A 56,746-nucleotide genomic window follows, 5' to 3' on the forward strand; every position below is an offset into this window, starting at 1 on the left:
CCATTGCACGGGGTTCGGCGCTACATCGAGCAGCAAGACAGGCCGGCGTAAGGGCGCGCAGTTCGCACGCCTCGCTACCCCTCCCCGCACTAAAGTACGGGGTATCTCGCGGAGAAAACCGATGAACGACAGACAACCGCGCCAGGCCATTGCCTTGAGCTACGACGGCCAACAGGCACCGACCCTCAGCGCCAAAGGCGACGATGCCCTGGCCGAAGCTATCCTCGCCCTGGCCCGCGAGCACGAGGTACCCATTTACGAGAACGCCGAGCTGGTGCGCCTGCTGGCGCGCCTGGAGCTGGGCGAGCAGATTCCCCAGGCGCTGTACCTGACCATCGCCGAAATCATCGCTTTCGCCTGGCAGTTGCGCGGCAAGGTGCCACCTGGCTTCGACGATAGCCCGACGTCCCCACGCGACGTGTCCCCCGTCACCCAGGCGTTGCCCCCGAGCGATAGCACTATCTAACGCGCCCGAGGGCCACCGACACGGCACGCTGGACGCTTTCAACCCGAAGGCCAGCATATGCACACCATCCCCCCTGCCAACCGCGGCCTGGTCCGCCAGGCACTGCTCGATATCCCCCGGCCGGACCTGATCGCCAAAGAGAAGCTGCAGACTTGGCTAGCCGCGCAAGGCATCACCGACAGCCCGCTCGATATCGACGTCATCACCTTCCATTATCAGACCGAACCCTTGGGCGAGGGTCGGGCGTACACCCAGGACAATGCCGTCATCACTCAGAAGATGAACCTGGTCGAAGCCCTCCTGGCCAACTGGCAGGGCGAAAGCGCTGCCGGGTACGGCGGCTTTCACTACGGCAACTGGGCTGGCATCGCACCGACCGGACCAGTGAAGCTGGTCGAGCGCCTGGAGCCGCTGGGCCTGTTCTCCAACGCGTCCCCCTACCTGATCTTCAACGGGCTCTATCGACGTACTCAAGCTGCCCGCTACGCCCCCGACACACGCCTGCCCGTACGCGCCGAGGACTTCCAGTCCTATCTCTGGAACCTGCATTTCCACACCGATTTCAAGTCCCGGCTGGATACCTACTGGCAACGCCGCCAGGTGCACTACCAACGGGCCCTGAAGATCGCCTTCATCGCTGCCTGCAACCGGCAGGTCCAGGCTGGGAGCCTCTCGGCCGACAGCCAGTTGGCGATCTGGCGGGCTGCAGGCCTGACGCCGCGCCAGGATGTCCGGACCACGATGCTCAACATCTACGGGTATGTCTCATCGAGCATCGTGCAGATCAGCCAGGCATCGCGGCCGCAGGTGATACTGTACATTCCGGGCAACCTGTCGCCCTTCCATGAGTTCGCCAGCGCTACGGCCATGCAGCAGTGGCTGGCGGCGCAGTGCCGCGAGAGCGACAAACGGGCAGCCCTGCTCGGCCACTTCGCTCGTGCCGATTGGCCGGACGGCCTGGAATTCAGCGGCCTGCGCACCGCGCTCGACGGGCTGGGCTTGTATCCACGCCCGCATCGCCTGTCTGCCGAGCATCCGGGCTTCGCCACCAGTGGTTTCTGGAAACCGGAAAACGTCATCAACTTCAGGCCCGAGAAGTACAGTCCGCCCATCGAGGGAGACCTGTTCCAAGCCCTGACCCAGCTGCAGAAACAACGCGCCTACGCCGACGCCGACAGCCAGATCACCAGCAACCACGAAATCGACAAAGCGCGCTGGGGGTCCTATCTGAACCTGATGACGACCCTCCTCGCTCCTCTGGTCATCGTGCTACCCGAACTGTCGCCGCTGTTATTGGCTGGCGGCGTCGGACAATTCGGCCTGGGCCTGGACGCGGCGATCAACGGCAAGGACCTGCAACAGCGCGAGCAGGGGCTGAGCGAACAAGTATTCGGTCTGTTCAATGCCCTGCCTGGGCTGGGCAATATCGTCGCGCGGCCCGCGAGCGTATTTGCCTACGCCCGTCGCGGGTTCTTCTCCAGCAAACGTCTTGCAGAGCTGCTGGAAGTGCCGGTCGGTGCTGCGCCGCAGGTCGAAGAGTTGGAGCTCGAGCCCGCCGAACTGGCGTTCCGTGAACCTGTGATCGTCTCGGCGCAAGCCACCTCGACCCTGGTGGCGCGCATCGACGAGCGTTTATACGCTCGCTTCGCTGCCTGGCTGCGAACCGATCGCGGCATCATCAACGACTGGGTGCAGTACGAAGTGTCCAGTGACAGCTTCATCCGCATTCAGGACGCCCGGTTGCCCGAGCCTACGCGCTGGATCATCCAGGGCGACGGTGAGTTTGCCCTGGTTGCCACCACCTCCGGGCCGCGCATCTCCAACAATGCGCAACGCATGGCCACCTTGCGCGGGCTGGGGATCGATCTGCAGCTGCCGCTGGACTTGCAGAGCTTTACCGATCTGCAGCGCACCGCCATTCCCCAGGTGGTGAGCAGCGTCTGGCTGGGCGATCAGCCGCTGCAGGGAGAGTTTCTCGAAGCGCTGACCCACAATGCACAAGCCTTGCAGGGCACCGCGTATCGCTACCAGGTCTTTCTGTCGCGGGAGAACCACGCGGTCTATCAAGGCAACTTGCGGCTATTGCGCCGACAGGCGCCGAACGCGTTACTGATGCCTCTGGAAGACCAAGGCTTCTTCCACGACTTCGCTCGATCGCCTTACTACCGCCAGTACCGGGACGCCATCGAGGGCAATGGCGGGTTAGCGAGAAATTTCAGCTCGGCCTGCGACGTCCTGCGTTATCGCCTGCTCAAGCATTATGGCGGGCTCTACCTGGATGCCGATGACCGCCTGCTACTGGCCTCCGACGCACAAGCAGAGTTGCCCTTGCAGCGAATCGAGCTCAAGACCACCCAGGATGGCCTGGTGCTTTCGCCGCCGGTGTCCAATGACCTGCTGGGCATGCACATCAAGTTCAACAGCAGCATGATCGGCAGCCACCCAGGCAACCCGACGCTCGATGCGATTTCCGAGCGCATCCTCCAGCGCTACGCCCAGACCCCTGCCTTCTACCGCACGCGTCCCGATCCTGCAACCCCTGCCCTTCCGCGACTACGCGCGCAAGCTCAGCCTGATCAGTGGACCTGGAGTGCTCAACGATGTGATCGACGAACGCCTACCCTGGCTCAGGCAGTTGCGTGAGGTGTGCAACCTGATGGCGTCGCCGATTCATGACATCGCGGCCACCGTGGACTTCAGCGAGTTGACCCGCGCACTGCGCGAACACGTACCCCTGGACAGGGTCGCGAAGATGGGACAGGCACACAGCTGGGCGGCCTGAGCGCGCAGCCGCGCGCTTCGGGACGCCCATTTGGGTCATTCGCTTCGGTGCAACTTCCTCATCAACTCTGCCTCGGCCTGGGTCAGGCCGCAGGTTTCGGTGAGTTCGGAGACACTGGCGCCCATGCCGACCAGCTTGGCCGCCTGGGTGAAGGTCACGCTGTTGGGATCACGCTGCTCGAGTTGCTGGACTTTCTCGGGCAGCGGCGCCAACACCGCGCGCAGCTCGTGAATGGCCTCGCCCATGCGCACGGTACCGTTCTGGTAGTCGTCCAGGCGTTTGGCCAAGTCCTTGATGCGCTGATCACGCAGCGCATCGCCCGCCGCCTGTTCGGCGGCCATTTCTCGCTGGCGCTTGCTGTAGTTGAGGAACAACCACAGGCTCACTGCCCAGAGCAGCGCCAGGAAGATGACAGCAGCCTCGAAAATCAACTCAGATGTTCTCCAGCTCGGACCACTCTTCCTCGGTCATCATCTTGTCCAGCTCGACCAGGATCAACAGCTCACCGTTCTTGTTGCAAACGCCCTGGATGAACTTGGCTGACTCTTCGTTGCCCACGTTCGGCGCGGTCTCGATCTCGGACTGGCGCAGGTAGACCACTTCGGCAACGCTGTCGACCAGAATGCCCACCACCTGCTTGTCCGCCTCGATGATGACGATGCGGGTGTTGTCGGTCACCTCGGTCGGCATCAGGCCGAAACGCTGGCGGGTGTCGATCACCGTCACCACGTTGCCGCGCAGGTTGATGATGCCCAGCACATAACTTGGCGCACCCGGCACGGGAGCGATTTCGGTATAGCGCAGCACTTCCTGCACCTGCATCACGTTGATGCCGTAGGACTCGTTGTCCAGACGGAAGGTTACCCACTGCAGGATCGGATCTTCGGAACCTTGTGCGGACGACTTTTTCATTCCCCTACCCCTTGAAATCCGCCGTTGGCGGTGTGTTAGGTGTCATTGCTGTTGGCTGTGCATCTGCTTGACGGCGCCGCTGGCGATCAACTCGGCCAGCTCGGCGACATCCAGCAGCGCACACATGTGTTCGATGACCGTACCGGCCAACCACGGGCGCTGGCCGCGCTGGCTGCGCCATTTGATCTCGTTCGGGTCCAAGCGCAGCGAGCGGCTGACCTGATGCACCGCCAGTCCCCATTCATAGCCCTGCACCGAAATCACATAGTGCAAGCCCTGGCGGAAATCATCGCGATAGCGGTCGGGCATGACCCAACGCGCGGTGTCCAATACCTTCAAGTTGCCGGCCTGGCAGGTGAGGATGCCGAGGAACCAGTCCGGCTGGCCGAACAGCGGTGTCAGCTCCTGGCCTTCGAGGCTGTAGATCGAACCCAGGCACACCAGCGGCACCGCCAGGGTCAGCCCGGCGACGTCGAACAACAGGCACTCGAACGGCTCAGCGGCCCAGGCCGGGCGACCATCGACCGTGGTCGGCGGCGTCGGCACGCCGGCTATCGGCAGGTGCAGGTCGACCAGGGGCGCTACCGGCTCGGCGGCCTGGACTTCGGTCAAGACCGGAATACTCGCCTCGGCTACCACGTCGGCGGCAACCACCGCGACCACCGGTTCTTCGACTGGCATCACGGCCGGCAGGATCGCTGCCTGCGGCTCGGCGAAGGGCCGCCTGGTGGGTGGCGCCACGGACGCTTGCTGGCGGGCATCGAAAGCCTGCTCTTCGCGCACGGCGGCGGCGAATTCATCGCCTGGCTCGGCGGTAAGGACCTGGGCGACCTCGCTCGACTCGTCGGGCTCGGTGGCTTCCTGCAACAATCCATCGAGGTACGACTGCAAGGCCAGTTGCGGACGGGTACCGACAGGACGGTTCATGAGGCCACCCGCAGCGCAGTTTTATAGGTGAGCAAGTGCTTGAGCAAGGCCCGATAGGCGATCACCCCGCGGCTCTTGCCATCGAACTGCGACGGCGTGACGCCGTTGCGGCTGGCGTCGCGCAGGCGCGTATCGACTGGGATATAACCCTGCCAGACTTGCTGGTCGTACGTGTCGCGCAGCACCTTGAGCGTGCCCAGCGAAGCCTGGGTGCGGCGATCGAAGAGAGTCGGGACGATCTGGTAAGGCAGGGCCTGCTTGCGCGAACGGTTGATCATGGCCAGGGTGCCGATCATGCGCTCCAGGCCCTTGACCGCGAGAAACTCGGTCTGCACCGGAATCACCAACTGCTGGCTGGCAGCCAGGGCATTGACCATGAGCACCCCGAGCAAGGGAGGGCTGTCGATCAGGGCGAAGTCGAAATCCTGCCACAGTTGCGCCAGACTCTTGGCGACCACCAGGCCCAGGCCGTTCTGTCCCGGTGACTGGCGCTCGAGCACCGCCAGCGCGGTGCTCGAGGGCAGCAGGGAAATGCGCTCGTCGCTGGTCGGCAGCAGCAATTGGCCGGGCAGGCCCTCGGGCACCGCGCCTTTGTGCAGGAACAGGTCGTAGCAGCTGTGCTCCAGCGCATCGGGGTTGTGGCCGAAATAGCTGGTCATCGAGCCATGGGGGTCGAGGTCGACGACGACCACGCGCTTACCCGCCTCGGCCAACAGGCCGGCCAGGGCGATCGTGGTGGTGGTCTTGCCGACGCCACCTTTTTGATTGGCTACTGCCCAGACTCTCATAGGACAACTCTGACTCATGAATTTAGCGCCCATCCTTGCGGGATCGCACCCTCAAGCTGACGCCGTGACGGAGAATTGACGAGTCAACGACTCCCGACTGCTGGTGCACTTTGTGTGCCAGCACGGCGCAAGGCCGCATCCGGCGTGGCGTTGGCACTCCCTGAACCGGTCAGGCTGCGGCGCACTTCGAGGTTACGGGAAATCACCAACACCACCCGACGGTTGCGTGCCCGGCCTTCGGCGGTATCGTTGCCGGCTACCGGCTGGTACTCGCCATAGCCCACCGCTGCCATGCGCGCCGGGTTGACCCCCTCCATCGCCAGCAGGCGCACGATGCTCGCCGCCCGTGCCGAGGACAGCTCCCAGTTGGTCGGGAACTGCGCGGTGCGGATCGGCAGGTTGTCGGTGAAGCCTTCCACATGGACCGGGTTGGCGAACGGCTTGAGGATGTTCGCCACCTTTTCGATGATGTCGAACGCCTTGTCGCTGGGCATGGCATCACCGCTGCCGAACAGCAGCGAAGAGTTCAGTTCGATCTCGACCCACAGTTCGTTGCCGCGCACGGTCATCTGGTCGGATTTGATCAGGTCGCCGAAGGCATCGCGCACGTCGTCGCTGATGGCCTTGAGCGGATCGACGCTGGTTTGCGCAAGGCCCGCATCGGTCTGCTCGCTGTCCTTGATCAACGGCTCGGCCGGGCGCACGCTCAGCGGCCGCTCCTCGCCGATTGGGATGGGTTTCATCGCCCGCTCGGGGTCGTTGAACACCCCCAGCAGGGCCTGGGAGATGACCTTGTACTTGCCTTCGTTGATCGAAGAAATCGAGTACATGACCACGAAGAACGCGAACAGCAAGGTGATGAAGTCGGCGTACGACACCAGCCAACGTTCGTGATTCTCGTGTTCTTCGGTATGACGGCGGCGACGCATGGGTTACTCCATGAAGCCTTGCAGCTTCAGCTCGATCGAGCGTGGATTTTCCCCTTCGGCAATCGACAGCAGCCCCTCGAGCAGCATCTCGCGGTAGCGCGACTGGCGCAGGACGATGGCCTTCAGCTTGTTGGCGACCGGCAGCAGTATCAGGTTGGCACTGGCCACACCATAGATGGTGGCGACGAAGGCCACGGCGATGCCGTTGCCCAACTGCGACGGGTCGGCGAGGTTGCCCATGACGTGGATCAGCCCCATCACCGCACCGATGATGCCGATGGTCGGCGCGTAGCCCCCCATGCTTTCGAACACCTTGGCGGCCTGGATATCACGAGCCTCCTGGGTCAGGAAATCGACCTCGAGAATGCTGCGGATCGACTCAGGCTCGGCGCCATCGACCAGCAGTTGCAGGCCCTTGCGCGCGTACGGGTCGGGCTCGCCATCGGCGACGCCTTCAAGACCCAGCAGGCCTTCCTTGCGCGCTGTCAGGCTCCAGTTGACCACCCGGTCGATACCCCCGGCCAGGTCGACCCGTGGCGGGAAGATGATCCAGCGCAGGATCTGCAGCGCCCGCTTGAACGCCGGCAACGGCGATTGCAACAGTGCCGCCGCCAGGGTACCGCCTAGCACGATCAGGCCGGCGGGGCCGTTGATCAGGGCACCGACATGGCCACCTTCGAGGAAATTGCCGCCGACGATGGCGACGAAGGCCAGGCTCAGGCCGATCAGGCTCAACACATCCATCAGACGCAGGCCTCAACCAGGTGCTTGCCGATCTCGTCCAGGCTGTACACCGCATCGGCCAGGTTGGCTTTGACGATGGCCATGGGCATGCCGTAGATCACGCAACTGGCTTCATCCTGGGCCCACACCGTGCTGCCGCCCTGCTTGAGCAACCGCGCGCCCTCGCGCCCGTCCGCGCCCATGCCGGTGAGCACCACCGAGAGGACCTTGTCGCCATAGGACTTAGCCGCCGAGCCGAAGGTGATGTCCACGCACGGCTTGTAGTTCAGGCGCTCATCGCCCGGCAGGATCTTCACCGCACCCCGGCCATCGACCATCATCTGCTTGCCACCTGGGGCCAGCAGGGCCAGGCCTGGGCGCAGCACGTCGCCGTCCTCGGCTTCCTTGACGCTGATCTTGCACAGCTTGTCGAGGCGTTCGGCAAAGGCCTTGGTGAATGCCGCCGGCATGTGCTGGATCAACACGATGGGAGCCGGGAAGCTGGCTGGCAACTGGGTCAGCACTCGCTGCAAGGCCACCGGGCCGCCGGTGGAGGTACCGATGGCCACCAATTTGTAGGGTTTGCGCTTGGGCGCAGGCGACGCCGCTGCAGGCGCGACACGAGCAGGCGCAGCACTGCGCACCGGTGCCGGGGTGGCCGACGCCAGGCTGCTGGCAGGCGCCTGCGCGGTACTGGCCGGGGCGGCTGCGGTGGCCGCTGCAGGGCCGGCGTAGCTGCCGAAGCGGCGATTGCTGCGGGAAATGGTGTGGACCTTCTCGCACAGCAGTTGCTTGACCTTTTCCGGGTTGCGCGAGATGTCCTCGAAGTTCTTCGGCAGGTAGTCGACCGCACCGGCGTCCAGGGCGTCGAGGGTGACGCGGGCGCCTTCGTGGGTCAGCGAGGAGAACATCAACACCGGCGTCGGGCACCGCTGCATGATGTGCCGTACCGCGGTAATGCCATCCATCATGGGCATTTCATAGTCCATGGTGATGACATCGGGCTTGAGCGACAGCGCCTGGTCGATCGCCTCCCTGCCATTGGTCGCGGTGCCCACGACCTGGATGGTCGGGTCGGCCGAGAGGATTTCCGAGACACGGCGGCGGAAGAAACCGGAATCATCCACCACCAGGACCTTGACTGCCATAAACACTCCATTAGCCGGCGCGCCCCTCGCGGGGAGCGCCAGCAGAATCAAATACGCCGCGCCGCGTAACGCTTGAGCATGCTCGGAACGTCGAGAATCAGCGCGATGCGGCCGTCACCGGTGATGGTGGCGCCAGACATGCCGGGGGTTCCCTGGAGCATCTTGCCCAGCGGCTTGATCACCACCTCTTCCTGGCCGACCAATTGGTCGACCACGAAACCGATGCGCTGGGTCCCGACCGACAGGATCACCACATGGCCCTCGCGCTGCTCCTCGTGCACCTGGTCCTGGACCAGCCAGCGCTTGAGATAGAACAGCGGCAGCGCCTTGTCGCGCACGATCACCACTTCCTGGCCGTCGACCACGTTGGTGCGCGACAGGTCCAGGTGGAAGATCTCGTTGACGTTGACCAGCGGGAAGGCGAATGCCTGATTGCCCAGCATGACCATCAGGGTCGGCATGATCGCCAGGGTCAGCGGCACCTTGATGACGATCTTCGAACCCTGGCCCTTGGCCGAGTAGATGTTGATCGAGCCGTTGAGCTGGGAGATCTTGGTCTTCACCACGTCCATGCCGACACCACGGCCGGACACGTCGGAAATCTCGGTCTTGGTCGAGAACCCCGGGGCGAAGATCAGGTTGTAGCAATCCGATTCGCTCAGGCGGTCGGCAGCGTCCTTGTCCATCAGGCCCTTTTCCACGGCCTTGGCGCGCAGCACGTTCGGGTCCATGCCCTTGCCGTCGTCGGAGATCGACAAGAGGATATGGTCGCCTTCCTGCTCCGCCGAGAGCACCACGTGACCGGTCCGGGGTTTACCCGAGGCCTCGCGCTCTTCGGGCATCTCGACACCGTGGTCGACGGCGTTGCGCACCAAGTGCACCAACGGGTCGGCCAGGGCCTCGACGAGGTTCTTGTCGAGGTCGGTTTCTTCGCCGACCAGTTCCAGGTTGATCTCTTTCTTGAGCTGGCGGGCCAGGTCGCGAACCAGGCGCGGGAAGCGCCCGAAGACCTTCTTGATCGGCTGCATGCGGGTCTTCATGACCGCGGTCTGCAGGTCGGCGGTGACCACGTCGAGGTTCGACACGGCCTTGGACATGGCCTCGTCGCCACTGTTCAGGCCCAGGCGCACCAGGCGGTTACGCACCAGCACCAGTTCGCCGACCATGTTCATGATCTCGTCCAGGCGCGCAGTATCGACCCGTACGGTGGTTTCCGCTTCGCTGGCCACCGGCTTTTCCGCCACCGGCGCAGCGGTACGGGCCGGCGCAGCAGGCTTGGCGACCGCTGCCGGAGCAGTAGCAGCCGGCTTGGGTTCAGGCTTGGGCTCGGCCTTGGCTTCAGGCTTGGCCTGGGGCTTGCTGGCCACGGCGGCAGGCGCCGGCGCTGCGACCGCCTCACCGGAGAACTTGCCTTTGCCGTGCAATTGATCGAGCAGCGCTTCGAATTCATGGTCGCTGATTTCGTCACCGCCAGCAGCGGGCTCTGCCGTTGCGGCGCTGGCCGTCGTCAGGGCATCGGCTTGGAAGGTGCCCTTGCCATGCAACTGGTCGAGCAACGACTCGAACTCTTCGTCGGTGATCTCGTCACTGGCCGGCTCTTTGGCGACCGCGGGCGACTCGCTGGCGACCGCTTCGGCACTGAACTGACCCTTGCCGTGCAACTGGTCGAGCAGCGACTCGAACTCGGCGTCGGTGATTTCGTCACCTTCGCCACCGGCAGCCTCGCCCTGCGTGAGCTCAGCAGCAGCCGCTTCGGCCTTGACCGCATCGAGCGAGTCGAGCAGTTGCTCGAACTCGGTGTCGGTGATGTCCTCTTGCGCTGCGGGGGCCTCGAGTACAGCCTCGGGCTCGGCGACCGCGGGGGCCTCGTCGGCCGAAGCTGGCTCTGCCAAGCGCGACAGCGCCGCCAGCAGCTCCGGGGTGGCCGGGGTCACTTCGCTGCGCTCGCGCACCTGGCCGAACATGCTGTTGACCGTATCGAGCGCGGCAAGCACCACGTCCATCAGTTCTGCGTCGACCCGGCGCTCACCTTTGCGCAGGATGTCGAACACGTTCTCGGCGATATGGCAGCACTCCACCAGCTCGTTGAGCTGAAGGAAGCCGGCGCCCCCTTTTACAGTGTGGAAACCGCGAAAGATCGCATTGAGCAGGTCGGCATCGTCGGGCCGGCTTTCCAGCTCGACCAGTTGCTCGGACAGTTGCTCAAGAATTTCGCCGGCTTCTACCAGGAAATCCTGAAGGATTTCTTCATCGGCGCCGAAGCTCATTAAACGTGCTCCTTAAAAACCCAGGCTGGACAGCAGATCGTCGACGTCATCCTGACCGGATACGACGTCTTCACGCTTATCGGCATGAATCTGCGGACCTTCACCCCGAGTCGGATGTTTTTCTTGATCTTTTTCAGCGCGCAGCTGTTGATGGTCATGTTCGATACCGGCAAAGCGGTCGACCTGACTGGCCATCAGCACGAGCTTGAGCAGATTGCTTTCGACTTCGGTCACCAATGCGGTGACCCGTTTGATCACCTGGCCAGTGAGGTCTTGGTAGTCCTGGGCCAGGAGAATGTCGTTGAGGTAGCCGGCGACCTGGCGGTTGCCCTCGGCGCTATGCGTCAGGAAACTGTCGACGCGCTTGACCAGGTCACGGAACTCCGGCGCAGCGACTTCGCGGCGCATGAAACGCTGCCAATCGACACTCAGGTTCTGCGCCTCGGCCGCCAGCTCGTTGAGCACCGGAGTGCCCTGCTCCACCAGATCCATGGTGCGGTTGGCGGCGCCCTCGGTGAGCTTCACCACGTAGGACAGGCGCTCGGTGGCGTCGGTGATCTGCGAAACTTCCTCGGCCTGCGGCATGCGCGGGTCGATCTGGAAGCTGACGATCGCACTGTGCAGCTCGCGGGTGAGCTTGCCGACTTCCTGGTACAGGCCGCGGTCGCGGGTCTGGTTCAGCTGGTGAATCAGCTGCACCGCATCGCCGAAACGACCCTTTTCCAGGCTCTCGACCAATTCCTCGGCATGTTTCTTCAGGGTCGACTCGAACTCCCCCAAAGACGAATGTGATGGTTCCATGGCGCCCCCTGACGTGACTCAGCCGTTGACGCGTTCGAAGATCTTCTCGATCTTTTCTTTGAGCACCTGGGCGGTGAACGGCTTGACCACATAACCATTGACGCCGGCCTGGGCCGCTTCGATGATCTGGTCGCGCTTGGCCTCGGCAGTCACCATCAGCACCGGCATGCCCTTGAGGCGCTCGTGAGCGCGCACCTTGCGCAGCAGGTCGATACCGGACATACCCGGCATGTTCCAGTCGGTCACCAGGAAGTCGTAGTGGCCGCTTTCGAGCATCGGCAGCGCCGTGGTGCCGTCATCGGCTTCATCGGTATTGGTGAAGCCCAGATCACGCAACAGGTTCTTGATGATCCGCCGCATCGTCGAGAAGTCGTCAACGATGAGGATTTTCATGTCTTTGTTCAATTAGACCTCCAAGCAGTCTCAAACGCGCTCGCCTGCGAGCACGCACTCAATCAATTCGGTACAACGGCAAACGACTGCAACGACCCCGGGCTCAACGTGCCCGCCATTCTCCAAGGCGGCTGCGCAGACGCGCGGCGCACTGGCTATGCAACTGGCTGACACGCGATTCGCTGACCCCCAGCACCTCACCGATTTCCTTGAGGTTCAGCTCCTCGTCGTAGTACAGCGCCAGCACCAGGCGCTCGCGCTCCGGCAGGTTGGCGATGGCATCGGCCAGGGCAGCCTGGAAGCGCTCTTCTTCCAAATCCCGCGAAGGCTCGACCTGGCCACTGGCGCCGTCCTCATGCAACCCTTCGTGCTCGCCGTCCTGCAACAGGTCGTCGAAGCTGAACAGGCGACTACCCAAGGTATCGTTCAAAATCCCGTAGTAATCATCGAGACTCAATTGGAGTTCGGCAGCAACCTCGTGATCTTTAGCGTCACGTCCCGTTCTTGCTTCGACGGCGCGCATCGCGTCGCTGACCATGCGAGTGTTGCGGTGCACCGAGCGGGGTGCCCAGTCACCCTTGCGGACCTCGTCGAGCATGGCCCCACGGATGCGGATGCCAGCGTAGGTTTCGAAGCTCGCACCCTTGCTGGCATCGTATTTGTTGGCCACTTCCAGCAGGCCGATCATGCCGGCCTGAATCAGGTCTTCGACCTGGACGTTGGCCGGCAGGCGTGCCAGCAGGTGATAAGCGATACGCTTGACCAGCGGCGCATAGCGCTCGATCAGCTCGTACTGGGCATCCTTGGACGCCTTGCTGTACATCTTGAAGCCGCTGGCGTTCATAACACCGGCCCCGCGCTGCTGGGTTGCACCAGGCGCTCGACGAAGAATTCCAGATGGCCACGCGGGTTGGCCGGCAGCGGCCAGCTGTCGACCTTCTGCGCGATCGCCTTGAACGCCAAGGCGCATTTCGAGCGCGGGAAGGCCTCGTAGACCGCGCGCTGCTTCTGCACCGCCTTGCGCACGCATTCGTCGTAGGGCACGGCGCCGACGTACTGCAGGGCCACGTCGAGGAAGCGATCGGTCACCTTGGTCAGCTTGGCGAACAGGTTGCGCCCCTCTTGGGGACTCTGCGCCATGTTGGCCAGGACGCGGAAACGGCTCATCCCATAGTCACGGTTGAGCAGCTTGATCAGTGCGTAGGCATCGGTGATGGAGGTGGGTTCGTCGCACACCACCAGCAGCACTTCCTGGGCGGCCCGCACGAAGCTGACCACCGAGTCACCGATACCGGCAGCGGTGTCGATGACCAGTACGTCGAGGTTGTCGCCGATCTCGCTGAAGGCCTGAATCAGGCCAGCGTGCTGGGCCGGCGCGAGGTGCACCATGCTTTGCGTGCCCGAGGCCGCCGGTACGATGCGCACACCGTTGGGACCTTGCAGCAGGACATCGCGCAGTTCGCAACGGCCTTCGATGACATCGGCGATGGTGCGCTTGGGGGTCAGCCCCAGCAGCACGTCGACGTTGGCCAGGCCAAGGTCGGCGTCCAGCAGCATGACGCGGCGGCCGAGCTCGGCCAATGCCAGTGACAGATTCACTGAAACATTGGTCTTGCCGACGCCACCTTTGCCGCCAGTCACGGCGATCACCTGTACGGGGTGCATGCTACCCATATCTGTTATTTACCTTGTCTCGCTTGGACCTGGGCCACACGAGGGGCAAGCGTGCAGGCCCCTGGGTGTAGGTACTTTGGTATAGCTGTCTTGCACATGTCTTGCCTTCAACCCGCACGGCGCGGGTTGTGATAGAGATCAGCGAACATGTCGGCCATGGCCTCCTCGCTGGGCTCGTCCTGCATCTGCACGCTGACGGCGCGACTCACCAGTTGGTGCTTGCGCGGCAAGTGCAGGTCGTCAGGAATGCGCGGGCCATCGGTCAGATAGGCCACGGGCAGTTCATGACTGATGGCCAGGCTCAGCACTTCGCCGAGGCTCGCCGTCTCATCGAGTTTGGTCAGGATACATCCAGCCAGGCCGCAGCGCTTGTAGCTGTGGTAGGCGGCCGTCAGCACCTGCTTCTGGCTGGTGGTGGCCAGTACCAGGTAATTCTTCGCAGCGATGCCACGCCCGGCCAGGGTTTCCAGTTGCATACGCAGAGCCGGATCGCTGGCTTGCAGGCCAGCGGTGTCGATCAGCACCACACGCTTGCGCAGCAGCGGCTCCAGGGCCTGGGCCAAGGACTCGCCCGGATCGACATAGGTGACCGGCACGTTGAGGATACGGCCCAAAGTCTTGAGCTGCTCCTGGGCGCCGATGCGAAAACTGTCCATGCTCACCAGCGCGACATTGGCCGGGCCGTACTTGAGCACATAGCGCGCCGCCAGCTTGGCCAGCGTGGTGGTCTTGCCCATGCCGGCCGGGCCGACCATGGCGATCACCCCGCCCTCTTCGATCGGCTCGACCTCAGGCACTTCGATCATCCGCGCCAGGTGTGCCAGCAGCATGCGCCAGGCCTGGCGCGGCTCTTCGATGCCCTGGGTGAGATCGAGCAGTTGTCGGGCGATCGGCCCGGACAGGCCGATGCGCAACAGGCGCCGCCAGAGGTTGGCCTGCTGCGGCTGATTGCCTTGCAACTGCCCCCAGGCGAGCGAGCCGAGCTGCACTTCGAGCAGTTCACGCAGGCCCGAGAGCTCCGAGCGCATGGCATCGAACAGACGCGGGTCGACCGCCGCAGCCGGTGCCGGCGCTGGTGCCACCGGCTCATCGACATGGGGCTCGATCAACGGCTCGGCGGCGGTCAGCGACTGGCCGGCGAACAATTGGCGGTTCCCCAAGGCCTCGCCTTCGCGGCTGGCCAACTCGGCCTGGGCCGAGGCGATACGCGACTGCGTCTTGCGCAGCTCTTCCTCGAGCTCGGCATTGGGTACCCGCGGCGCCAGGGCCGACAGCTTGTAGTCCAGCGCGGCAGTGAGTTCGACGCCACCGGCGATGCGACGGTTGCCGATGATGGCGGCATCGGAGCCGAGCTCATCACGAACCAGCTTCATGGCCTGGCGCATATCGGCGGCGAAAAAACGCTTAACTTGCATAACCCACTACCTCAGCCATTTGGGCCCACGGTGGCAACGATGGTGACTTGCTTGTTGTCCGGTATTTCCTGATACGCCAGAACATGCAAATTCGGTACGGCCAGGCGACCGAAGCGCGACAGCATGGCGCGGATCGGGCCTGCCACCAGAAGGATGGCCGCCTGGCCTTGCATCTCCTGACGCTGGGCCGCTTCGATCAACGAACGCTGCAGCTTTTCGGCCATGCTCGGTTCCAGAAGAACACCTTCTTCCTGACCTTGTCCGGCCCTTTGCAGACTATTGAGCAAAATCTGTTCCAACCTTGGCTCCAAGGTGATCACAGGCAGCTCGGACTCAGTGCCGACAATGCTTTGCACGATGGCGCGACACAATCCGACGCGCACTGCGGCGACCAGCGCGGCGGTATCTTGACTCTTGCCAGCGTTATTGGCGATGGCTTCGGCAATGCTGCGGATATCTCGCACCGGCACCTGCTCGGCGAGCAGCGCTTGCAGTACCTTGAGCAGCCCCGACAACGAAATGACACCCGGCACCAGCTCTTCGGCCAGTTTCGGCGAAGCTTTGCCCAATACCGCCAGCAATTGCTGAACCTCTTCGTGGCCGATCAGTTCGTGGCAGTGCTTCTGCAGGATCTGATTGAGGTGGGTGGCGACCACGGTACTGGCGTCGACCACGGTATAGCCCAGCGATTGCGCCTGGGCGCGCTGACCGACATCGATCCACACCGCCTCCAGGCCGAACGCCGGATCACGCGCGGCAATGCCGTTCAGCGTGCCGAACACCTGACCTGGGTTGATCGCCAGCTCACGGTCCGGGTAGATCTCGGCTTCGGAGAGGATCACGCCCATCAGCGTCAGGCGATAGGCACTGGGTTGCAGGTCGAGGTTGTCGCGAATGTGCACGGTCGGCATGAGGAAGCCCAGGTCCTGGGACAGCTTCTTGCGCACCCCCTTGATCCGCGCCAGCAGTTGACCTCCCTGATTGCGGTCGACCAACGGGATCAGCCGGTAACCGACTTCCAGGCCGATCATGTCGATCGGGGTGACATCGTCCCAGCCCAGTTCCTTGGTTTCCATCGCCCGCTGCGGCGAAGGCAGCAGATCCTGCTGGCGCTTGGCTTCGGCTTGCGCCGCCGCCTTGGTCGCCTGTTGCTTCTTCCACACCAGGTAGGCACCGCCGCCCGCCAGCAAGCCCAGACTGAGGAAGGCGATGTGCGGCATGCCTGGCACCAAGCCCATGACCACCATCAGCGCGCCGGACACGGCCAGGGCTTTGGGCGAATCGAACATCTGCCGATTGATCAGCTTGCCCATATCCTCGGAACCCGAGGCACGGGTAACCATGATCGCAGCGGCGGTGGACAGCAGCAGTGATGGCAATTGCGCCACCAAACCGTCACCGATGGTCAGCAATGCGTAGACCTTGCCAGCCTCGCTGAACGACATGTTGTGCTGCAGCATACCGATCAGAATGCCGCCGATGAGGTTGATGAAGAGGATCAACAGACCGGCGATGGCATCGCCGCGGACGAATTTGCTGGCACCGTCCATCGAGCCGTAGAACTCGGCTTCCTGGGCCACTTCGGCACGCCGTGCCTTGGCCCCCGCCTGGTCGATCAGACCGGCGTTGAGGTCGGCGTCGATGGCCATCTGCTTGCCCGGCATGGCGTCCAGGGTGAAGCGCGCGCTGACCTCGGAAATACGTCCGGCACCTTTGGTCACGACCACGAAGTTGATGATCATGAGGATGGCGAACACCACGGCACCGACGACGTAGTTGCCGCCGATGACCACTTCACCAAAGGCCTGAATCACCTTACCGGCAGCGCCATGCCCCTCCTGGCCGTGGAGCATGACCACCCGGGTGGACGCCACGTTCAACGCCAGGCGCAGCAGCGTGGCCACCAGCAGAATGGTCGGGAAGGCGGCGAAATCCAGCGGGCGCAGGGCATACACGCAGACCAGCAGGACCACGATCGACAAAGCGATGTTGAAGGTGAAGAACACGTCGAGCAGGAACGGCGGCATCGGCAACATCATCATTGCCAACATCACCAGCAACAGCAGCGGCACGCCCAGGCTGCCCCGGCCGAGACCGGCCAGGTTGTTGCGAGCGTTGCTGATTAACTGAGTGCGATCCACCGCGAGTCCTCTTGCTGCAAAACTTTGACGCCCACAGGGCGTTTCGGCGTGGCTGTGCAAGAAGCCTTCCAACTTTGACGCCCACGGGGCCTTTCGGCGTGTCTGTCCTGTCCTCTTCGCGGGCAAGCCCGCTCCCACAGGCACCCCACAAGTTTCAACGTCTGTGGGGGGCTCCGTGGGCGGGCTTGCCCGCGAAGAGGCCGGCACAGACAGCCGAAATCATTCGTCGCGCCGCAGATCCGGCGGTATCGGCAGATCTTCCTTGAGCGGATCCGGCCGCTTGCCCTTGCCCGCCCGGTACTGGCGGATCTGGAAGACATAGGCCAGCACCTGCGCGACCGCCAGGTACAGCCCTGCCGGGATCTCGCGCTCAAGTTCGGTGGAGTAGTAGATCGCCCGCGCCAAAGCTGGCGACTCGAGGATCTGGATCTTGTGCTCGACGCCGATCTCGCGGATCTTCAGCGCCAGGAAGTCGGTCCCCTTGGCCAGCAGCAACGGCGCCGCACCGCCCTTCTCCGGGTCGTACTGCAAAGCCACGGCGTAGTGCGTGGGGTTGGTGATGATCACATCGGCCTGGGGCACCGCGGCCATCATGCGTCGCTGCGACACCTCGCGCTGCAACTGGCGGATGCGCTGCTTGACCTCGGGTTTGCCTTCCTGCTCCTTGTATTCGTCGCGCACTTCCTGCTTGGTCATCTTCAGTTTCTTGGCCGTCTGCCAGAGCTGGAACGGTACATCCACCGCCGCGATCAGCAGCAACCCTGCCGCCATCCACAGCGCACTCCAGCCTACGACCTGCAAACTGTGGATGATCGCCTGTTCGGTTGGCTCGTTGGCGATCGACAGCAGCGCCTGGCGGTCGCCGGCCAAGACCACCAGCGCCACCAGGAGGATCACGAAGAACTTGGCGATGGCCTTCAACAACTCGGTCAGCGAATTGACCGAGAACATGCGCTTGATCCCGGACAGCGGATTCAGCCGGCTGAACTTGGGTTGCAACAGACTGCCGGAGAACAGGAACCCACCCAGGGCAATGGGCGCCACGAACGAGATCACGAACAGCAGGATCAACACCGGCTGCACTGCCCATACCGCCATCTTGCCCGAAGCCAACAGAAACGCGCCCATGGCCCGCTCATCGACGATCACTTCGCGGGGCAGGGACAGATTCAGGCGCATCATCTCCAACAGTGTCTCGGCCAGATGGCCACCGAACGCCAGCAATCCGCCGGCTCCGGCCAGGGTCACCGCGACCGTGTTCAGCTCCTTGGAACGGGCGATCTCACCTTTCTCGCGCGCGTCGCGCTTGCGCTTGTCGGTGGGGTCTTCCGTCTTGTCCTGGCCGCTCTCGCTTTCCGCCATGCTCAGCCCGCCCTCGCCAGCTCACGTAGCCACTGCAGCGCTTCGCTGGCCAATGCCTGGTAATGCGACAGCACATCGGCCAGGCCGATCCAGAAGATCCCCATACCCAACACCAGGGTCAGGGGGAAGCCGATGGAAAAGATGTTCAACTGCGGCGCGGCACGGGTCATCACGCCGAAGGCGATGTTCACCACCAACAACGCGGTGATCGCTGGCAGAATCAATAACAGCCCGGCACCGAACACCCAGCCCATGCGCCCGGCCATCTCCCAGAAATGGCTGACCACCAGCGCATTGCCGACCGGCAGTGTGGTGAAGCTCTCGGTCAATATCTCGAACATCACCAGGTGGCCATTCATCAGCAGGAACAGGATGCTGATCAGCATGGTCATGAACTGACTGACCACGGCCACGTTGACACCGTTGGCCGGGTCGACCATCGAGGCGAAGCCCATGCCCATCTGCGTGGAGACGATCTGACCGGCAATGACGAAGGTCTGGAACAACAGCTGCAGAGCCAGGCCGAACAAAGTCCCGACGATGATCTGCTCGGCGCACAGCAGCAGGCCGCGCAGGCTGAGCGGATCGAACTCGGGCAGCGCTGGCAGGGCCGGAACGATCACTACGGTGATGGCTACCGCCACATAGAGACGGATGCGCGCGGGCAGCATCTTGGTGCCGAAGATGGGCATGGTCATCAGCATCGCCGTGACCCGGAACAGCGGCAGCAGGAACGTGGCGACCCAGGTGCCGATTTGCGCGTCGGTCAGCTCCAGCATCGCCCGGTCAACCGATCAACTGCGGAATGCTGGTGTACAGACCGGTGATGTACTCCATGAACTTCTGCACCAGCCAGGGACCGGCGACGATCAGCGTCACCAGCATCACCAGCAGGCGCGGCAGAAAGCTCAGAGTCTGTTCGTTGATCTGCGTGGCAGCCTGGAACATCGCCACCAGCAGGCCCACCAGCAGGCTCGGCACCACCAGGATGGCGACCATCAGGGTGGTCAGCCAGAGCGCGTCTCGGAACAGGTCGACAGCTACTTCAGGTGTCATGCGTGGCTCTCCTTGGCGGCGTCAGACGCCGCCGAAACTGCCGGCCAGGGTACCCATGATCAACGCCCAGCCATCGACCAGGACGAACAGCATGATCTTGAACGGCAGCGAGATGATCAACGGCGACAGCATCATCATACCCATGGCCATCAAGACACTGGCCACCACCAGGTCGATGATCAGGAATGGAATGAAGATCATGAAACCGATCTGGAATGCGGTCTTCAGTTCGGAGGTGACGAACGACGGCACCAGGATGGTCAACGGCACCTGGTCGGGGCCGGCGATGTCGGTGCGCTTGGACAAGCGCATGAACAGGTCAAGGTCGCTCTGCCGAGTCTGCGCCAGCATGAAGTCCTTGAGCGGCCCCTGGGCGGTCTCGATCGCCTGCTGGGCGGTCATCTGCTCGTTCAGGTATGGCTGCAGGGCGCTCTGGTTCACCTTGTCGAACACCGGCGCCATGATGAACAGCGTGAGGAACAGCGCCATGCCGGTCAGCACCTGGTTCGACGGCGTCTGCTGCAGACCCAGGGCCTGACGCAGGATCGAGAACACGATGATGATGCGGGTGAAGCTGGTCATCAGGATGACGAACGCTGGAATGAAGCTCAGCGCCGTCATGATCAGCAGGATCTGCAGGCTGACCGAGTATTCCTGCTGGCCGTCCGGGCCATTGGACAGGGTGATCGCCGGGATCGACAACGGATCGGCGGCCAACGCCAACGGCGCGGCCAACAGCAGCGCGAGTGGCAGCAAGGTGCTCAACAACATGCGCAAGGCGCGGCTCATCACTTCTTGTCCTTCTGGTCCTTGCCCATCAGTTCCAGCAAGCGCTGGGCGAACTCCGGCGCCGCCTGACGGGCGCTGGCAGGCACCTCGACCGGCTCGGCCATGACATGCAGGGCTTCGATGCTACCTGGGCTGTGGCCGATGAGGATCTGCTCCTTGCCGACCTGCACCAGCAGCAAGCGGTCACGCGGGCCGATGGCGCGGCTGCCGACGATCTCGATCACCTGGCCACCCTTGGGCGCCGCGCCTTGCATACGGCGCAGCAACCAGGCAAGGAAGAAGATCAGCCCCACCACCAGCAGCAGGCCGAAGACCATCTGCGCCAACTGGCCGCCCAGGCTGCCAGGTGCCGCCGGCACGGCAGGGGTCGGGGTGGCGGCGGCGATGGCGATCTCGCTGGCCAGCAGCGCGCCCAGGGCCGTCACGGCCCGCATCGAGCCCTTCACTCAGCGCAGCTTCTTGATGCGTTCGCTTGGGCTGATCACGTCAGTCAGGCGGATGCCGAACTTCTCGTTGACCACCACCACTTCGCCATGGGCGATCAGTGTGCCGTTGACCAGCACGTCGAGCGGCTCGCCCGCCAGGCGGTCGAGCTCGATCACCGAGCCTTGGTTGAGCTGCAACAGGTTGCGGATGTTGATCTCGGTGCTGCCTACCTCCATGGAAATGCTCACCGGAATGTCCAGGATCACGTCCAGGTTGGGGCCTTCGAGGCTCACGTTGTCGCTTGGCTTGGGCGAGCTGGCGAACTCTTCCATCGGCAGACGCCCAGGGCCGGCATCACCGGCGAGCAATGCATCGATGTCGGCCTGGCCAGCATCACCGGTTTCTTCCAGGGCCGCAGCCCATTCATCGGCCAGGGCCTGCTCCTCGGGGGAGTTGATCTCGTTTTCGTTAGCCATGATTTCCTCGACAGGCATTCAATTCTTGGGGAGCGGCCGGTACGCCGTCAGCGGCGCTCGATCGGGTCGATGATCTGCAGCGCCAGGTTGCCCTTGTGCGAGCCCAGGCGCGCCTTGAACGACGGCACGCCGTTGGCGCGCAACACCAGGTGTTCAGGCAGCTCGACCGGGATGACGTCACCGGGCTGCATGTGCAGGATGTCGCGCAGCTTGAGCTGGCGTCGGGCGACCGTGGCGGTCAGCGGCACAGCCACGTCCAGCACGTCCTCGCGCAGGGCCTTGACCCAACGCTCGTCCTGATCGTCCAGGTCGGACTGGAAACCGGCATCGAGCATCTCGCGCACCGGCTCGATCATCGAATACGGCATGGTCACGTGCAGATCGCCGCCACCGCCATCCAGTTCGATGTGGAAGGTCGATACCACCACCGCCTCGCTCGGGCCGACGATGTTGGCCATGGCCGGGTTGACCTCGGAGTTCATGTACTCGAAGTTGACCGGCATGATCGCCTGCCAGGCTTCCTTGAGGTCGACGAAGCACTGGTCCAGGACCATGCGCACCACGCGCAACTCGGTCGGGGTGAATTCGCGGCCTTCAATCTTGGCGTGGCGGCCATCGCCACCGAAGAAGTTGTCCACCAGTTTGAACACCAGCTTGGCGTCGAGGATGAACAGCGAGGTGCCGCGCAACGGTTTGATCTTGACCAGGTTGAGGCTGGTCGGCACGTACAGCGAATGCACGTACTCACCGAACTTCATCACCTGTACGCCCCCCACCGCCACGTCGGCGGAGCGACGCAGCAGGTTGAACATGCTGATGCGGGTATAGCGGGCGAAGCGCTCGTTGATCATCTCCAGGGTCGGCATGCGACCCCGGACGATACGATCCTGGCTGGTCAGGTCATAGCTCTTGATGCTACCCGGCTCGGCAACGCTTTCGGTCTGCACCAGACCATCGTCGACGCCATGCAGCAGCGCATCGATCTCATCCTGGGACAGCAGGTCCTGTACGGCCATGACGGGCTCCTACTGCAATACGAAATTGGTGAACAGCAGCTGGTCGATGACCGGCTTGCCGACTTCCTTCTGCGCCACTTCCTGCACAACCGCGGTGGCTTTCTGGCGCAACATCTCCTGGCCCACTGGGCTGCTGGCCAGGGTGTCGAAGCCCTGCCCGGAGAACATCATCACCAGGTTGTTGCGGATCACCGGCATGTGCACTTTCAGCGCATCGAGGTCAGCTTGATTGCGACCCTGCAGAGTGATGCTCACCTGCATGTAGCGCTGGCGGCCGTTCTGGTTGAAGTTCACCACAAAGGCCGGGGCCAAGGGCTCGTAGATCGCCGCCGGCTTGACGTTGCTGGCCGCGGCATCCGCCGCAGGGGCCGATTCGCTCTTGTGCATGATGAACCAGGTGGCACCCACCGACAGGCCGACGGCCAGCAGCAGGGCCAGCACCATCAGCAGGATCAGCTTGAGTTTGCCTTTAGTGGCGGGGTCTTTCACTGCGTCGCTCTTCGCCATGCCAATAATCCGTCGTCCAGCGGGGTTTCAAGGAGGATGACGTGGCTTGAGCAAGTGTTATGCCAGATTGGAAAGTTTCGTCTGTAGCGGCCCTTTCGCGGGTACACCACAGTTTTCACAGGCTGTGTAGAACCTGTGGGAGCGGGTTTACCCGCGAAAGGGCCGGTACAGGCAAAGCAAATCAGGCGTAGAAATCGACCGCACTGTCGCCGATGACCACCTGCTGCTCCATCGGCCGCGACACTTCGGCCAATTCGGCGGTATCACGGTCGCCTGTCTGCGCTTGTCGCGCCGCGACACCGGACAGGTTCGACTCCTGCTGCGCCTGTTGCTGCTGTCCACGCGACTGGTCGGCCACGTTGACGTCTGGCTGCGCCAGCCCCTGCTGGGCGAACAGCTCGCGCAGACGATGAACCTGACTGTCCAGCGCATCACGCACGCCAGCGTGGCCGCTGATGAACGTCACCTGGGTGGACTGGTCCGCCGCCAGGTTGACACGGATGTCCAGGCGACCGAGCTCGGCCGGCTCCAATTGGATATCCGCCGACTTGAGGTTCTGGCTGGACATGTACATCACCCGGTTCACCAACCCCTCGGCCCACGGATTCTGGTTCAGCGACAAGGGTTGCTGCAGAGGGTTGGCGGTCACTGGCGAAGCCTGGGTGGTTTTCGCAGTGACAGCCTGGCTCAGGCTGGCCAGACGGTCGGCGAAATCGTCGACCCGGGTGTCGCTGCTGGCGCTCTTGGTATCTTTCAGGCCGTCTTCGAGCAAGGCACCGAAGGCCTTGTCACCCGTATCGGACTGACCCGCTTCGGCTTGCCCGTGGGCGGCCTGGCTCGCCAAGCTATTGACGGTGGCCTGGTTATTGTCGCCCTGGGCGCCGTCGGCGGCCGGTGCAGCATGGGCCGAGGTGGCGCCCTTGGCCTGGGCGTTCTGCTCAAGAGCCAGGCGCAAGGTCGGCAGGTTGGCCAGCGGGTCGGCCTCCGGATCGAAATCGTCCGCAGCCGCAGGCGTCTGGTCGGCGACCGCCGGTTGCTGAACCGCCGCCTGCAGGACCGGTGCCACGGCTTCGGCCTGGGCCTGGATCAGTTGCGCGCCAGGCTGCGCATCGGTGACCTGGCCAGCCACCAGGCTGGCGTCAAGCAAGCTGCCATCGCTCGCAGCGGTATCGGCGTCATCGGTGGCTGGCAAACTTTTGCCGTCATCGGCAACCGCCGGTTTATCGGCGGTCACATCCTTGCCGCCCTGGGCGGTCTCCGGCTTGTCCTTGGGCTTACTCTGCACGCCTTTGTCGGACTGCAGCGAAGGCTTGTCGCGACCCTGGCTGGCCATCACCTGATCGAAGCCGCCGCCCTGCTCTGCCGCTGTCTGCGCCGGTTTGTCGGCCACCGCGCCAGCCCCTCGGGAGGGGGCGCTGGTGACACTGGCTTGCAACAAAGGATTGGAAGCGACAGGCATTTGTGGATCTCCGCGCCAGGATCAAAAAAATCGTCTGGACGAAGATGTGCAAGACTCGCGCCAGGTCAGGGAGCCGATACACCCTGCCGCTCGTCTCGGTAGAAGCGCTGAACCTCCAGGTACTCCTGATCGATACGACTGACCAGGTCCTCGATGCCATACAGCGGCGGATGGCGTGCGCGCTCTTCCAGCTGCTCGCACAGCTGAGCCAGGATCACCGCGCCCATGTTGCTGCTGCTGCCTTTGAAGCTATGGGCGGCAAGGCCGAGCTCCTCGGCGCTCTTGGCTTCGTGCAACTGGCTCAGGCGTCGCTCGGAGTCCTCCAGAAAGGTATCCACCAACTGCAGGAAGCCGTCTTCCATGACCTCCTTGAGGTCGCTCAGTACCTTTTGATCGATATGTATCTCAACCACTTGCTCACTCCTTGATCAAGCTGGATCACACCCAAGCCACCGCAGTGGCTCACCATTTCAACTCCGCCTTGGCACAGCGCCCGCCCTCGCACCATTCGGCGTAGCTGGCAAGGCCCTGCACCAGGCTCAGGCCGCGCCCGCTCAGACGCCGTTCACGGACCGGCTTTGCCTGCTGAGCCACGACATCGAAACCTGCGCCGCTGTCGCGCACCTCAATCAACAGACGTCCTCCTTCGGCCTGAGGTTCCACCCGCAGGTCGATGCGCACGAAGCCATCGAGGGGGGCGTCCAGGCGCCGGGCCCGCTCCCGGTAATATTCGGTGAAGCCATGCACATCCCGCTTGAGCCGCGAATCCAACCCCAATACGCCGTGCTCGAGGGCATTGGTATACAACTCGCTCAGCACACTGTGCAAGGTGCCCGTATGCCGGCGCAGGGCATGGATCTCTTGCAAGAGTTGCACCAGATAGGGAACCGGATTGAAACGTCGCAGGCTGTCACCGCGCAGCTCCAGGCCCAACGACCAGTCCAACGGACTGGATCGCCCGCTGTCGGTGTACAGGGTCGGTGCCGGCACTTGCTCGCCCTGGGCGAACATGCGGATGTCGCACAGGCTGATATCGTCCCGGGCACGTCCGCCGAAACACTGCAACGCCTGCAACAGTTCGTCGAACAACCGCGACGGGTCGCGGTTGCCTGCCAACACCGTGCGCAGGCGCTGTACGCCGAACAGACGGTCCTGCTCATCGGCGGTATCCACGACACCATCGGACAGCAACAACAAGCGTTCGCCTGCGGCCATCGGCAGTACCTCGGTGCTGTCGTCGAAACGCTCGGCTGGCAAGATCCCCAGCGGCAGATGGCGCGAGCGCAGCACACCTAGCACCTCGCCGTCGGCAGACAGTCGGTAGCCGTCCGGCATGCCGCCGTTCCAGGCCTCCAGTGTACCGCGCTGGGGATTGAGGCTGAGCAGCACCGCGCAGCAGAACATGTCCACCGGCAGGATTCGCTTGAGCTTGGCGTTCATCTCGCGCAAGGTCTGAGCCAGTCCGTAGCCTTTGGCGGTCATGCCGTAGAACACTTCGGCCAGGGGCATCGCGCCGACCGCTGCCGGCAGACCATGGCCGGTAAAATCGCCGAGCAGCACATGCATGTTGCCGGAGGGGGTGAATGCGGCCAGCAACAGGTCGCCGTTGAACAGCGCGTAGGGCGACTGCAGGTAGCGGATATTAGGCGCGCCCAGGCAGCCAGAGTGGGCGACCTTATCGAACACCGCCTTGGCCACCCGCTGTTCGTTGAGCAGGTGATGGTGGTGCCGGGCGATCTCGTCACGCTGTTCGAGCACCGTGGCCTGCAGACGGCGCAAGCGGTTCATGGCGCAGATCTTGGCGCCGAGGATCACCGCACTGTAGGGTTTGGCCATGAAGTCGTCACCTCCGGCCTCCAGGCAGCGCACCAGCGCCTGCTCTTCGTTCAACGAGGTCAGGAAAATGATCGGCACCAGCGCCTCGCCGGCCAGCGCCTTGATCTGCCGCGCCGCTTCGAATCCGTCCATCACCGGCATCAGGGCGTCGAGCAGGACCAGTTGCGGACGCTTTTCGGCGAACAGCGCCACGGCCTGCGCGCCATTTTCCGCGGTGAGCACTTCATGCCCCTGTCGGCGGACAATCTGTGCCAGCAACAGGCGATCGGCGGCACCATCCTCGGCCACCAGCACGGTCAACGCCTGCTCGACGGCCATTGCGTCACTCAACTGATGTCGAACAGCTTGTCGAAATTGGAGATGGCCAGGATCTTGCGCACGTCCGAATTGGCGTGCACCACGCTCACCTCCGCGTCGTCCCCGCCCATATGGTCGCGAAGCAACAGCAACATGCCCAGCGCGGAGCTGTCGAGGTAGGTGGCGGCACCCAGATCCACGACCACGACGTCGGGTCTGCGATTCTGCCGTTCGTAGGCGTCCCGAAACTCCTGGTGACGACCAAAATCGAAGCGGCCCTTGATCCTGATCGTCAGCTTTTTCCCATCCTGCGAAAAATCGGTTTCGACGGCCATGCTAGCGATTCCTTCGATGATGGCGGATACCCGTCCTGAAGGTTTAGCAGGCACTGAGGGTGCTTGCAAACCGTTCTGGGACAAGCCCTGAAACCGTTGTCAGAACTGGCTTTGGCGAGGCAAACGCTGCGACAGTTCGTCGAGCAGGCGCTGCTCGCGCTTGTCTTCGGCGCGACGCGCCTCGTCGAGGTAGCGCTGCACCAGCTTGCGCAAGCCTTCGACCCGCGCATGGGCCTTCTGCCAGGTGCCGCGGGCGTTGTTGAGGTTGTTCTGATGCCATTGCAGGCTCTGGCGCTGCTGGGTCATGGCCGTTTCCAGCTGGCCGAGGAAGCGCTGGTAGTTCAGCAGCCAGCTGCCATCGACTCCCTGCCCACCGCGGGTGATCCACTGAGCCTGATACCCCTCGCGAAACGTTTCGAGCTCGGCCAGCTTGGCCTGCGACTGCACGACCAGTTGCTGGAAATGCCCCAGCCGCTGAGCGGCCTTGCGCTCGGTCTCCTCGGCCATGTTCACCACCGGCACCAAACGCGCGGCACGGCTGGGCGTGGCCATGGCCTATCAGTGCCCGGCCGGAGGCGTGAAGATCGCCCCCAGCTCAGCCCGGCACTGCTCCATGCCGGCGTGCTCGTCGAGCCCCTGGCGCAGGTAGTCGACCAGTTTCGACTGCAAGGCGATGGCCAAGTCGGTTTCCGGGTCGCCACCGGCCACGTAGGCGCCGACGCTGATCAAATCGCGGCTCTGCGACAAACGCGCCCACAACTGCTTGAATTTCTGCGCCTGGCGCAGGTGATCGGCATCGACCACCTGTGGCATGACCCGGCTGATCGATGCCTCGATATCGATGGCGGGGTAATGGCCTTCCTCGGCCAAGCGCCGCGACAGCACGAAGTGACCATCGAGCACGCCGCGCGCCGAGTCGGCGATCGGGTCCTGCTGGTCGTCGCCTTCGGACAGGACCGTATAGAAAGCGGTGATCGACCCTCCCCCGGCCTCGCCATTACCGGCACGCTCGACCAGCTTGGGCAGCTTGGCGAACACCGACGGCGGATAGCCGCGGGTGGCAGGCGGCTCACCGATGGCCAGGGCGATTTCGCGCTGCGCCTGGGCGAAACGGGTCAGCGAGTCCATCAGCAACAGGACGTTCTTGCCCTTGTCGCGGAAGTACTCGGCGATACGCGTGCAGTACATGGCCGCACGCAAGCGCATCAGCGGCGCGTCGTCGGCGGGCGAGGCGACCACCACCGAACGCTTGAGCCCCTCCTCGCCGAGGATGTGCTCGATGAACTCCTTCACCTCGCGACCACGCTCGCCGATCAGGCCAACGACGATGATCTCCGCCTCGGTGAAGCGGGTCATCATGCCCAGCAGAACCGACTTGCCCACACCGGTACCGGCGAACAGCCCCAGGCGCTGGCCACGGCCGACGGTGAGCAGGCCGTTGATGCTGCGAATGCCGACGTCCAGCGGCTGGCTGATCGGGTCACGGTTGAGCGGGTTGATCACCGGACCATCCATCGGCACCCAGTCTTCGGCCTTCATCCCGCCTTTGCCATCCAGGGCACGACCGGCGCCATCGAGCACACGACCCAACATGCTCATGCCCATGGGCAGACGGCCGCTGTCATCCAGCGGCACCACCCGCGCGCCTGGGGCGATACCGGCGATGCTGCCGACCGGCATGAGGAACACCTTGCTGCCGGCAAAGCCCATCACTTCGGCTTCGACCTGCACCGGGTGGTAGCTGTCGTCGTTGATCACCAGACAACGACTGCCAACTGCGGTGCGCAGGCCTTCGGCTTCGAGGGTCAGGCCGACCATGCGCAGCAGACGGCCCTCGACCACCGGCTGGGCAGGCAGCTTGACCGCCTCGGCATAGCTGCCCAGGCGCTTGCCGAAGCTGGTGCGATCAAGGCGCATCGGCGGCATCCAGGTCGATACGCATGTCCGGTTTGGCCGGATGCAGGGCCTGATCGTGAAGCTGGTCGAACAACTGCGCGACGACTTTCTCGATGCGGGTCTCCATGGTCGCGTCGATCCGGCTGTGCAGAGTCTCGATACGGCAGCCACCTGGCAGCAGGGTGTCGTCTTCGAGCAGCTTCCACTGTTCTTCGTGACGTTCGCGCAGGGCCTTGGCCAGCTCGAAATCCTGCGGGTTGAGATGGATGCGGATGTTCTCGGCACCCATCGGCAGCAGTTTCAACGCTTCACGCAGCACGTGGGTGATCTGGCTGGAGTCGCTGCGCAGCTCGCGGCCGATGACCTGCCGGGTCATGTGCGCGACCAGGTGCACTAGGGTCTGCTCGATCTGCGTGTCCTGCTCGGCGATCGGTGCCAGCAGGTGGCTCATCAGGCGCTCGAGGCTGCCGAGCTTGGCGTTCAAGGCCTTTTCGGCTTCCTCGCGAACCTTGAGCTGGGTGCTGTGAAAACCTTCCCGTTCGCCGGTGGCGAAGCCTTCGTTGTAGGCTTCCTGGCGAATGGCTTCGAGCTCCTCGAGGGTCAGCGGCTGGACTTCCTCCAGCGGCACTTCCTCGATTTCCTCCTCGATGATCTCCGGTTCCGGCTCGGGTTCGGGCTCGGGTTCCGGCTCTGGGTCGAAGCTGGGCAGGGCCCAGACGTCGACGCCTTCGAGGTCGCCGGCGCGGATCAGATCGCTGGGATGGGATTCTTTGGTAGGCATGTTTTCAGGTACTCAACAACTGCCGATGCAGCCTGTGTGGGAGCGGGCTCGCCCGCGAACACCGGCAAAGCCGGTGCCATTCACCGCGGTGCCTGCTTCACGGGCAGGCCCGTTGCCACAGGATCCAAAGCTGCCTGCGAAAATCAGATCATTTCCTCGGCACCCTTGCCACCCAGCACGATCTCGCCGGCGTCGGCCATGCGGCGGGCAATGGTGAGGATTTCCTTCTGCGCGGTCTCGACGTCGCTGACGCGCACCGGGCCCTTGGCCTCGAGGTCGTCGCGCAGCAGTTCCGAGGCACGCTTGGACATGTTCTTGAAGATCTTGTCCTTGACCCGCTCGTCGGCGCCCTTGAGCGACACCACCAGCACGTCCGAGGACACCTCGCGCAGCAGCGCCTGGATGCCACGGTCGTCGACATCGGCCAGGTTGTTGAAGACGAACATCAGGTCTTCGATCTGCTCCGACAGGTCGTTGTCGATCTCGCGGATCGAGTCCATCAATGCCCCTTCGACCGAGCTGTCGAGGAAGTTCATGATGTCGGCGGCACGCTTGATACCGCCCAAGGTGGTGCGAGCGGCATTGGAGTTGCCCGAGAACTGCTTCTCGAGGATCAGGTTCAGTTCCTTGAGCGCCGCAGGCTGCACGGTGTTGAGCGACGACACGCGCAGGATGATGTCCAGGCGCACTTTATGGTCGAAGTTGCTCAGCACTTCACCGGCCTGGTCCGGGTCGAGGTAGGCGACCACGATGGCCTGGATCTGCGGGTGCTCGTAGCGGATGACGTCGGCCACGGCACGCGGCTCCATCCACTTGAGGCTGTCCAGGCCGCTGGTGTTGCCGCCGAGCAGGATGCGGTCGATCAGGCCGTTGGCCTTGTCCTCACCCAGGGCCTGGTTGAGCATCTTGCGGATGTAGCCGTCGGAGCCCACGCCCAGGCTGGTCTGGTCGCCGACGATATCGACGAACTCGCTCATCACCTGCTCGACCTGTTCGCGGTGCACGTTGCCCATTTGCGCCATGGCCACGCCGACCCGCTGCACTTCCTTGGGGCCCATGTGGCGCAGCACCTGCGCAGCGTCGGTCTCGCCCAGCGAGAGCAGCAGGATGGCCGCCTTGTCGACGCGGCTCAGCTTGGCGGTAACGGCTCGGTTGTCACTCATCGGCGTTGATCCACTCTTTCACGACCTGGGCCACGCGGCCCGGGTCTTCGGCCACGAGGCCCTTGATTGCGTTGAGCTGCGCCTCGTAACCCTCGTTCGGGCTTGGCAACAGAATGCTTGTCGGGCCACCCAGGCTGACGCGGTCGTTGGCCAGTTCGCCATCCATACCGATCATGCCGCCCAGCTCCATGTCGCTGTCCGTGGCAGCCTGCTTGCCGCCGCCAGTGATGTTGTTGAGTACCGGTCGCAGCACGCCGAACACCAGTACCAGGATGAACACCACGCCCAGCACCTGCTTGACGATGTCCCAGAACCACGGCTGCGAGTAGAACGGAATATCGGCCAGCACTTCGCCTCGGTCGGCGGAGAACGGCACGTTGATCACCGTCACGCTGTCGCCACGGCTGGCATCGAAGCCCACCGCATCCTGAACCAGGCGGGTGAAGCGCGCCAAATCTTCGGCGCCCCATGGGGTCCGGGTGCTCTCGCCGTTGGCATCGACCTTGACCTGATCATCGACCACCACCGCTACCGACAGCCGGGTCAGGCGACCTTGCTGTTGACGGGTATGGCTGATGGAACGGTCGAGTTCGAAGTTCTTGGTGGTCTGCACACGCTTGTCGGCCGGGTACGGCGCCAGCATCGGCTGACCGGTGGCCGGATCCATGATCTGCTGACCGTTGGCGTCCACCAGCGGCTGGCCTGGCTGAATGGCGCCGGCGGCCGGCGCCCCAGCAGTGGCGTTCTCAGGCGCAGAGGCTCCAGCCGGCGGCTGGTTGCTCAACGCGCCCGGTACGCCCTGCGGGCCCTGGCTGCTGGAGCGCTGTTCATTGACCGACTGCTCGCTGCGCAGCGCCGGCTGGTCCGGGTTGAACTGTTCGGAGGTCGATTCGACTGCACTGAAGTCGAGGTCGGCGGACACTTCGGCCTTGTAGCGATCGTTGCCCAGCACCGGTTGCAGGATGTTGTGCACCCGTTGGGTGAGCATGCTTTCCATGCGCCGGCTGTAGTCGAACTGCTTGCCAGCCATGGTCAGGGCGTTATCCTGCAGCTGATCGGAGAGCAGGTTGCCCTTCTGATCGACTACGGTCACCTGGGATTTGTCCAGTTCCGGCACACTGGTGGCCACCAGGTTGACGATGGCCATAACCTGGCCAGCGTCCAAGGCGCGGCCTGGGTACAGCTCGACCAGGACCGAAGCGCTGGGCTTGCGCTCGTCTCGCACGAACACCGAGCTTTTCGGAATGGCCAGGTGCACGCGCGCGGCCTTGACGTTGTTGAGGCTGGCGACGGTACGCGCCAGCTCGCCTTCCAGGCCACGACGGTAGCGAGTGGCTTCCATGAACTGGCTGGTGCCCAGGCCTTGGTCCTTGTCGAGAATCTCGAAGCCGATGTTGCCATCGCTTGGCGCCACGCCAGCGGCCGCCAGTTTCAGGCGCGCCCGGGAGAGGTCGTCGGCCTTGACCAGCAGTGCGCCGGAGTTGGGTTCCACGTTGTACGGAATGTCGGCCGCCGCCAAAGTGTCCATGACCTGCTTGGTGTCCATGCCCGCCAGGCTGCCGTACAGCGGACGGTAATCCGGCTGTTGCGACCAGAGCACCACGGCAAAACCGATCGCCACGCTGGCGGCCAGCCCGACCATGAGGCCGATCTGACGCAGCATGGGCATCTGCGAGATGTTTTCCAGGAACGCCATGCCGAACAGCGGCGGCTTCGACGCTGGTGGGCCGCTCTTGGCGGGGGCGTTATCGACGACTGCTTCAGCCATGACTTACTTCCGTCCTCAAACCGGCATCTGCATGATGTCCTGGTACGCCTGGACCAGCTTGTTGCGCACCTGGGTCAATGCCTGCATGGATACGCTGGCCTTTTGCGAGGCGATCATCACGTCGGTCAGGTCGACGCCGCTCTTGCCGATTTCAAAGGCGTTGGCCAGCTGAGTCGAGGCCTGTTGGGTGGCGTCGACTTTGCCGATCGCCTGGCCGAGCAAGTCGGCGAAGCTGCTCTGACCTTCTGCCAACTCAGGAGCGGCAGTGGCTTTTGGCAGCGACATGGCATCGGCCTGCATGGCGCGCATGTCCAACATCAGACGATTGAATTCAACACCTTGGCTCATGAACTTCTCTCTCCGGCGGCCGCATTTTTTTGACACGCATGCGGCGGATAGCCTGGAACTAGCAACAAGAGTGCCAGCCCGCCGTTTGATCGCTTAATTGGTTTAGCCGTAGAGGCTGGCTTCCACGTCCAGACCCGCGTCACGCATCTGGGCGAGCTTGTAGCGCAGGGTGCGCGGACTGATCCCGAGCCGCTCGGCAGCCTCCTTGCGGCGACCGCGCTCGGCGCGCAGGGTGTCGATGATCATCTGGAATTCGTGGCGACGCATGTCGCCGCCGAGATCGCCTTGGGCCTCGACCGGCTCCACTGCAGCTTGTGAAGTGGTGGGCGGGCGCCCCGCCGACAAGGGAATGGCGCCAGCCAGACAGAAATCCGCCGCTTCGATGACGCCGCCCTGCTGGAGGATCAGGGCACGCTGCAAGGCGTTGTCCAGCTCACGCACATTGCCCGGCCAGGCATATCCCTGCAGGCAGGCACGGGCGTCGGCGGACAGACGCACCGGCGCGTGCTTCATCTTGGCCACGTGGCGCGCCAGCAGGCGCTCGGCCAGCGGCAGAATATCGCCGGTGCGTTCGCGCAGCGGCTGCCAGGCCAGGGGAAACACCGACAGGCGATAGTACAGGTCTTCACGGAAGCGCCCGGCAGCGACTTCGCCGGCGAGGTCGCGGTTGGTGGTGGCCAGTACGCGGATATCGAGCGGGATCGGCTTGCGCCCGCCCACCCGTTCCACTTCGCGCTCCTGCAATACCCGCAGCAGCTTGGCCTGCAGCCCCAGGGGCATCTCGGAAATCTCATCGAGCAGCAGCGTACCGCCCTCAGCTTGCTCGAATTTGCCCGCCTGGGCAGCGATGGCCCCGGTGAAGGCACCTTTCTCATGGCCGAATAGCGTGGCCTCGAGCATGTTGTCGGGGATGGCCGCGCAGTTGATGGCGACAAAAGGCTGGCTCGACCGGGGCGATTGCTGATGAATGAAGCGCGCCAGCACCTCCTTGCCCGTACCCGATTCACCGGACACCAGTACGGTGGAGTCGCTGCGCGCCACGCGCGCTGCCAGATCCAGCAACTGCCGACTGGCCGGCTCACAGGCCACCGGCCCCTCCTCTTCGGCCAGGCCAGCAGCGCCGGCATGACGCTGTACCAGGCTCAACAGTGCCTTGGGTTCGAACGGTTTGACCAGATAATCCACCGCGCCCTGGCGCATGGCCTCGACAGCCCGCTCGACTGCCGCATGGGCGGTCATCAACAGCACCGGCAACTGCGGCTGCAAGCGACGCAGCTGGGCCAGCAACTGATGGCCGTCCATGCCAGGCATGTTCACATCGCTGACCACCAGACTGAACGGTTCGGCCCGCACCGCCTGCAACGCTTCCTCGGCGCTGCCCACGGCATGATAGGCGAAGCCGCCGATCTCCAGGGTGTCACCCAGGGCCTGGCGCAGCACGCGGTCGTCCTCGACCAGCAGGACGTTGATCTCCATCACTTGGCCTCCGTAACGATCAGCGGCAACAACACCTTCACGCAGGTGCCACGACCGACCTTGGAGCGCAGCTCGACCCGCCCCTGATGGGCGCGCGCCACCGCCTTGACCACGGCCAGGCCGAGGCCGGTCCCGGTGGACTTGGTGGTCAGGAACGGCTCACCCAGGCGCTCCAGCAGGTCGGGGGCGACACCGCAGCCGGCGTCGCTGATGCACAGGTGCAGGGTCTGCTCGCGGCGGTACAGGTGCACTTTCAGCCGGGCGGGCTCGGCACTGGCCTGAATGGCGTTCTCGATCAGGTTGAGCAAGGCACCGACCAAGGTATCGCGGTTGCACAGCAACTCACCCAGGTGGCTGTCGCACTGCCAGCGTACGGCCTGGCCCTGGACGTGCACCTGGGCCGCCTGCTGCAGGGCCTGGAACAGTGCCTTGGGCGTTACCCGGTCGCTCAGCGGCAACTCGCCACGGGCGAATACCAGCATGTCGCGCACCTGGTGCTCCAGTTCGTGCAAACGCTCCTTGAGGTGGGCGGCGAAGCGCTGGCGGGTTTGCGGGGCAAGGGTCTGCAGGTCGTCAGCCAGATGGCTGGCATAGAGCATGGCCGCGGACAGCGGGGTGCGAATCTGATGGGCCAGCGAGGCAACCATGCGTCCCAGCGAAGACAGGCGCTCATGGCGCGCCAATTGGTCTTGCAGACGACGGGTTTCGGTCAGGTCGTTGAGCAACACCAACTGGCCGGGTTCGGCATCCAGCGAGCGGGTAGCGATGGACAGGCGGCGACCGTCGCGCAACGAGACTTCGTGACCATCGTCCTTGCGCGGAGCGAAACTGCGGGCGATCACCTGACGCCACAGTTGGCCGACCAGCGGCTCGCCGAGCAAGTCGCAGGCGGCTGGATTGGCCTCGCGAACCAAGCCGTGACCGTCGATCACGATCACCCCGCCTGGGAGCAGGTCCAGCAAGTTCTGCAGACGGTTGGCCAGGCGCTCTTTCTCCGCCAGTTCAGCCATGCGCTGAGCACTGACCACCGCCAGCTCGCCCTTGAGCTCGCTGACCCGGGCTTCGAGCATGCTGTAGGACTGGGTGAGCTGGGTGGACATCTGGTTGAACAGGGCGAACGCCTGCTCAAGCCCCTCTCGACTTTCCTGCTCGATCGGGGTACGCCCCTGCGGATCGGGGGCTCGGGAAAAGTGGGCGGCCTGGGGCATCGTGCTCTCTCGCGTGGCTGACCGTCATAAAAACGGTGTGTTGCCAGCGGTGGTGCAATAGCCGTGCCGGGGATGAGGGTTTGGCGGTTGCGGTGGAGGCGAGATTGGTCGCCCCACCGCAAATCCCCAGCGAACGGACCGTCAGTCCTCCGCCGCCTCCTCGCCACCCTGGCGACTCATGCCGTACTTGCGCATCTTCTCCACCAGGGTCGTACGCCGGATACGCAAACGTTCAGCCGCCCGCGCCACGATACCGTTGGCATCGTCCAGCGCCTGCTGGATCAACCCTTGTTCGAGGGTGCCGAGGTAATCCTTGAGATCCAGCCCCTCGGGCGGCAGCATCGCGTGATTACCCAGGTTCGGCGCATGGCCGTTGATCGCCACGCGCTCCTCGAGATCGCTGCGCAAGCTGTCGACCATCTGCTCGTCTTCATCGTCGATGTAGCGGAATTTCTTCGGCAGCTCCGACACCCCGATCACACCGTACGGATGCATGATCGCCATGCGCTCGACCAGGTTGGCCAGCTCGCGGACATTGCCCGGCCAGCCGTGGCGGCACAGCGACATGATCGACGCCGAATTGAAGCGAATCGAACCGCGCTTCTCGTGCTCCATGCGCGAGATCAGTTCGTTCATCAGCAGCGGAATGTCTTCGACCCGCTCACGCAGCGGTGCCATCTCGATGGGGAAGACGTTGAGCCGGTAGTACAGGTCTTCGCGGAAGGTGCCGTCCTCGATCATGCTTTCGAGGTTCTTGTGGGTCGCGGCGATGATCCGCACGTCGATGCTCTGGGTCTTGTTGCTGCCCACCCGCTCGAACGTGCGCTCCTGCAGCACGCGCAGCAGTTTGACCTGCATCGGCAGCGGCATGTCGCCGATTTCGTCAAGGAACAGCGTACCGCCATTGGCCAACTCGAAACGCCCGGCGCGGCTGGTGATGGCCCCGGTGAAGGCGCCCTTCTCGTGGCCGAACAGTTCGCTCTCCAGCAGCTCGGCCGGGATCGCCCCGCAGTTGACCGGCACGAACGGCGCTTCGCGGCGCTTGGAGTGGTAATGGAGGTTACGCGCAACCACTTCCTTGCCAGTGCCCGACTCGCCGAGGATCAACACGCTGGCATCGGTATCGGCCACCTGCTGCATCATCTGGCGCACGTGCTGGATCGCGCGGCTGGTGCCGACCAGGCTGCGGAACAGGTTGGGCTCGCGCTGACGGCCACGCTCACGCGCCTGGTCATACATCTCGCGGTAGACCTGGGCACGGTGCAGGGTATCGAGCAGTTGGCTGTAGCTCGGTGGCATTTCCAGGTTGGCCAGCACCCGACGGCGCAGGTCATCCGGGAAGTCCGCAGAAGAAATTTCGCCTAAAAGCAAAACCGGAAGGAACTCATCCCACCCTGCCACTGTCTTTAGCAAGCCCAGCGCATTGCCTGGGGAATTGACGGTGCCGATGAGCACGCACAGCACTTCGCGGCTGGAAGACAACGAAGCTACCGATTGCTGCCAGTCATGGCTGGAGCACGGAATGTTTTCTTCCCCGAGGAAATTCAGGACCACCGCCAGATCGCGGCGGCGGGCGCTGTCGTCATCGATCAGGAGAATCTTGGTTTCACGCCACATGCAATAGCAACTTCCCTAGTCAATTCTCGGCGCCAAAGGGCGTAGTTAGCTCAAAGCCGACCAAACGGTCATGGTTTGATGCCGGAAATGGTTAAATAGACACTAGTTAAGTCGAAAATCTGTAAAGGTCAATTTTATGGCGCCCGTACGGGGCGTTTCGAGTTAACTGAACAGATGGTATACCTTAGCGGCGTTTTTTGCTTGGCGAAACTGGTTCATTTCGTCATAAACAGCGCCACGCTCATTTCTACTGGCGTCGAGCAATTGACGATACAGGACCAGAAGTGCCTCTAAATTGACCCGAAACAAGTCCAGGTCATCTACCTGGGCGTTGTTGATGGACTCCACGCAGGCCCTGCACTCCTGATCGAGCTCCCCGATCAGCGCCCAATCCTTCGCTTGCAACGCCGCCTCCAGGGCCGCACGGGTCTGCGCGATCTTGTCCAGCGGGCTCATGGCATCTCCTGGCGCGCTCATCATTCGGCGGCCGCGAGCGCATCCCAACCGGACTTGACGGTGATCATCAGGCGCGCGACTTCGTCGATGATTTCCGTGTCGTTGCTGCGGTTGGCCTGTGTCAGGCGGGTCATCATGTAGGCATAGAGGCTGTCCAGCTCGGCGATGTAGGCCGGGTCTTCGGCCTTTTCGGCATCCAGACCTTCGCGCAGGCCGCCGATGATGTCGATGGCCTTGCCGAGCATCACGCCCTTCTCGGGGATCTGGCCGCGCGACAATGCGCCCTTGGCCTGGGCCATGCGGTCCAGTGCACCTTCCATCAGCATCTGCACCAGGCGGTGGGGGCTGGCCTCGGAGACCTGCGCGTGGGAGCTGACTTTCTGGTACTGGCGCAGGGCTTTAAGGGGATGCATGGCGAACCTCTCGCGGAAAATGTGTGACGTATAGCCTACATGTCGGCCTATCGATGGGAAACTTTAACCTGGCGGGCCGCCAGCGGACGGCCCGGTCAGCGCAGATCAATCGTCGTTGTTATTGTTCAGCGCGTTGAGGGTGGTCATGATGCTGTCGCTGGTGGCGTTGAGCTGGGCGACCAGGGTATCCATGGCGGTGTACTTGGCCGTCAGGGTCGAGGTCAAGGTGGCTTCGCGGCGGTCCAGGGCTTCCTGCTGGGTGTCCAGGTCGGAAAGTTTGGTATTGAGGCTGTTGACCCGCGAAGTCAGGATACCGCTGGTACCGGCGAACGGCTCGGTGGCGGTGGTCATGCCCTTGAGCAAGCCATTGTCGCCGACGAAGACGCTGACGATCTGACTTACGCCGCCGGTCTTGGCGACAGCGGCATTCCAGGTGGTGTCGTCCAGGGTCAGCAGACCGGTGGTCTGATCGGTGGTGATACCCATGTTCGACAATGTGTTGACTGCACCGGTACCGAAGCTCTTGAGCAACTCACTGCGCATGGCACTGACCATCGAGCGCATGGTCGAATCTCCCGTCAACGCCCCTGCAGAGACGTCTTCGTCCGAGGAAGTCACGCCAGTCTGCGCAGTGATCGCCTTCATCATGGTGTTATATGCATCGACGAACGATTTCACCGAGGCCTTCAAGGTGTCGCTGTCGGTGGACACCTCGATGGTAGACTTATCCTCGGTGAGCAGTTTCAAGGTCACACCACTGATGGCGGACGTCACCGTATTGCTCTTGGACTCCATCTCGATGCCGTCGATGGTGTACTTGGCATTTTGCGCTGCGGTCACTGTAGTGAAGTCGGTTGCCAGGCCCGAATCACCGCTGAGGGTGAGATCGGTACCCTCCCCTGTGGTGTTCGAACTCAGTACCAGCCGGGAGCCGTTGGCATCGGTCAGGATGTTGGCGGAGATATTCTTGGAGGCCAACTGGGTATTGATCTGGTCGCGCACCTGGGTCAGTGTCGCGCCTGCGGCGATAGTGACGTTGTAGTCGCTGCCCGACTGGGAAATGGTGAGCGTGGTGCTGGCGCCAGTGGTATTTACCGAAGCCGAAGCACTGTCGTAAACACCGGTGGAGATTTTCGAGGCTTTGGCCAACTGAGTGACTTCAAGCTCATAGGTACCGGCTGCAGCAGACGTACCGAGGGTAATAGTGGCGACTTTCTCGTCAGAGGACGTTGCTGCCAGACCATTGAACTTAGTGGTGGAATTCAGGGCGGAAATAGCGGAGCGATACGTATCCAGAGCGCTCTTCACGGTACCCAACGCCGACAGCTGCGTGGCCGCCGCAGTCTGCTGCTTGGTGATCTGGTTCTGCTTGGGGCTGATTTCGGCATTGACCAATGCTTCGACGATCGAAGACGTGTCGATACCGCTGCCCACGCCGGTCGAAGTGATGAGTCCGGTACCGGTGCTGCTGATGACCGCCATGATTACTCTCCTTGGTGGTGATGCCAGGCCAATTCTTGACGCTCATGACGCCAACCGGGTCCAGCCTTCAAACTTTGTGCCAGTTCTGCGTTATACCATTTCGTCGAACAGACCGGTGCCGCCTTCCTGGAGGCGCTGGGCCAGCATCAGGACGGTTTCGGAAGGGATCTGCCTGATCACATCACCGCTCTCGGTGGCGATGACCTTGACCACGACCTTGTGGGTCGTGTCGTCGATCGAGAACTCCAGGTTGCGCTGCGCCTTGCTGACGTAGTCCTGGATGTCACTGACCGCTTGTTCGAGTTGCGCGCGCTCGGGTTCGGTGCCCTGCACGTCGCTGGAATCTTTGGTTTGGGTAGCCTTCACGCCATTTTGGCTGGCGCTTGCAGGCGCAAGACCTGCGGGGTAAGCGGTTTTCAGATCTACATTCATGTCCATGTTGATCGACCCCTAGTAATCAAAAAACGGAAGGGCGCCGGGGCACCCTTCCGTCGGTATCATCCGAAGACGATTACTGCAGCAGCTTCAGTACCGAGGACGGCAGCTGGTTGGCTTGCGACAGGATAGCGGTGGAAGCCTGTTGCAGAGTCTGCTGCTTGGTCAGCTCGGCGGTTTCGGCCGCGAAGTCGGCGTCCTGCACACGGCTGCGGGCAGCGGTGGAGTTTTCCGAGATGCTTTCCAGGTTCGACACGGTGGAGTCGAAGCGGTTTTGCACAGCACCCAGGGCGGCGCGCTGGCTGTCGACCGACTGGATGGCAGCGTCCAGGGCCTGGATCGCGATCTGCGAGTCGGCAGCGGTGCTGATGCTCAGGTTGGAAACGGAGGTTTCCATGGTGACGGAAGTAGTTTTACCAGCCTCCAGACCCAAGATACCCAGACCAGTGCCAGCGCTACCATCTGCAACGGTGATGTCGGAGTCAGCGAACAGGCTCAATTTGCCATCTTCGGTCAGGCTTGCAGTAACGCCAGTCGAAGCGCTGTTGATAGCCGAAACGACGTCATTAGCGGTGCTGCCTGCTGCGAATTTGACTTCAACACCATTCAGGGTGACGGAAGTATCAGCCGAGGTTTTCGCGTCGGTGGTGCCCGAAGTCAGACCCAGCTTGGCCAGAGAACCGCCGTCGGTGTTAGCCAACGTTACGTCACTGCCGTCCTTAGAAGTGATGTTGATGCGACCATTACCATCGATAGTAGCGTCAGCGATACCTTCGGCGCCCTTAATTGCGGTCAGCAGGTCGCCTACGGTACCGGTGCCATCCCAGCTGACAGCAGTGCCGTTTACTGTAATAGCGCCAGTCGAAGTCAAGTTATCAGTTGTCTTGGTAGCAGCGCCGACGGTCTTAACGGTACCTTCGGACAGACCAACTTTTGCCGCATCAGCGCCAGCAATAGTGATATCCGAAGTCGAAGACAACGTGATTTTGTTGGTACCCGCGTCGAAGGTAGCAGTGGCGGTGGAATCAGTAGTTTGCAGAGCGGTTTCAATCGCGGTAGCAACAGCTGCGCCAGTGTCACCTGCAGCGATGGTCACGTCAGTACCATTGACCTTGAAGGTACCAGCCTCGCCAGCAGCAGCGGTAGCACCTGCCAGAGTTGCAGTAGCGGTTGCAGTACCAGTGGTCAGCTTCGAACCAAGCGCGGTAGCAGTCAGGCCAGTCATTTCTTTACCAGAAACGGTAGCTTCGCTGTACGAACCTTTCAGGCCAGTAGCGCTGATGTCTTTCATGCCGAACGAAATGGTTTCGTTGGCGTTGGCGCCGATCTGGAAGCTGGTATTCGAGAACGAGCCGTCCAGCAGGTTACGACCACCGAAGGTGGTGGTGTTGGCGATACGGGTCAGTTCGCCCGACAGCGCGGTGAATTCTTGTTGCAGGGAAGCACGGTCGTCATCGCTGTTCGAGCCGTTGGCGGACTGCAGGGACAGTTCACGCATACGCTGCAGGATGTCGGTCGAAGCCTGCATCGCGCCTTCGGCGGTCTGGGCGATCGAGATACCGTCGTTGGCGTTCTTGACAGCGACTGCCAGACCTTTGACCTGGCTGGTCAGACGGTTGGCGATCTGCAGGCCGGCGGCGTCGTCTTTGGCGCTGTTGATTTTCAGGCCGGAGGACAGACGGGACATCGAAGTACCCAGTGCGTCGGAAGCCTTGTTCAGGTTCTTCTGAACGCCGAGGGAGGTGATGTTGGTGTTAACGGTTAAAGCCATGACGAATTCCTCGTTGGATGGATACTGCGGCTTCCGGCCCTGGCTTCCCGCCGGGTGTGGCCTAGAGAACCTACATGATTGTTATCGTCGGCTCGCCGGGTTGCTTGAGGGCTTTTTGCAAAAAAATTGCCAGCAGTTCGCCACCGCCCAACGAATCAAGGACTTGGCGCCAAAAAGAAGACAGGCCCGAAGGCATCGCCGCGAAGGAATGCACGGCGCAGAAACGACTGCGGCGCCACGAGGGCGCCGCTGGTCAGGCTTCAGGTATCAGGGGCGGTAAAGAATCGCCGAGCCCCACGACAGGCCCACACCGAAACCACTGATGGCCACACGCTGCCAGGTGCTGTCACCCGCGTGCTTCTCCAGCAGCAATGGAATGCTCGACGACACGGTGTTGCCGGTCTCGACCATGTCCTTGACGAACTTCTCCGGCTCGCCTTCTTCGAAGCGACGCGCCACCGCGTCGACGATGGCAGCACTGCCCTGGTGAATGCAGTAGGCATCGATGTCGGCAGCCACCAGGCCCGAATCGTCGAGCAGCTCGTGCAGATGTGCAGGCACCTTGATCAGCGCGAAGTTGAACACCTGGCGACCGTTCATGAAGAAGGTGCCGTCGCTGACCTTCAGGTGCGGCGCGCCCGAACCGTCGGTGCCGAACTTGGACTTGCCCAGCGCCCAGACCGGCGCCTCGCCCATCCAGGTCACGGTAGCGGCATCGCCGAACAGCATGGTGGTGTTGCGGTCTTCCGGGTCGACGATCTTCGAATACGGGTCTGCGGTGATCAGCAGGCCGTTCTTCAGGCCCGCAGCCTCCATGAAGCCCTTCATGGCGTAGATGCCGTAGACGTAGCCCGAGCAACCTAGGGAAATATCGAATGCAGCTACATGAGTTGGCAGACCCAGCTTGTCCTGCACGATAGCAGCGGTGTGCGGCAGGCCCTCTTCATCACCGTTCTGGGTGACCACGATCACCGCATCGATGGCTTCGGGCTTGAGCTCCGGATGGTTGGCGAACAGCGTGCGCACGGCCTCGACGCACAGGTCGGAGGTTTCCTGCTCGTCGGCCTTGCGTGGCAGGAAGGCCGAACCGATCTTGCCGATGATGAAGGACTCGTCCTTACCGAAGCGAGCGCCCTGGGCATAGTTGTCGATGCCGGCAGAGGGTACATAGCTCGCGATGCTTTTAATGCCAATCATTCTGGCTTCCCAATACAAAGAGCAGGTCTCAACCGCCCGGTTCACCGAGCGGCGCCAAAAACGGGAGGGTGAACAGCGCAGGACGCGGCGCAATGCCATGACCGACCAGCGAGACCCAATACACGGTTACTGTGAAGATGCGCGCCAAGACCCACGGGTCACAATCAGGGCCTTACGTCACGCCACTATAGAATACATGTAACCAAATACAAAAAAGGCAAAACCCGTGTTTTTCATACGAAAGACACGGGTTTCGCTTGCACGCCAACCGACCAACCGAGGCCATGCCCTGCCGTCAGATCTTGTCGAACAGGCTCAACTGGGAAATCTTGGCGAACGACAGCTGCGCCGCCTGCAACATGGTCTGCTGCAGGGTCAACTGGATACTGGCCGTGGCGTAGTCGGTGTCGGCAATCGAGGAGATGGTCGACTGATTGGCCAGGGTCATGCTCGAGTTCTCGGTCAGCTGGATATCCAGCGCGTTACCCCGCGCACCGATCGAACCGCGAGTGATGTCGATCTGCTGGCTGGCCTGGTCAAGATTGCCCAACGCCGAGGCGATGGCGTTCTTCAGATCGAGCGACGACTGCGCATCGGTGATCGGCACTTGCAGCGCCTGGCGCAGGCCGCTGATGGTATTGAGCACGTTCTGCGTCTGGTGCGAGCTGGCGCCTACCGAGAACTGGTCACCGGCAGCCGGCGTGCCACTGATTTCGAATGTCACCCCGGCCGCGGTGATCGAGGTGCCGGTCAGCGTGCCGGTGGTGATCGGCTTGCTCGAATCGGTCATCGGCGCGGCATACAGCGCGTAGTCGGTGGCGCTGGTGAACTTGATCACCGCGCCGCCATCGGGGAACGCCGCGGCATAGTCGCCGGCATTGCTCACCACACCCGACGTCACCTGCGCCGTGGAGGGGTTGCTCGGCGTACGGTTGACGGTGACGGTGTCCGGCTTGCTGGCCAGGCTGAATTCATGCCCGGCGATCAGCGTGTCGGCATCGGCGGCATCATCGGTGTCCTGGAGCGTGACATTGACCTCGAACTCCACGCCGCGCAGGCTGATGGTGGTGCCGTTGTCGTCCTTCGGGTCGATGGTGCCGTTGGTGCTGGTTTCAGCGGTCACGTCGTTGCCGGCGGCATCGGTGACGGTGAATTCGGTGCTGCTTAGGAACGTCAGGGTGTAGGGCTCACCGGAGGTGAACTTGCTGTTGTAGCTGTTCGACGAGGTCATCTGCCCCGCCGACACGGTGATGCGGTCGTCGTTCACGGCAGGCGCGGTCAGCGTGGCCTGGGTGCGGCTGATGTTGGTGGCCGACTCGAAGATGCTGAAACCGGTGTCGTTGAGCGCCAGCGACAGGGTATCGGAGACCTGCAGGCTCAGCTGGGTCTGGTCACCCTGGTAGGAATAGGTACCATCGCTGTTGCGCACGTAAGGCTGGGTCGAGCTCTTGCTGCCGGCGAAGATGTAGTTGCCGTTGGCATCCTTGGTATTGAGCATGCCGTAGATGCTTTCCTCGATCTCACCGAGCTCGTTGGCGATGGAGGTGCGGTCAGCGTCGCTCATGCCGCCGTTGCCGGCCGACAGGGTCAGTTCGCGGGCGCGCTGCAGGGCATCGGTGATGCTCGAGAGAATCGACTCTTCGGAGGTCAGCGAACTGGTGATGGTCGACATGTTGTTGCTGTACTGGGTCAGCATGGCGCTCTGCTGCTGCAGCTTGAGCACCTTGGCCGCACCGACCGGATCGTCCGAAGCGGTCTGCAGGCGGGTTCCCGAGGAGATCTGCTCCTGGGTCTTGGCCGTGTCGGCAAAGTTCTTGGCGTAGCTGTTGGAGCTGTTGGCGAAGTACTGGCCGGTGGAAATGCGCATGATCGACGCCTCCCTTACAAGCTGTTGATCAGGGTGGAGAAGGTTTCCTGCGCAGCTTTGATGATCTGCGAGGAGGCGGTGTAGTACTGCTGGAATTTCACCAGGTCGGCGGCCTCTTCATCGAGGCTCACTCCCGCCAGCGAGTCACGGCTGTCAGTGGCGGACTTGAGCACGGTGGTGGTTGCCGTGGCGTCCAGCGACGCCTGCGAAGCCATGGCACCGACGCCTTCGACCAGGGTCGCGTAGCTGCTGCCCATGCTCATGCCGGTGTTGTTGCCGTTGACGCCGACGGTATTGGCCGTTTGCAGGGCCAGCACGCTCTGCGCGTTGCGGTTGTCGTTGCTGCCGTCGCTGTTGAAGGCCACGGTGAAGCTGTCGCCGCTGGACGGCGCGCCGGAGAAGGTCAGGCCGAAGCTATAGCTCATCGCCACGCCGTTGCCGTCGAGAATCGGGTTGCCGCTGTCGTCGAGCATCGGCACATCGATGCTCAACGCATTGTCCTGGCCAGGCACGATCGAGCCGGTACCGATGCTGGTGCCCTGGGCGTTATACACAGTGTAGGTCTGGGTACCGTTGCTGGCGGCGCCGAACACCAGCTTGACCGGCATACCGTTCTCGATGGCCGATTGCATCTGCGACAAGTCGGTGCCGCCGTAGATGTCCAGCTCGGTGTTCAGCGTCGGCTGAGTGATCGCGCCGGTGCCGGTATTGCTGGTGGCCGCCGTGCCGCTCAGGGCACCGGAGAAGGCCAGCTTGTTGGCGTCGGTCATGACGGTGCCGATGTTGCTCGCACCGGTGCGCGTCGGGATGACGTTGAAGCTGTCGCCGGCGCTCAGGGCGCCGCCGTTCAGCGACAGGGTGAAACCGTCGATCTCCGGCGCCGGGTCATCGGTGAGGTCGAAGCTGCCCATGCTGGTACCGTCGGAACGGGTGACGGTGTACGCGGTGCCGCTGGTGAACTTGACTTGGTAGTTGTAGGTGGTCAGTGCGCTGGAATCGCTGATGGCGACATCCAGGTTGCCTGAACCTGCGCTATTGCTCGCCGAGGCCAGGCTGCGCTGGCTCATGGCCGAAGCGCTGTTGACGCTGGCGAACAGTTGCGAACCGAAGTCGCCATTGAGGTCCAGGCCCTGGCCCAACTGGCTGTTGATGGTGTCGCTGACCACGATGGCCAGGCGACCCAGTTCGTTCATCGCCGGGTTCAGCACATCCTTGCGGTAACGTAGCAGGCCGCCGATCTCGCCACCTGTGGCCACCGAAGTCACGTCTGTGGAGAAGTTCTGGAACTGCAAGGTCAGGCTGTACTGACCTGGGTCGTTGGCACTGCCCTGGGCCGTCAGCTTGTTGGCGGTATTGCCGGTCACCAGCGGCTGGCCGGTGCCCAGGTACACGTCATAGTTGCCGTCGCGCTGCTGCACAGTCACGCCGACCAGCTCATTGAGCTGCCGCACGGCTTCGTCGCGGGCGTCGAGCAGGCTGTTGGGCGACGAGCCATTGGCCGACAGGGCGACGATCTGCTGGTTCAGCGAGGCGATCGAGCTGGTCAGCGAGTTGACCTGACCCGACAGGGTGGTCAGCTGGCTGTTGATGCTCTCGTTCTGCTGATTCATCTGCGAGGCGATGGTGTTGAACCGGTTGCTCAGGGTCGAAGCCGAGGTCAGGAACAATTGCCGCGCAGCGGTATCGTTGGGGGTCGAAGCCGCCGTCTGCAAGGCGGTATAGAAGCTTGCCAACACCGCGGTGATCCCGGTGCTGCTGTCGGACAGCAACGAGTCCAGCGAGGAAATCTGGGTCGAATAGGTGGTCGCTTCGCTATTGAGCGCGGTGCTCGAGCCGACCTGGCTCTGCAGGTAAGCGCTGTAGATCCGGCGCACTTCCGATACGGTGGTACCACTGCCCACGTAACCTGCACCGCCGATGCTCTGCAAGGCCCCCGCCGCCTGGGTCGTCTGTTGGCGCGAATAGCCGGAGGTCGCCACATTGGTGATGTTGTTACTCGTGGTCGCCAGCGCGCTTTGCGTGGCCGACAGCCCGGAAAGCCCAATAGAGATCAGATTCGACATGCTTCAAGCCTTATAGAGTCGTTTGTGTGCCGTTGGCTGCGTAGGTCTGGTACTTGTCGAGCTGCCGGACGATCGCCGAGATCTTCCGCGCATAGTTCGGGTCGGTGGCGTAACCGGCCTCTTGCAGCTCAGCGGCAAACTGTTCTGGGTTATCGGCCGACTTGACCACTTCTTGATAGCGATCGTTGTTCAACAACAGGTTGGCGAGGTCGTGGAAACTGTCGGCGTACGAGTCGTAGGCACGGAATGCCGCCGACTCCTTGACCATCTGGCCATCGCGGAACTCGCTGGTGAGCGCCCTCGCCTGCTCGCCCTTCCAACTACCGGTCGCCTTGATGTTGAACAGGTTGTGGCTGCTGCTGCCATCGCTCTGGCGCAGGATCGACCGACCCCAGCCGGTTTCCAGGGCGGCCTGGGCGACCAGGACCTTGGGCTCCACGCCAATGCGCTGAGCCGCTTCCTGGGCCATCGGCAGCATGGTGGCGACGAACTCGTCGGCATTGGCGAAAGCACTCTTGCCCGGCGCCAGCGGCACCTGAACCACACTGCGTTGGCCACCGGCCAATAGTCCGGCATAGGTCGGCGACTGAGTCCAGTCGCCGTATTCGCCTGCAGCCCCCACCGCGGTGGCGGCGTGGTCGGCGCCACGGCGCAATGTGTTGGCGGGGGCAGCCGGGCTGGCGCCTGGCACGATACCGGCGAGCAGGCGGTCGGCGAGCTTGCTCGGCAACGACAAGCGACGCTGGTTGAGCGCGGCGACGTCGTTGTGCGGGGCACTGGCCACCTGGTGGTCCGCTGCGGCATTGTGCACAGCGCCCAAGGCACCACTGGTGCCGGCATCGCGGTTGAACGGGTTGCCGCCTGGACGCTGGCTCGAGGCGGTCTTGGACAGCTGGCGCATCAGCACGTCCTGCAGGCCGATGCCGCCGCCCTCGCGGGACAGGCTGACCGCCAACTGCTGGTCGTACATCTCTTGATACTGCTTGGTCGTCTCGGTGTTGAGCGGGTTGTCCTTGGCCAGCACGTTGTTGGCCGCGCGCATGGACTTGAGCATCTCGCTGACGAACAGCGACTCGAACTCTTGGGCGACCTTGCGCAGGTTCGCTTCGCTGTCCTTGTCACCGACCTTCAACGCATTCAGGCGATTGAGGTCGGTGTAGGCGCCAGTGTCGACGGTCTTCATCTGCGCAGGCCTCAGATCACGATCAGGTCGGCTTGCAGCGCACCAGCCTGCTTGAGCGCTTCGAGGATCGCCATCAAGTCACTGGGCGCCGCCCCCACCTGGTTCACCGCCCGAACGATCTCATCCAAGGTAGTGCCCGGGCCGAACTTGAACATCGGCTTGGCCTCCTGCTGGGCGTTGACCCGCGAGCGCGGCACCACGGCGGTCTGACCGTTGGAGAACGGACCGGGCTGACTGACGATCGGGTCTTCGGTGATGGTCACCGTGAGGCTGCCGTGGGTCACCGCCGCCGGCGAGACCTTGACGTTCTGGCCGATGACGATGGTACCGGTGCGCGAGTTGATGATGACCTTGGCCACGGCCTGGCCCGGGTCGATCTCCAGGTTCTCGAGGATCGACAAGTAGTCGACCCGCTGGCTCGGATCCATCGGCGCAGTAACCCGCACCGAACCGCCATCTATGGCCTGGGCGACGCCAGGGCCGAGCATGTCGTTGACCTTGTCGACGATGTGCTTGGCAGTGGTGAAATCGGGACGGTTGAGGTTCAGGGTCAGGCTGTTGCCCTGGTTGAACCCGCTCGGCACCGCCCGCTCGACGGTCGCGCCGCCTGGAATGCGGCCAGCCGACGGCACGTTGACGGTAATCCGCGAGCCGTCCTTGCCTTCGGCGTCGAAGCCACCGACCACCAGGTTGCCCTGGGCGATGGCGTAGACATTACCGTCGATACCTTTGAGCGGCGTCATCAACAAGCTGCCGCCGCGCAGGCTCTTGGAGTTACCGATAGACGACACGGTGATGTCGATGACCTGGCCCGGCTTGGCGAACGCCGGCAGATCGGCATGGATCGACACCGCGGCGACGTTCTTCAGCTGCACGGTGCCGGTGTTGCTCGGCACCTTGATGCCGAACTGCGCCAGCATGTTGTTGAAGGTCTGCAGGGTGAACGGCGTCTGGGTGGTCTGGTCACCCGTGCCATTGAGGCCGACCACCAGGCCATAGCCGATCAACTGGTTGGTGCGCACGCCCGAGATGCTGGCGATGTCCTTGAGGCGCTCGGCATGAGCACCGAAGGAGGCGAACAGCAGCGCCGTCAGCACCAGTAGCGGTTTGAACTTGAACATGTCGATTCGCACTCAGAAGGGCCAGTACGGGCTCATGAAGAACCGATCGAGCCAACCTGGCTGGCTGGCGTCGGCGAACGAGCCGGTTCCCGAATAGGTGATGCGCGCATCGGCCACGCGGGTGGACGACACGGTATTGTCCGTGGCGATGTCGTCGGCGCGGATCAGGCCGGCAATGCGCACCAACTCTTCACCGGTGTTGAGCGTCATCCATTTCTCGCCGCGCACCGCGAGGATGCCGTTGGGCAGGACCTCGGCGACGGTCACGGTGACCGAACCGGTCAGGCTGTTGCCCTGGGCCGCCTTGGCATCGCCCTTGGTGTCACGCGTACCGCTGTAGCCCGCATCCAGGCTCAGGGAACCACCACCGAACGGGCTATCGGTCTTCACCCCCCCACCGAACAGCGAGCTCAGGCCGAGGCTGGTGTTGCTGTCCTTGGCCAACGAGGAGTTGGCGCTCTTGCTCGCCGCCATCTTCTCGTTGAGGGTGATGGTGATGATGTCGCCGACGCGGAACGCCTTGCGGTCGCTATACAGGTTCTGGTCGAAACCGGCCTGGTAGATCGACCCGTTGTTGGCCGCCGCCGGCAACGGCGTACGCGGCAGCACCGGCGCATAGTATGGATCGTTGGGCTTGGCCGGCGGGGCCATGCAACCGGCCAGCAGGCACGCGCCACCTACGGCGAAAACGACGGACAAACGATTCATGCTCATGACCTCACGGTGCTACGGGTACTTCAGGATGTCGGCTGATTCGAATTACAGGTTCTGGGTAACGAATTGCAGCATCTGGTCGGCGGTCGAGATCACCTTGGAGTTCATCTCGTAGGCACGCTGAGTGGTGATCATGTTCACCAGCTCTTCCACCGTGCTGACGTTGGAGTTCTCCAGGGTGTTCTGCAGGGTGGTACCGAAACCGTTAAGGCCAGGCGTGCCGACGTTCGGCGCACCGCTGGAGGCGGTTTCCAGGAACAGGTTGTTACCGATGGCCTGCAAGCCGGCCGGGTTGATGAAGTCGGCGGTCTGCAGGTTGCCGATCACCTGGTTGGCGGCATTGCCAGCGGTGGTGATCGACACGGTGCCGTCGGTGCCGACAGTGAAGGTCTGGGCATCGGCCGGAACGACGATGGCCGGCTCCAGCGCCAGACCGTTGGCGGTCACCAGCTGACCATCGGAGTCGAGGTGGAAGGTGCCGTCACGGGTATAGGAGATGGTGCCGTCCGGCTGCATGATCTGGAAGAAGCCGCGACCGTTGATGGCCATGTCCAGCGGCTGGTCGGTGGTCTGCAGGCTGCCGGCGGTGAAGTTCTTCTGGGTGCCGACGATGCGCACACCAGTACCGACCTGCAGACCGGTGGGCAGCTCGCTGTCTTGGGTCGACTGAGCACCGGGTTGGCGCTTGATCTGGTACAGCAGGTCCTGAAACTCGGCGCGGTCCTTCTTGAAACCGGTCGTCGAGACGTTGGCCAGGTTGTTGGAAATGGTCGTCAGGTTGGTGTCCTGAGCGGCGAGGCCGGTCTTGCTGACCCAGAGAGCCGGAAGCATGTGTATTCTCCTTTCGCGACGGCGTGCGCGCCGTCAGTCTCGAACAGTTAGGTGGGCCGGGCGTCAGCTGAGCTGCATCACCCGCGCCATCGATTCGTCGTTTTCCTTGGCGGCGGTCATCATCTTGATCTGCAGCTCGAACTGCCGGGACAGCGCCATGATCGAAGTCATCTCATCGACGGCGTTGACGTTGCTGCCCTCGAGAAAACCGGAAACCACCTTCACCGAGGCATCAGCCACCAGGGGCTGACCGCTACTGCTGTGAATCAGGCCATCGGTGCCCTTGCTCAGGGTGGCGAGGTCTGGCTTGACCAGCTTGATCCGGTCCACCTCGGCCATCACCGACGGGCTTTCGCCCAGCGAGCGGATGCTGATGGTGCCGTCGGAGCCGACCTCGACATGCTCTTCCGGCGGAATGGCGATCGGCCCGCCATTGCCCAGCACGGCCATGCCGTTACCGGTGCGCAGCACGCCCAGGGCGTCGATGTTGAGGCTGCCGGTGCGGGTGTAGGCCTCACTGCCGTCGGGAGCCTGGACCGCGATCCAGCCATCGCCGTCGACCGCGACATCGAGCTCACGCCCGGTTTCGATCAACGGGCCATGGTCGAAGTCAGTGGCTGGCCGCTCGGTCATGGCGAAAGCGCGCGAGGGCAAGGTTTCACCGAAGACCGGCATCGAGCGAGCCTGTTCCAGGTCGCGCTGAAAGCCGTTGGTGGAAACGTTAGCCAAGTTGTTGGCATGGGCCTTTTGCGCCAAGGCATTCTGGCTGGCGCCGGTCATGGCCACGTACAGCATCTTGTCCACTTCAATTCTCCCTCGACGGACTTTCGCCGCCACTGACATGCTGATGAGGTGTTAGCAAGTCTCGGGCCAACAACCTCGACAGCGCGCCCGCTCAATGTTTACGGGCCTCGGACGCCATCCATCATCGCGCGAACGGGCTCACGCGACGGCAAATCGGCGGTTGTTTGCCGGTAGGCGGCAACGTGTTGACGCTCGAAAAAACGCCGCCTGGCGCTCAGCGGCAGGCGGCGTTGCGGAAGGGGCCGGCAAAGCGAATGAACGCCTTGCCGGGGTCGACCTGAGTGCAGATGAACACGCCGGCCTCGATGCTCTGGTACTTGTACCAGGGCGCGGGCGCCGCCAGGGCCGCCAGGGGCAGCCCGAACAGCAACGCCCGCGCCAGCCTGAGGAGCGTTTTCATCAGGTCATCTGGATGATGGTCTGCATCAGGGTGCTCTCGGTGGAGATGGTCTTGGCGTTGGCCTGGTAGTTGCTCTGCGCCTTGATCAGGTTGACCAGCTCCGAGGTCAGGTCGACGTTGGAGTCCTCCAGCGCACCTGCGGTCAGATCACCCATGACACCGGTGTTAGGCGCGCCGATTACCGGCACACCCGACGCGTACGACTCTTTCCAGCCGGTGGCGCCAACCGGGGTCAGGCCCTGGAGGTTGGCGAAGTTGGCCAATGCGACCTGACCGATGACTTTCGACTGACCATTGCTGTAGGTACCGAACAGGTTGCCATCGGCATCGATCGACAGCGATGCCAGGTTGCCCGGGGCATAGCCATCCTGAGACTTGGCGGTCACTGCAGAAGTGTTGTTGAACTGGCTGGTGGCCGACATATCGATGGTCAAGCCACCGGTGGCTGCCGAAGCACCGTTGCTGGCCATCACGCCCGCAGCGTTCTTGGCGGCAGGCACCCAGTTGGTCAGCGTCAGGTTACCCAGGCTGTCGACCGTGAAATCGGTGCTGTCGGAGGCGGTCAAGACACCCGAAGAGTTGAAGGTCAGGTCGGCGGTGTACGGCGTAGTGGAGGCTGGGTTGGCCGGATTCACACCATCGACGGTGACGTACATGGTCCAGGTATTCTGGTCGGTCTTGACGAAGTACTGGCTCAGGCTATGGGCGTTGCCCTGGCTGTCGTAGATGTCGGTGCTGAAGGTGTAGTTGTAGGTATCGGTGTCGGTGGCGTCGAACGGCGTCTCGGTCGGCACTGTGGCCGACGAGTTGAGGTTCAGGGTTTCGCTCAGGCTGGTGCTGGCCTTGGGCGCGACGGCGGCGGTGCTGACCTTGAGATCGGTGAGAATGCCTTCGACGACCTTGCCATCGGCGTTGACACCATAACCCTGCAGTCGGTTGCCGCTGGCATCGACGATATTGCCATCCTTGTCGGTACCAAAGGCACCGGCGCGGGTGTAGGTGGTCGAGCCATTGTTGCTGGTGATGAACATGCCGTTGCCGTTGATGGCAAGGTCCAGGCTCGCACCGGTAGTGCTGACGTTGCCCTGGGTGAACTGCTGGGAGATCGCCTGGGTGGCCACGCCGCTGCCCACGGTGTAACGGCCGCCACCGAGGAACAGGGAGTTGGCGTACAGGTCACCGAACTCGGCGCGGGCCGATTTGAAACCGGTGGTGCCGACGTTGGCGATGTTGTTGCCGGTGGCATCCAGGCTGGTGCTGGCTGCATTGAGGCCGCTGAGGCCGATATTGAACGACATTGCTTGACTCCTGTGCCGATGCCCGGCTTACGATCCGATGGTTTTGACGTCCGAAAGCGCGATGCTCTCGCCATTCGCCAGGTTGAGCGTGTACGAACCTGCGGTGCTGCCAACGGTGACGCTGTTGACCACCGACGGCAGATAGGTAGTCTGCGCGACCTCCTCACCCTCCACGGTGGCCGTGGCCTTGATGGTGTAGGTCCCGGCTTCAACCGCCAGGCCATCGTTGTCGGTGCCATCCCAGGTGAAGTTGGCCGTCCCGGCACTCTGGGCGCCCAGGTCGATGTTCTTGACGATGTTGCCGTCGGCGTCGTAGACGTTGACGGTCAGGTCGGTCGTGGAACTGGCGACATCCACCTGGCCGCTGAAGCCGACACCCGCCGCGACGGTGGCACTATCGCCTTCAGCGATGACAGTACGCCCCACCAGCGACGAGGCCTGCAGAGCCTGGGTCGAGGTGTAGTTGCCGAGCAACGTGTCGACGGTGTCATTGAGGGTCTGCATCGACTCAAGGCTACTGAATTGCGCCAGCTGGGCGACGAACTCGGAGTTGTCCTGCGGGTCGAGGGGGTTCTGGTTCTGCAACTGGGTTACCAGCAACTGCAGGAAAGTATCCTTACCCAGGGTGTCGGTACCACTGGTCTTGGCGTTATCGCTGGCCAGGGCATATTGCGAGTAGATCGCAGAAGCGCTGGTAGCGTCATTCGTGGTGGTCATCGGCTATCCCTCTCACTGACCCAACGTCAGCACTTTCTGCATCATGGTCTTGGCGGTGTTCATGATGTCGGCGTTGGTCTGGAATGCACGACTGGCGGAGATCATGTCGGCCATCTCCTCGACCACGTTGACGTTCGGGTAGTACACGTAACCGTCCTTGTTGGCGGCAGGATTGCTCGGCTCGTAGCGCGCCTCGAGGTTGCTCTGGTCCTCGATGATGCCCTTGACTTGGACGCCCTGCCCGGCCTCGCCCTGATCCTCGAACAACGACTGGCTGCTGCCGGCCATGGCGTTCTGGAAGGTCGTGGCGAATACCGGATGGCGTGCGCGGTAAGTCTGGTCGATGCTCGACGAGACGGTCTCGGCGTTGGCGATGTTGGAGGCAACGGTGTTGAGGCGGGTGTTCTGCGCACTCATGCCGCTACCGGCAATGTTGAAGACACTGGCAAGGGACATGGTCACTCTCCACGCAGGGCCGAAACCAGCCCTTTGAATTTACTGTTGAGCAAGGTGAAGCTGGCCTGGAAACCGATGGCGTTCTCGGTGTAGTTCGATTGCTCGATCTGCGCATCCACGGTGTTCTGGTCGATCGACGGCTGGGTCGGCGTGCGGTACTGCAGGGTATCGTCGGCCATGGCTAGCCCTTCGGCCTCGATGTGCTTGCTGTTGGTCCGATCGAGGGCGAAACGGCCACCCTGCTGCTGCTTTTCGCTTTCGGCGGCGAGCACCGCCGAAAAGTCCATGTCACGCGCCTTGTAGTTGGGCGTGTCGGCGTTGGCAATGTTGTTGGCCAGCACTTCGGCACGTTGGGCGCGGAAGCTCAGCGCCTTCTCGTGAATGCCTAGTGCCTTGTCGAAACTGATGCTCATGTCGGGGAAACCTTCAAAGGTTGACCAGAGTGTCGTTGAGCAAGCTTTAGCAAGGCTTGTGCCAAACAGCTGGAAGCCTTTGAATGCAAGGCCTCAGGGAATTCATGGGACGCGCCGCTGCCAGAAAAGCGGCAAAGTGCTTCCGCCAGAGGAAGCGAAAGCGGCAATTGCCGGGCGGCAAAAGCGGCAAAACAAAAAATTGACGTCAGAGGGATGAGGGGGCTGCAGCGTGTTTGACGGGAGGGATGTTGCGGCATTGAGATCGAGCGCCGCCCGCGCGGCGCATCGATATCCGCCCCCCTAAAAATCCCAAGCCGAACTACGGCGCTCGAACACCGGCTCACTTAGCCTGGTAAATGATCCCCGGGCTGCACTGCACCATCTGGTAATGATCGGGCAACCCGTTCAGCGCCTCCGAAGCCCCGAGGAACAGGTATCCACCTGGCTTCAAGGTGCTGTGGATGCGCATCAGGATGTCCTTCTTCACCTGAGCCGAGAAGTAGATCAACACATTGCGACAGAACACGATGTCGAACTTACCCAGGCTCGCATAGCTATCGAGCAGGTTGAACGAACGAAACTCGACGCGACTGCGAATTGCCGGTTTGACCGCCCAGCGCCCCGGACCCTTGGCGTCGAAGTAACGCTGCAGGCGCTCCTGGGACAGGCCACGGGCAATGGCCAGGCTGTCGTACTCGCCGGTCTTGCAGTTGTTGAGCATGGATCCTGAAAGATCGGTGGCGACGATCTGCGCCCCCATTTTCAACTGCCCCAGGTTGCTGCGCTCGAATTCGTCGATGGCCATCGAGATCGAATACGGCTCCTGCCCAGACGAGCAGGCCGCCGACCACATGCGCAGGCGCTGGCCCGGGTTGTTCTTGATGAACTCGGGAATGACCTTGTTCTTGAGCACTTCGAACGGATAGGTATCGCGAAACCACAGCGTTTCATTGGTGGTCATGGCATCGACCACCAGCTCACGCAACCCGCCGCGCGGCTGCGTCTGGATGCGCTGCACCAGCTCCCCCAGGCTTTTGATGCCCTGCTGCTCCATCAGCTTGTTGAGACGGCTGGAGACCAGGTACTGCTTATTCTCGCCCAGCAGGATGCCACAGGCTTTCTCCAGGAATACCCGGAACTGTTCAAAATCCAAATTACCCGTAGACAATGCTGCCGCCTCTATTCAATCACTGGTGCCGGGGCTACCCCCGGCGGTTTCAATGGGTGGCTTTGATCCGGTCGACCACACGCTGGGCCAGGTCGTCCGGTTTGAACTTGGCCAGGAAATCATCGGCACCGACCTTCTTGACCATCGCCTGGTTGAATACCCCCGAAAGCGAAGTATGCAGGACGATGTGCAGCTTTTGCATGCGCGGATCGCTACGGATCTCAGCGGTCAATGTATAGCCGTCCATCTCCGGCATCTCGATATCCGAGATCATCATCAGGAACTCTTCTTCGGGACGCTTGCCCTCGTCCACCAGCTTGCGCAGGTAATCCAGCGCCTGGCGACCATCGTTCAGCGCCACCACCTCCACCCCCACTGTCTGCAGGCAGCGGGTGACCTGCTTGCGTGCCACCGACGAATCGTCGACGGTCAGCACCCGCAGCAGCACGGCCTTGTCCTGCACCTCGGCATCCACCACCCCGGCGGACACCGACTCGGACGACGGCGACACCTCGGCGAGCACTTTTTCCACGTCGATGATCTCGACCATGCGGTTGTCCACCCGGGTCACGGCCGTCAGATAGTGGTCACGGCCAGTCCCCTTGGGTGGCGGGTGAATCTCCTCCCAGTTCATGTTGACGATGCGCTCGACCGAATGCACCAGGAAGCCCTGGGTCTTGGTGTTGTACTCGGTGATGATCACGAAGCTGTTGCGGGTTTCTTCCTGCAATCCCGGCAACCCAGTCGCCATCGACAGATCCAGGATCGGTATGGT

58 protein-coding genes (1 of these 58 cut by a window edge) are annotated in these 56,746 nt (G+C 62.8%); 3 read left to right on the top strand and 55 right to left on the bottom strand.

The annotated features are described in order from the left end of the window. Positions 1-121 precede the first annotated feature (121 nt). From KY379_RS21100 to KY379_RS21110, 3 genes are read left to right on the top strand one after another with little or no spacing between them, the layout of a single operon-like run. Positions 122-466 carry an EscU/YscU/HrcU family type III secretion system export apparatus switch protein gene (locus KY379_RS21100; protein ID WP_261241304.1) on the top strand — a complete coding sequence of 115 codons (345 nt, stop codon included), beginning with the start codon at positions 122-124 and terminating at the stop codon, positions 464-466. A 57-nt stretch (positions 467-523) separates the two neighbouring features. Next, complete coding sequence (locus tag KY379_RS21105; protein WP_261241305.1) at positions 524-3,109, top strand: dermonecrotic toxin domain-containing protein; 2,586 nt, start codon at positions 524-526, stop codon at positions 3,107-3,109. Between the two features lie 13 nt (positions 3,110-3,122). After that, complete coding sequence (locus KY379_RS21110) at positions 3,123-3,248, top strand: hypothetical protein (RefSeq protein ID WP_261261840.1); 126 nt, start codon at positions 3,123-3,125, stop codon at positions 3,246-3,248. Between the two features lie 35 nt (positions 3,249-3,283). Here KY379_RS21110 and KY379_RS21115 read toward each other — a convergent pair whose 3' ends face one another. The 55 genes from KY379_RS21115 to KY379_RS21385 all read right to left on the bottom strand — a co-directional run. After that, positions 3,284-3,679: a DUF2802 domain-containing protein gene (locus KY379_RS21115; protein ID WP_133328388.1), complete on the bottom strand. Its 396-nt coding sequence runs from the start codon at positions 3,677-3,679 to the stop codon at positions 3,284-3,286. A gap of 1 nt (position 3,680) precedes the next feature. Further along, positions 3,681-4,160 (bottom strand): chemotaxis protein CheW, encoded by a 480-nt coding sequence (locus KY379_RS21120; protein WP_003254393.1) that lies wholly within the window; start codon positions 4,158-4,160, stop codon positions 3,681-3,683. A 42-nt stretch (positions 4,161-4,202) separates the two neighbouring features. After that, positions 4,203-5,087 (bottom strand): CheW domain-containing protein, encoded by an 885-nt coding sequence (locus KY379_RS21125; RefSeq protein ID WP_133328386.1) that lies wholly within the window; start codon positions 5,085-5,087, stop codon positions 4,203-4,205. After that, entirely contained in the window at positions 5,084-5,875 is a 792-nt protein-coding gene (locus KY379_RS21130) for a ParA family protein (RefSeq protein WP_196171785.1), read from the bottom strand. Before KY379_RS21130 ends, KY379_RS21125 begins: the two co-directional genes overlap by 4 nt. A gap of 83 nt (positions 5,876-5,958) precedes the next feature. Further along, positions 5,959-6,804 (bottom strand): flagellar motor protein MotD, encoded by an 846-nt coding sequence (gene motD, locus KY379_RS21135; protein WP_133328382.1) that lies wholly within the window; start codon positions 6,802-6,804, stop codon positions 5,959-5,961. A gap of 3 nt (positions 6,805-6,807) precedes the next feature. Continuing rightward, complete coding sequence (locus KY379_RS21140; RefSeq protein WP_133328380.1) at positions 6,808-7,548, bottom strand: flagellar motor protein; 741 nt, start codon at positions 7,546-7,548, stop codon at positions 6,808-6,810. Continuing rightward, on the bottom strand, positions 7,548-8,675 hold the full coding sequence (locus KY379_RS21145) for a chemotaxis response regulator protein-glutamate methylesterase (RefSeq protein WP_261241311.1): 1,128 nt from the start codon (positions 8,673-8,675) through the stop codon (positions 7,548-7,550). The genes KY379_RS21140 and KY379_RS21145 overlap by 1 nt, the downstream gene beginning before the upstream one ends. 47 nt (positions 8,676-8,722) lie before the next feature. Beyond that, positions 8,723-10,942 carry a chemotaxis protein CheA gene (locus tag KY379_RS21150; RefSeq protein ID WP_261241313.1) on the bottom strand — a complete coding sequence of 740 codons (2,220 nt, stop codon included), beginning with the start codon at positions 10,940-10,942 and terminating at the stop codon, positions 8,723-8,725. A 12-nt stretch (positions 10,943-10,954) separates the two neighbouring features. Then, positions 10,955-11,743 carry a protein phosphatase CheZ gene (locus KY379_RS21155; protein WP_133328374.1) on the bottom strand — a complete coding sequence of 263 codons (789 nt, stop codon included), beginning with the start codon at positions 11,741-11,743 and terminating at the stop codon, positions 10,955-10,957. 18 nt (positions 11,744-11,761) lie between these two features. After that, positions 11,762-12,136 (bottom strand): chemotaxis response regulator CheY, encoded by a 375-nt coding sequence (locus KY379_RS21160; RefSeq protein ID WP_133328372.1) that lies wholly within the window; start codon positions 12,134-12,136, stop codon positions 11,762-11,764. A 103-nt stretch (positions 12,137-12,239) separates the two neighbouring features. Beyond that, positions 12,240-12,980: an RNA polymerase sigma factor FliA gene (fliA, locus tag KY379_RS21165; protein WP_133328370.1), complete on the bottom strand. Its 741-nt coding sequence runs from the start codon at positions 12,978-12,980 to the stop codon at positions 12,240-12,242. Beyond that, positions 12,977-13,819, bottom strand: a complete 843-nt coding sequence (gene fleN, locus KY379_RS21170; protein WP_196171850.1) for a flagellar synthesis regulator FleN — start codon at positions 13,817-13,819, stop codon at positions 12,977-12,979. Before fleN ends, fliA begins: the two co-directional genes overlap by 4 nt. Positions 13,820-13,917: 98 nt before the next feature. Continuing rightward, positions 13,918-15,225: a flagellar biosynthesis protein FlhF gene (flhF, locus tag KY379_RS21175; protein ID WP_261241316.1), complete on the bottom strand. Its 1,308-nt coding sequence runs from the start codon at positions 15,223-15,225 to the stop codon at positions 13,918-13,920. 11 nt (positions 15,226-15,236) lie between these two features. Continuing rightward, positions 15,237-17,366, bottom strand: a complete 2,130-nt coding sequence (gene flhA, locus KY379_RS21180) for a flagellar biosynthesis protein FlhA (RefSeq protein ID WP_133328364.1) — start codon at positions 17,364-17,366, stop codon at positions 15,237-15,239. A gap of 219 nt (positions 17,367-17,585) precedes the next feature. After that, positions 17,586-18,728 (bottom strand): flagellar biosynthesis protein FlhB, encoded by a 1,143-nt coding sequence (gene flhB / locus KY379_RS21185; RefSeq protein WP_261241318.1) that lies wholly within the window; start codon positions 18,726-18,728, stop codon positions 17,586-17,588. A gap of 2 nt (positions 18,729-18,730) precedes the next feature. Further along, on the bottom strand, positions 18,731-19,507 hold the full coding sequence (gene fliR, locus KY379_RS21190) for a flagellar biosynthetic protein FliR (RefSeq protein WP_196171791.1): 777 nt from the start codon (positions 19,505-19,507) through the stop codon (positions 18,731-18,733). A gap of 7 nt (positions 19,508-19,514) precedes the next feature. Continuing rightward, on the bottom strand, positions 19,515-19,784 hold the full coding sequence (fliQ, locus tag KY379_RS21195; protein WP_133328358.1) for a flagellar biosynthesis protein FliQ: 270 nt from the start codon (positions 19,782-19,784) through the stop codon (positions 19,515-19,517). A 21-nt stretch (positions 19,785-19,805) separates the two neighbouring features. Continuing rightward, the gene (gene fliP / locus KY379_RS21200; RefSeq protein WP_133328356.1) at positions 19,806-20,573 is read right to left on the bottom strand and encodes a flagellar type III secretion system pore protein FliP; all 768 of its coding nucleotides are present in this window, start codon (positions 20,571-20,573) and stop codon (positions 19,806-19,808) included. Next, a complete protein-coding gene (gene fliO / locus KY379_RS21205; RefSeq protein ID WP_133328354.1) occupies positions 20,573-21,007 on the bottom strand; it encodes a flagellar biosynthetic protein FliO in 435 nt (144 codons plus the stop codon). The genes fliP and fliO overlap by 1 nt, the downstream gene beginning before the upstream one ends. Positions 21,008-21,019: 12 nt before the next feature. Further along, complete coding sequence (gene fliN, locus KY379_RS21210) at positions 21,020-21,475, bottom strand: flagellar motor switch protein FliN (RefSeq protein WP_133328352.1); 456 nt, start codon at positions 21,473-21,475, stop codon at positions 21,020-21,022. 47 nt (positions 21,476-21,522) lie between these two features. Then, a complete protein-coding gene (gene fliM, locus KY379_RS21215) occupies positions 21,523-22,491 on the bottom strand; it encodes a flagellar motor switch protein FliM (RefSeq protein ID WP_133328350.1) in 969 nt (322 codons plus the stop codon). A 9-nt stretch (positions 22,492-22,500) separates the two neighbouring features. After that, positions 22,501-22,998, bottom strand: a complete 498-nt coding sequence (gene fliL / locus KY379_RS21220) for a flagellar basal body-associated protein FliL (RefSeq protein ID WP_133328348.1) — start codon at positions 22,996-22,998, stop codon at positions 22,501-22,503. A gap of 181 nt (positions 22,999-23,179) precedes the next feature. After that, entirely contained in the window at positions 23,180-24,457 is a 1,278-nt protein-coding gene (locus KY379_RS21225) for a flagellar hook-length control protein FliK (RefSeq protein WP_261241324.1), read from the bottom strand. A gap of 65 nt (positions 24,458-24,522) precedes the next feature. Further along, on the bottom strand, positions 24,523-24,870 hold the full coding sequence (locus KY379_RS21230; RefSeq protein WP_133328344.1) for an Hpt domain-containing protein: 348 nt from the start codon (positions 24,868-24,870) through the stop codon (positions 24,523-24,525). A 49-nt stretch (positions 24,871-24,919) separates the two neighbouring features. Beyond that, positions 24,920-26,611: a fused response regulator/phosphatase gene (locus tag KY379_RS21235; protein WP_261241325.1), complete on the bottom strand. Its 1,692-nt coding sequence runs from the start codon at positions 26,609-26,611 to the stop codon at positions 24,920-24,922. Between the two features lie 8 nt (positions 26,612-26,619). Beyond that, positions 26,620-26,925 carry an STAS domain-containing protein gene (locus KY379_RS21240; protein ID WP_133328340.1) on the bottom strand — a complete coding sequence of 102 codons (306 nt, stop codon included), beginning with the start codon at positions 26,923-26,925 and terminating at the stop codon, positions 26,620-26,622. 99 nt (positions 26,926-27,024) lie between these two features. Further along, entirely contained in the window at positions 27,025-27,477 is a 453-nt protein-coding gene (gene fliJ, locus KY379_RS21245) for a flagellar export protein FliJ (RefSeq protein WP_196171795.1), read from the bottom strand. A 6-nt stretch (positions 27,478-27,483) separates the two neighbouring features. Further along, positions 27,484-28,842 carry a flagellar protein export ATPase FliI gene (fliI, locus tag KY379_RS21250; RefSeq protein WP_133328336.1) on the bottom strand — a complete coding sequence of 453 codons (1,359 nt, stop codon included), beginning with the start codon at positions 28,840-28,842 and terminating at the stop codon, positions 27,484-27,486. After that, on the bottom strand, positions 28,832-29,602 hold the full coding sequence (gene fliH, locus KY379_RS21255; protein WP_261241327.1) for a flagellar assembly protein FliH: 771 nt from the start codon (positions 29,600-29,602) through the stop codon (positions 28,832-28,834). Before fliH ends, fliI begins: the two co-directional genes overlap by 11 nt. Positions 29,603-29,745: 143 nt before the next feature. Further along, positions 29,746-30,765 carry a flagellar motor switch protein FliG gene (gene fliG, locus KY379_RS21260; RefSeq protein ID WP_133328332.1) on the bottom strand — a complete coding sequence of 340 codons (1,020 nt, stop codon included), beginning with the start codon at positions 30,763-30,765 and terminating at the stop codon, positions 29,746-29,748. Next, positions 30,758-32,533, bottom strand: coding sequence for a flagellar basal-body MS-ring/collar protein FliF (gene fliF, locus KY379_RS21265; RefSeq protein ID WP_133328330.1), 1,776 nt, complete (start codon positions 32,531-32,533; stop codon positions 30,758-30,760). The genes fliG and fliF overlap by 8 nt, the downstream gene beginning before the upstream one ends. Before the next feature lie 15 nt (positions 32,534-32,548). Next, on the bottom strand, positions 32,549-32,881 hold the full coding sequence (fliE, locus tag KY379_RS21270; RefSeq protein ID WP_133328328.1) for a flagellar hook-basal body complex protein FliE: 333 nt from the start codon (positions 32,879-32,881) through the stop codon (positions 32,549-32,551). A gap of 102 nt (positions 32,882-32,983) precedes the next feature. Next, a complete protein-coding gene (locus KY379_RS21275; protein ID WP_261241331.1) occupies positions 32,984-34,357 on the bottom strand; it encodes a sigma-54-dependent transcriptional regulator in 1,374 nt (457 codons plus the stop codon). Then, positions 34,357-35,565, bottom strand: coding sequence for a sensor histidine kinase (locus KY379_RS21280; RefSeq protein WP_133328323.1), 1,209 nt, complete (start codon positions 35,563-35,565; stop codon positions 34,357-34,359). Before KY379_RS21280 ends, KY379_RS21275 begins: the two co-directional genes overlap by 1 nt. A 141-nt stretch (positions 35,566-35,706) precedes the next feature. After that, positions 35,707-37,182, bottom strand: a complete 1,476-nt coding sequence (gene fleQ / locus KY379_RS21285; protein WP_133328321.1) for a transcriptional regulator FleQ — start codon at positions 37,180-37,182, stop codon at positions 35,707-35,709. Positions 37,183-37,344: 162 nt separating this feature from the next. Next, complete coding sequence (locus KY379_RS21290) at positions 37,345-37,638, bottom strand: flagellar protein FliT (RefSeq protein WP_133328319.1); 294 nt, start codon at positions 37,636-37,638, stop codon at positions 37,345-37,347. Between the two features lie 20 nt (positions 37,639-37,658). Continuing rightward, complete coding sequence (gene fliS / locus KY379_RS21295; RefSeq protein WP_133328317.1) at positions 37,659-38,051, bottom strand: flagellar export chaperone FliS; 393 nt, start codon at positions 38,049-38,051, stop codon at positions 37,659-37,661. 105 nt (positions 38,052-38,156) lie between these two features. Then, on the bottom strand, positions 38,157-39,533 hold the full coding sequence (fliD, locus tag KY379_RS21300) for a flagellar filament capping protein FliD (RefSeq protein ID WP_261241335.1): 1,377 nt from the start codon (positions 39,531-39,533) through the stop codon (positions 38,157-38,159). Positions 39,534-39,623: 90 nt separating this feature from the next. After that, on the bottom strand, positions 39,624-39,971 hold the full coding sequence (locus KY379_RS21305) for a flagellar protein FlaG (RefSeq protein WP_133328313.1): 348 nt from the start codon (positions 39,969-39,971) through the stop codon (positions 39,624-39,626). A 73-nt stretch (positions 39,972-40,044) separates the two neighbouring features. Beyond that, complete coding sequence (locus tag KY379_RS21310) at positions 40,045-41,739, bottom strand: flagellin (protein WP_261241338.1); 1,695 nt, start codon at positions 41,737-41,739, stop codon at positions 40,045-40,047. Between the two features lie 267 nt (positions 41,740-42,006). Continuing rightward, complete coding sequence (locus KY379_RS21315) at positions 42,007-42,936, bottom strand: ketoacyl-ACP synthase III (protein WP_133328309.1); 930 nt, start codon at positions 42,934-42,936, stop codon at positions 42,007-42,009. A gap of 295 nt (positions 42,937-43,231) precedes the next feature. Beyond that, positions 43,232-44,803 carry a flagellar hook-associated protein 3 gene (locus KY379_RS21320; protein ID WP_261241339.1) on the bottom strand — a complete coding sequence of 524 codons (1,572 nt, stop codon included), beginning with the start codon at positions 44,801-44,803 and terminating at the stop codon, positions 43,232-43,234. A 14-nt stretch (positions 44,804-44,817) separates the two neighbouring features. Next, complete coding sequence (gene flgK, locus KY379_RS21325; protein WP_196171802.1) at positions 44,818-46,866, bottom strand: flagellar hook-associated protein FlgK; 2,049 nt, start codon at positions 46,864-46,866, stop codon at positions 44,818-44,820. A 10-nt stretch (positions 46,867-46,876) separates the two neighbouring features. Then, positions 46,877-48,049: a flagellar assembly peptidoglycan hydrolase FlgJ gene (gene flgJ, locus KY379_RS21330; RefSeq protein WP_261241340.1), complete on the bottom strand. Its 1,173-nt coding sequence runs from the start codon at positions 48,047-48,049 to the stop codon at positions 46,877-46,879. Positions 48,050-48,060: 11 nt separating this feature from the next. Further along, positions 48,061-49,170 (bottom strand): flagellar basal body P-ring protein FlgI, encoded by a 1,110-nt coding sequence (locus tag KY379_RS21335; RefSeq protein WP_196171804.1) that lies wholly within the window; start codon positions 49,168-49,170, stop codon positions 48,061-48,063. A gap of 12 nt (positions 49,171-49,182) precedes the next feature. Beyond that, a complete protein-coding gene (flgH, locus tag KY379_RS21340; RefSeq protein WP_133328299.1) occupies positions 49,183-49,878 on the bottom strand; it encodes a flagellar basal body L-ring protein FlgH in 696 nt (231 codons plus the stop codon). 51 nt (positions 49,879-49,929) lie between these two features. Beyond that, a complete protein-coding gene (gene flgG / locus KY379_RS21345; RefSeq protein WP_133328297.1) occupies positions 49,930-50,715 on the bottom strand; it encodes a flagellar basal-body rod protein FlgG in 786 nt (261 codons plus the stop codon). Between the two features lie 63 nt (positions 50,716-50,778). Next, the gene (gene flgF, locus KY379_RS21350; protein WP_196171805.1) at positions 50,779-51,519 is read right to left on the bottom strand and encodes a flagellar basal-body rod protein FlgF; all 741 of its coding nucleotides are present in this window, start codon (positions 51,517-51,519) and stop codon (positions 50,779-50,781) included. A gap of 214 nt (positions 51,520-51,733) precedes the next feature. Next, a complete protein-coding gene (locus KY379_RS21355) occupies positions 51,734-51,919 on the bottom strand; it encodes a hypothetical protein (RefSeq protein WP_261241344.1) in 186 nt (61 codons plus the stop codon). Beyond that, positions 51,919-53,217: a flagellar hook protein FlgE gene (flgE, locus tag KY379_RS21360; RefSeq protein WP_261241345.1), complete on the bottom strand. Its 1,299-nt coding sequence runs from the start codon at positions 53,215-53,217 to the stop codon at positions 51,919-51,921. The genes KY379_RS21355 and flgE overlap by 1 nt, the downstream gene beginning before the upstream one ends. Before the next feature lie 27 nt (positions 53,218-53,244). Continuing rightward, the gene (locus tag KY379_RS21365) at positions 53,245-53,934 is read right to left on the bottom strand and encodes a flagellar hook assembly protein FlgD (protein WP_261241346.1); all 690 of its coding nucleotides are present in this window, start codon (positions 53,932-53,934) and stop codon (positions 53,245-53,247) included. A gap of 12 nt (positions 53,935-53,946) precedes the next feature. After that, entirely contained in the window at positions 53,947-54,390 is a 444-nt protein-coding gene (gene flgC, locus KY379_RS21370) for a flagellar basal body rod protein FlgC (RefSeq protein ID WP_133328287.1), read from the bottom strand. A gap of 2 nt (positions 54,391-54,392) precedes the next feature. After that, on the bottom strand, positions 54,393-54,803 hold the full coding sequence (gene flgB / locus KY379_RS21375) for a flagellar basal body rod protein FlgB (RefSeq protein WP_133328285.1): 411 nt from the start codon (positions 54,801-54,803) through the stop codon (positions 54,393-54,395). Positions 54,804-55,143: 340 nt separating this feature from the next. Beyond that, a complete protein-coding gene (gene cheR, locus KY379_RS21380) occupies positions 55,144-55,971 on the bottom strand; it encodes a protein-glutamate O-methyltransferase CheR (RefSeq protein WP_261241347.1) in 828 nt (275 codons plus the stop codon). 49 nt (positions 55,972-56,020) lie between these two features. Beyond that, positions 56,021-56,746, bottom strand: partial view of a chemotaxis protein CheV gene (locus KY379_RS21385; RefSeq protein ID WP_133328281.1) — the 3' portion only. Its footprint extends 204 nt past the window's final position; only the last 726 of its 930 coding nucleotides appear in the window; its start codon lies beyond the right edge, outside the window; it ends in the stop codon at positions 56,021-56,023.

Origin of the sequence: Pseudomonas sp. HD6422 (assembly GCF_025377065.1) — a bacterium.
Taxonomy (GTDB): Bacteria; Pseudomonadota; Gammaproteobacteria; order Pseudomonadales; family Pseudomonadaceae; genus Aquipseudomonas; species Aquipseudomonas putida_U.

Bases quoted from the DNA above. Each gene is read 5' to 3' on its own strand.
- KY379_RS21100 (WP_261241304.1), top strand. From the start codon at position 122: ATGAACGACAGACAACCGCGCCAGGCCATTGCCTTGAGCTACGACGGC.
- KY379_RS21105 (WP_261241305.1), top strand. From the start codon at position 524: ATGCACACCATCCCCCCTGCCAACCGCGGCCTGGTCCGCCAGGCACTG.
- KY379_RS21110 (WP_261261840.1), top strand. From the start codon at position 3,123: ATGGCGTCGCCGATTCATGACATCGCGGCCACCGTGGACTTCAGCGAG.
- KY379_RS21120 (WP_003254393.1), bottom strand. From the start codon at position 4,160: ATGAAAAAGTCGTCCGCACAAGGTTCCGAAGATCCGATCCTGCAGTGG.
- KY379_RS21125 (WP_133328386.1), bottom strand. From the start codon at position 5,087: ATGAACCGTCCTGTCGGTACCCGTCCGCAACTGGCCTTGCAGTCGTAC.
- KY379_RS21130 (WP_196171785.1), bottom strand. From the start codon at position 5,875: ATGAGAGTCTGGGCAGTAGCCAATCAAAAAGGTGGCGTCGGCAAGACC.
- motD (WP_133328382.1), bottom strand. From the start codon at position 6,804: ATGCGTCGCCGCCGTCATACCGAAGAACACGAGAATCACGAACGTTGG.
- KY379_RS21140 (WP_133328380.1), bottom strand. From the start codon at position 7,548: ATGGATGTGTTGAGCCTGATCGGCCTGAGCCTGGCCTTCGTCGCCATC.
- KY379_RS21145 (WP_261241311.1), bottom strand. From the start codon at position 8,675: ATGGCAGTCAAGGTCCTGGTGGTGGATGATTCCGGTTTCTTCCGCCGC.
- KY379_RS21150 (WP_261241313.1), bottom strand. From the start codon at position 10,942: ATGAGCTTCGGCGCCGATGAAGAAATCCTTCAGGATTTCCTGGTAGAA.
- KY379_RS21155 (WP_133328374.1), bottom strand. From the start codon at position 11,743: ATGGAACCATCACATTCGTCTTTGGGGGAGTTCGAGTCGACCCTGAAG.
- KY379_RS21160 (WP_133328372.1), bottom strand. From the start codon at position 12,136: ATGAAAATCCTCATCGTTGACGACTTCTCGACGATGCGGCGGATCATC.
- fliA (WP_133328370.1), bottom strand. From the start codon at position 12,980: ATGAACGCCAGCGGCTTCAAGATGTACAGCAAGGCGTCCAAGGATGCC.
- flhF (WP_261241316.1), bottom strand. From the start codon at position 15,225: ATGCAAGTTAAGCGTTTTTTCGCCGCCGATATGCGCCAGGCCATGAAG.
- flhB (WP_261241318.1), bottom strand. From the start codon at position 18,728: ATGGCGGAAAGCGAGAGCGGCCAGGACAAGACGGAAGACCCCACCGAC.
- fliR (WP_196171791.1), bottom strand. From the start codon at position 19,507: ATGCTGGAGCTGACCGACGCGCAAATCGGCACCTGGGTCGCCACGTTC.
- fliQ (WP_133328358.1), bottom strand. From the start codon at position 19,784: ATGACACCTGAAGTAGCTGTCGACCTGTTCCGAGACGCGCTCTGGCTG.
- fliP (WP_133328356.1), bottom strand. From the start codon at position 20,573: ATGAGCCGCGCCTTGCGCATGTTGTTGAGCACCTTGCTGCCACTCGCG.
- fliO (WP_133328354.1), bottom strand. From the start codon at position 21,007: ATGCGGGCCGTGACGGCCCTGGGCGCGCTGCTGGCCAGCGAGATCGCC.
- fliN (WP_133328352.1), bottom strand. From the start codon at position 21,475: ATGGCTAACGAAAACGAGATCAACTCCCCCGAGGAGCAGGCCCTGGCC.
- fliM (WP_133328350.1), bottom strand. From the start codon at position 22,491: ATGGCCGTACAGGACCTGCTGTCCCAGGATGAGATCGATGCGCTGCTG.
- fliL (WP_133328348.1), bottom strand. From the start codon at position 22,998: ATGGCGAAGAGCGACGCAGTGAAAGACCCCGCCACTAAAGGCAAACTC.
- KY379_RS21225 (WP_261241324.1), bottom strand. From the start codon at position 24,457: ATGCCTGTCGCTTCCAATCCTTTGTTGCAAGCCAGTGTCACCAGCGCC.
- KY379_RS21235 (WP_261241325.1), bottom strand. From the start codon at position 26,611: ATGGCCGTCGAGCAGGCGTTGACCGTGCTGGTGGCCGAGGATGGTGCC.
- KY379_RS21240 (WP_133328340.1), bottom strand. From the start codon at position 26,925: ATGGCCGTCGAAACCGATTTTTCGCAGGATGGGAAAAAGCTGACGATC.
- fliJ (WP_196171795.1), bottom strand. From the start codon at position 27,477: ATGGCCACGCCCAGCCGTGCCGCGCGTTTGGTGCCGGTGGTGAACATG.
- fliI (WP_133328336.1), bottom strand. From the start codon at position 28,842: ATGCGCCTTGATCGCACCAGCTTCGGCAAGCGCCTGGGCAGCTATGCC.
- fliH (WP_261241327.1), bottom strand. From the start codon at position 29,602: ATGCCTACCAAAGAATCCCATCCCAGCGATCTGATCCGCGCCGGCGAC.
- fliG (WP_133328332.1), bottom strand. From the start codon at position 30,765: ATGAGTGACAACCGAGCCGTTACCGCCAAGCTGAGCCGCGTCGACAAG.
- fliF (WP_133328330.1), bottom strand. From the start codon at position 32,533: ATGGCTGAAGCAGTCGTCGATAACGCCCCCGCCAAGAGCGGCCCACCA.
- fliE (WP_133328328.1), bottom strand. From the start codon at position 32,881: ATGAGCCAAGGTGTTGAATTCAATCGTCTGATGTTGGACATGCGCGCC.
- KY379_RS21275 (WP_261241331.1), bottom strand. From the start codon at position 34,357: ATGGAGATCAACGTCCTGCTGGTCGAGGACGACCGCGTGCTGCGCCAG.
- KY379_RS21280 (WP_133328323.1), bottom strand. From the start codon at position 35,565: ATGCCCCAGGCCGCCCACTTTTCCCGAGCCCCCGATCCGCAGGGGCGT.
- fleQ (WP_133328321.1), bottom strand. From the start codon at position 37,182: ATGTGGCGTGAAACCAAGATTCTCCTGATCGATGACGACAGCGCCCGC.
- KY379_RS21290 (WP_133328319.1), bottom strand. From the start codon at position 37,638: ATGAGCCCGCTGGACAAGATCGCGCAGACCCGTGCGGCCCTGGAGGCG.
- fliS (WP_133328317.1), bottom strand. From the start codon at position 38,051: ATGCATCCCCTTAAAGCCCTGCGCCAGTACCAGAAAGTCAGCTCCCAC.
- fliD (WP_261241335.1), bottom strand. From the start codon at position 39,533: ATGGCGGTCATCAGCAGCACCGGTACCGGACTCATCACTTCGACCGGC.
- KY379_RS21305 (WP_133328313.1), bottom strand. From the start codon at position 39,971: ATGGACATGAATGTAGATCTGAAAACCGCTTACCCCGCAGGTCTTGCG.
- KY379_RS21310 (WP_261241338.1), bottom strand. From the start codon at position 41,739: ATGGCTTTAACCGTTAACACCAACATCACCTCCCTCGGCGTTCAGAAG.
- KY379_RS21315 (WP_133328309.1), bottom strand. From the start codon at position 42,936: ATGATTGGCATTAAAAGCATCGCGAGCTATGTACCCTCTGCCGGCATC.
- KY379_RS21320 (WP_261241339.1), bottom strand. From the start codon at position 44,803: ATGCGCATTTCCACCGGCCAGTACTTCGCCAACAGCTCCAACAGCTAC.
- flgK (WP_196171802.1), bottom strand. From the start codon at position 46,866: ATGTCGAATCTGATCTCTATTGGGCTTTCCGGGCTGTCGGCCACGCAA.
- flgJ (WP_261241340.1), bottom strand. From the start codon at position 48,049: ATGAAGACCGTCGACACTGGCGCCTACACCGACCTCAATCGCCTGAAT.
- KY379_RS21335 (WP_196171804.1), bottom strand. From the start codon at position 49,170: ATGTTCAAGTTCAAACCGCTACTGGTGCTGACGGCGCTGCTGTTCGCC.
- flgH (WP_133328299.1), bottom strand. From the start codon at position 49,878: ATGAATCGTTTGTCCGTCGTTTTCGCCGTAGGTGGCGCGTGCCTGCTG.
- flgG (WP_133328297.1), bottom strand. From the start codon at position 50,715: ATGCTTCCGGCTCTCTGGGTCAGCAAGACCGGCCTCGCCGCTCAGGAC.
- KY379_RS21355 (WP_261241344.1), bottom strand. From the start codon at position 51,919: ATGAAAACGCTCCTCAGGCTGGCGCGGGCGTTGCTGTTCGGGCTGCCC.
- flgE (WP_261241345.1), bottom strand. From the start codon at position 53,217: ATGTCGTTCAATATCGGCCTCAGCGGCCTCAATGCAGCCAGCACCAGC.
- KY379_RS21365 (WP_261241346.1), bottom strand. From the start codon at position 53,934: ATGACCACCACGAATGACGCTACCAGCGCTTCTGCGATCTACTCGCAA.
- flgC (WP_133328287.1), bottom strand. From the start codon at position 54,390: ATGTCCCTTGCCAGTGTCTTCAACATTGCCGGTAGCGGCATGAGTGCG.
- flgB (WP_133328285.1), bottom strand. From the start codon at position 54,803: ATGAGCATCAGTTTCGACAAGGCACTAGGCATTCACGAGAAGGCGCTG.